The sequence below is a fragment of the Blautia sp. MSK.20.85 genome, assembly GCF_013317245.1.
Lineage (GTDB): Bacteria > Bacillota > Clostridia > Lachnospirales > Lachnospiraceae > Blautia_A.
Window position 1 is genome coordinate 1 of the sequence record NZ_JAAIUN010000021.1, and the last position, 57671, is coordinate 57671.

Sequence of the window (57671 nt, forward strand, 5' to 3'; positions counted from 1 at the left end):
TGTCAATGAGAAAGAAAAGGTTCGTAGTAAGTTTGCGTCCAATTAAGTATTTAGAAGAGCTTTTAGAAGCTTAAAAAGTAGAAAAAAATAGAATTTGCAGTTGCTAACCATTCATGCGTTTGTCGTGTAAATTAATATTTCCCCGTTTACAAACCACTGGAAATGTGTTACGATTTTCCCATATGGAAAACTCGTGGAAGAAGAGAGTACATGTGTACACCACACTACAGGGAAATCCCCGGAGGACTTTTTTGAACGCAGATTATGAAGCGATTGCGTTTATGGATATGCAGCAGAGTGAAATGTGAAGATTCATTTTGTGCAAGAGTTCCGAGACTGAGAGGGATGTGCAGGCGCAGATGGAAGATGGCTTCAGAGAGGCATTGCTGACCCGGTTTGAATGCGATAAGCGGAATGCGAATGTCCCGTTTAATGGACACCGGCAGGCAGTGACAGGACCGCCTGTTATAGCGGAAGGGTATAGAGTTTGCTGTACCTGATGAGGTTTTTGCCGCGAGGCAGGAACGAACAGAAGTGGTAACACGGGTAATAACTCGTCTTCTCATATCGCAAGTGGTATGAGAAGACGTTTTTTTATGTCACAGGAAATTACATTGTAATCTTCCAATGGCATCGACAGGATTTTTCCTGTTTTGGCTGAATATGCTTTCAGTCAGTTATGAGTAAGCATACAATTATTTTTTATATTATGGAGGAAAGAAAAATGGAAAAGCAGAGATATTATATCAGCACTGCCATTGCGTACACATCCGGTAAACCGCATATCGGAAATACTTATGAGGTTGTTCTTGCAGATGCCATCGCACGTTTTAAGAGACAGCAGGGATATGACGTATATTTCCAGACAGGTACTGATGAGCATGGCCAGAAGATCGAGCTGAAGGCCGAGGAAGCTGGTGTTACACCGAAGGAATTCGTAGATAACGTTTCCGGTGAGATCAAACGTATCTGGGATCTGATGAACACATCCTATGATAAATTTATCCGTACAACAGATAAAGACCATGAAGAGCAGGTCAAAAAGATCTTCAAAAAAATGTATGCAAAGGGAGATATCTACAAGGGACATTATGAAGGAATGTACTGTACACCTTGTGAATCCTTCTTCACAGAGTCTCAGCTTGTAGACGGTAAATGCCCGGACTGCGGACGTCCATGCGTACCGGCTAAAGAAGAGGCATATTTCTTCAAAATGAGCAAATATGCAGATAAACTTATTGACTATATCAACACACATCCGGATTTCATCCAGCCGGAGTCCCGTAAAAACGAGATGATGAACAACTTCCTTCTTCCGGGTCTTCAGGATCTCTGTGTATCCAGAACATCCTTTAAATGGGGAATTCCGGTAGATTTTGATCCGAAGCATGTTGTTTATGTATGGCTGGATGCCCTGACAAACTATATCACAGGTATCGGCTATGACTGTGACGGAAACAGCAGCGAGAAATTCAACAAATACTGGCCTGCAGATCTTCACCTTATCGGTAAAGATATCATCCGTTTCCATACTATTTACTGGCCGATCTTCCTGATGTCTCTGGATCTTCCGCTTCCGAAACAGGTATTCGGACATCCGTGGCTTCTTCAGGGCGATGGAAAAATGAGTAAATCCAAAGGAAATGTAATTTACGCAGATGAGCTTGTTGAGTTCTTCGGTGTAGATGCTGTCCGTTATTTCGTACTCCACGAGATGCCGTTTGAGAATGATGGTGTCATCACATGGGAGCTGATGGTTGAGAGACTGAATTCCGATCTTGCAAATACACTTGGAAACCTTGTAAATCGTACAATCTCCATGTCCAATAAATATTTCAACGGAATCGTTGAGAACAAGAACGTTACTGAGCCGGTTGATGAGGATCTTAAGAATTTCATCCTTCAGGTTCCGAAGAACGTTTCCGCAAAAATGGACAAACTTCGTGTTGCAGATGCCATTACAGAGGTATTCTCCCTGTTCAAACGTTGCAACAAATATATCGATGAGACAATGCCGTGGGCACTTGCAAAGGATGAGACAAAACAGGATCGTCTTGCAACGGTTCTCTACAACCTGGTTGAGGGAATCTGCATCGGCGCATCTCTTCTGAAATCTTTTATGCCGCGTACAACAGAGCGCATTCTTGTACAGCTCAACGCAAACGAGAGAACTCTTGAGGATATGGAGCAGTTTGGTCTTTATCCGTCAGGAAACCGTGTAACTGACAAACCGGAGATCCTTTTTGCAAGACTTGACCTGAAAGAGGTTCTTGAGAAAGTTGAGAAACTTCATCCGAAGAAAGAAGAGAAAAAGGAAGAAGTAAAAGAGGAGAAAGAGGAAGCCAAAGATGTGATCGACATCGAGGCAAAACCGGAGATCACTTTTGATGATTTTGAAAAACTTCAGTTCCAGGTTGGTGAGATCATTGCCTGCGAGGAAGTTAAGAAATCCAGAAAACTTCTCTGCTCCCAGGTTAAGATCGGAAGCCAGGTTCGTCAGATCGTATCCGGAATCAAGGCTCACTATTCCGCAGAGGAAATGGTTGGCAAAAAAGTTATGGTTGTTACAAACCTGAAACCTGCCAAACTTGCAGGAATCCTCAGCGAGGGTATGATCCTCTGTGCAGAGGATGCAGATGGAAATCTTTCCCTGATGGTACCGGAGAAAGAGATGCCTGCAGGCGCTGAGATCTGTTAAATATGAAACTGAATCATTTTGATGAAAATGGCAATGCTGTTATGGTGGATGTGTCCAATAAACCGGACACTCACCGTACGGCGACAGCTACCGGTTCCATTCAGGTAAGCCCGGAGATCATGGACGCGGTAAAAAGCGGAAATGTGAAAAAGGGTGATGTGCTTGGGGTGGCCCGTGTGGCGGGTATCATGGGTGTGAAGCGTACTTCTGACCTGATCCCCATGTGCCATCCACTTCCCATCCAGAAGTGTTCTGTGGATTTTGAGACGGATGAGGATGCGGGAGTGATCCGTGTGTTCTGTACGGTAAAAACAGAGGGGAAAACAGGCGTGGAGATGGAGGCGCTGACAGGTGTTCAGGTGGCGCTTCTGACCATTTATGATATGTGTAAGGCAATCGATAAACGCATGGTCATGTCTGATATCCATCTGGAAGAGAAAACAGGAGGCAAAAGCGGAGATTTCCGTTTTGAGGAAAAATAATGATAGACAGGTGCGGAAGAAATATTGATTATCTCAGGATTTCCGTAACTGACAGATGTAATTTGCGGTGTATTTATTGTATGCCGGAGGAGGGAGTGCAGCATGTGGAGCGCTCCCTCATTTTGCAGGAAGAGGAAATTCTGAGGATCTGCCGGGTGATGGCAGAGCTGGGGATCCGAAAGATCAAGCTTACCGGCGGGGAGCCGCTGGTGCGGCCGCGGATGCCCCTGCTGGTGGAAAAACTGAAAAACATGCCGGGGATCGAGAAAGTGACTCTGACTACAAATGGTGTGCTTTTGAAGGATCAGATGCGGGATTTTGCCCAGGCGGGACTGGACGGATTGAATATCAGTCTGGATACGCTGGATGAGGTCTGCAGCAGGCAGATCACCAGGCGGGATGAACTGGGACGGACGCTTGAGGGGATTTCAGAGGCGCTGAAGTATCCGGAAATTTCATTGAAGATCAACTGTGTGCCTCTTGGGATTCCGGAGCAGGATCTCTGCCGGGTGGCGTTTCTTGCAAAAGACCATAAGGTGCATGTGCGGTTTATTGAGATGATGCCTATTGGAATGGGAAAAGAATTTCATGGGGTGTCGGAGGAGGAACTGCTTGGGATCCTTGGGGAAAAACTTCCGCGGTTTTCGCCGTATGTGGGGGAGCCGCTTGGAAATGGTCCCTGCCATTATTATGATGTGGATGGCTTTTCCGGGAAGATCGGATTTATCAGTGCGGTGAGTCATAAGTTCTGCGGGGAGTGCAACCGGATCCGGCTGACTTCCCAGGGGTTTTTGAAGACTTGTCTGCAGTATGCGGCGGGGCGGGATCTTCGAGGGGTAATCCGCAGTGGTGGTTCGGATGAAGAGCTGAAAGCTGTGATCCTGGAGGCTCTGGCGGAGAAACCGGACGGGCATGCTTTTGGCGGAGGGTTGGAGAAACAGAAGGATGATAAGACGGAGAAGCTTTGTATGGCTCAGATCGGAGGTTGAGTGATGAAGAGAGTTGCGGTGATCACTTCTAGTGATAAGGGTTACAGAGGGGAACGTGAGGATCTTAGCGGGCCGGCTGCGAAAGAGATTGTGGAAGCGGCAGGGTATGTGGTTGTTTCTATGGATGTTTTGCCGGATGACCGTGGGTTGCTGAGTGCACGGATGGCTGAGATTGCGGATCAGGGTCTGGCGGAGCTGATCTTGACTACGGGTGGTACCGGGTTTTCACAGAGGGATGTGACACCGGAGGCTACGGAGGATGTGATCGAGCGGCGTGTGCCGGGGATCCCGGAGGCGATGCGGGCGTTTAGTCTGACGATCACGAAGCGGGCGATGTTGAGCCGGGCTACGGCTGGGATCCGGAAGGGAACGCTGATCGTTAATCTGCCAGGGAGTCCTAAGGCTGTGCGGGAGTGCCTGGGTGTGATTATTGACTCGCTGGGGCATGGGATTGAGATTTTGACCGGTGAGGCTGGTGAGTGTGGACGGTAGTGTGTGGTGTATACTTAGACTAACGAACGGACGCCCAACGGAGGCAGGGCCAGTACGGTGACACGCTGCGCGGCCTGTTCGGCTGCGTCGCTGATTTGCTGCCATTCGCGCCAACTCGCCTGCGGCTCAAACAGGGCGCTCGGTGGCAGCAGCTATACTCGCCTCTCGACGGCCGCTCCGCTAACGTCACCGTACTGGCCCTGCCTCCGTTGGGCTGGCTGTTGGATGTGGTAGGTTTTATGATTAAAATTCATCTCTAGCGATTCATAATTCCTGAGGCTTGAGAGTTACATGTGGTAGGTTTTGGAAATCAATATTGCTGGTGTGATATAGGAATAAATTTGGTAATGATGTGTGATTAATAGGAGTTTGCTATGGGAAAAGTACTTGCGGTTTGTATCAGTGAGAAGAAAGGAACACAGAAGAAGAATGTCGGGTCTGCGGTTTTTGTGGAGGACTGGGGGCTTGAGGGGGATGCTCATGCTGGGAAGTGGCATCGGCAGGTGAGTCTTCTTTCCGGTGAAAAGATCGATGCATTTCGTGCAAAGGGCGCAGAGGTTGAGGATGGTGCTTTTGGTGAGAATCTGGTTGTGGAAGGGATTGATTTTGCAAAGCTTCCGGTTGGCACCAGATTTCGTTGTGGTGAGGTTGTGCTGGAGCTGACTCAGATCGGAAAGGAGTGCCACAATGGCTGTGCTATTTTTCAGAAGATGGGTGAGTGCATCATGCCCCGGGAAGGTGTGTTTACAAGAGTGCTGAAAGGTGGAAAAGTATCTGTGGGAGATGAGATGACTGTGGATAAAGGGATGATTTTTGATACTCATGCCCATTATGATGATGAGGCTTTTGACGAAGATCGTTTTGCCATGCTGGATAGTATGCAGGAGAATGGGATCGGGCATATTGTGGATGTGTGTGCTTCTGTGGGACATTTTGACAGAGTTTATGACCTGGTGGAGAAATATCCTTCCGTTTACGGCGCCGTGGGTGTGCATCCGGATGATGCGGATAAGGTGGATGTAGCTGTTCTGGATGAGATCCGTAGATATTGCGACATGGAAAAAACTGTGGCAGTGGGTGAGATCGGCTTGGATTATTACTGGCATAAGGAAAAAGAGGAGCATCTTCTTCAGCAGAAGGTTTTCCGCCAGCAGATGGACATTGCCCGCGAGAAAAAGCTTCCGTTTATGATTCATAGCCGCGATGCCGCGGAGGATACGTTGAATATTGTGAAAGAATATATGAAGGACGGAATGTATGGTGGAATTATTCATTGTTTTTCATATAGTAAAGAAATTGCAAGAGAGTATCTGAACATGGGACTTTATCTGGGAATAGGCGGAGTAATCACATTTAAAAATTCCCGGAAGCTGAAAGAAGTGGTGGAGTATGCACCACTGAATCAGATTCTGCTGGAAACCGACTGCCCGTATATGGCTCCTGTGCCGAACCGTGGAAAACGAAACAGCTCGCTGTATCTGCCGGAGGTTGTGAAGACGATCGCGGAGTTGAAAGGTGTCAGCTGCGAGGAGGTTGTGGCTGTGACGGAGAGTAATGCGTTGCGGGTGTTTGGGTTGGTTTGAGAGTACTATGCTATTTGACGCCTTGTATTTTATTTCTACGATTGTTATAATCAAATTATCAAAAAGAAGTGGAAGAAGGTGCCTATATGCAGAAAAGAATAAGGAATATATTGAAAGAATTCGAACAATGTATGAGAAATGTGTTCAAAGAAGATTTTTGCAAAATTCTTGTATATGGTTCCTACGCCAGAGGAGACTACAACGAAAACTCAGATGTTGATGTTATGATACTTGTCAATACTCCGTTGGAAAAAATTAATTCTTATTATGATCAGGTTTCAGACTGTGCTTTTGATTTTATGATGAAATATGGAGTAGATATTTCTCCGGTTATAAAAAATGTAGAACATTTTAATTATTGGAAAGATGATCTGCCGTATTATCATAATGTATTAAAGGAAGGGGTGGCTGTTTAGTGGATAATGAAAAACGACAGGCCCTTTCAGAGTATGAGGCGGCTTGTTTTATTAAGAATGAAATAGAGAAATATTTGAAGGAAAATAAAGACTTAAAAATGTAGGAATTGAAAATACACAAAGAGACTTCTCAAAAGATAAAAGATATTTTATAATTAGTAAAATAAATGTGAATTTATTACTTTTCAAGGTTTGAATATCATACGATAAGCGCAGATGAGGCGCTTCATTTTTAAATTTGAGGTTTGAGAATGATGTAAAAACGTATGGTATTCAAACGAGATATTTACAGATACAAGTGAAAAATACGTTTGAGAATGATGTAAAAATGTATGGTATTCAAACAAACATCCGAGGATTTGATGCATCCGATGTGTTTGAGAATGATGTAAAAACGTAAGGTATTTAAACAGAAATTTCATCAGCCGCTGTGCTTGCAGAGTTTGAGAACGATGTAAAACATATAATATAAAAAGGTAAGATAAGGATGAAGAATAAAAAAATATCTGGAAGCATTTTGTAAGTATAGGACTTGTTATTGCACTTGCTCTTGTTTGCAATATTACAGAATATACAATAGCATTTGCCGAACCGACAACAGCTAAGGTTTCTTATAAAATTGAGAAAAAGCAACAAATTAAACGCTGCAAGAAATTGACGGCACAATATTTTTATGAATTACCCCAGATAAAAGGAAACAGTTCTGCAATAAAAAAAAATAAACAAATCCTTAGCAGCGGATTATAAAGCATCTCTACAATACAGAAACAATTTATTTGAGTATTATGAGCTTTTAAAAAAATTTATTACATTAATAAATGCAATGTAACGTATAATCAGAATGGTTATATAAGCTTTAGGTTTGTTTCCAAATGGTATGCAGGGGGAATTGGAGAAAATAGGGAGTATGGCTTAACATATCGTCTTAAAGACGGAAAGAAGTTGGCAGTTCAAGATGTTGCATCTGGGAAGAAAAGTAATGTAAAGAAAAATATAGCAACCGCATATTCGAAAAAATTTTCCGGTCAGGGGTATTCTTATGTTATGAAAATGAAGTATTCAGATTTTCAGTTTTATATTAAACCTGGAAAAAAAGTCTTTGTATGTTTTGACCCATATGGAGCATTAGGAGCACACGGAAAAGTTGTGGTTGAAATAAAGGGTAGATTGTGAGAGTATACTATATATCTGCTTTTTTTCGCTGTCCGGCCTGTTGAGTTCTTAACAGGCCGGACGTTTTTTTACATCAATTTTCCTTTTCCTGTGTTTTCCCAGCAATCATCTTATGCCCGGAATAAATAGACATAATCATGCAGATCAAAGAAGCGCATGCAAAATACCTGTGTGCGGTTTTCATGCTTTTGCAGCCGGTGTAAAAGGCTGCGATCATGGTGATAAGGGCGCCCAGTGACCAGTATTTGTGAGATTTCATTTTGGTATCCTCCGTAAGATTTATTTTTTTACAGGTTTTTCAACACTTCAACAAGGCGGGAATTGTCCTCCGGCATCATGATGCAGAACCGTACAAATTCTCCATCCAGGCACTGGAAGGAGGAACAGTCACGGATTATCAGGCCCTGGCGGATGCAGGCTTCAAAAACATCATAAGAGGTAAGGCCTGGTTTCAGGATCTTAAGAAGAATGAAGTTTGCATAGGCGGGATAGACCTTATAAGTTGGAACGGACTTCAGTTCTTTGATCATTCTTGTGCGCTCAGAAAGGATCAGTTCACGGGTCTGGCGGATATAGTATTCATCCTGGAGCATGATCTCGCCGGCAAAGGCGCCCATGCTGTTAAGAGACCATGGAGTTTGTTTCTCCCGCATTTTGGAAAGGAAATCCATGTTTCCGGTGATGCCGTAACCCAGACGCATTCCCGGGGCTGCGAAAAATTTCGATACGCCTCGAAGAACCATAAGGTTGGTGAATTCCCGGGTCAGAGGAACGGCAGTGATGGCATTGATATCCGGAGCAAACTCAACATAAGTTTCATCGATCATTACGAAGATATTTTTTTCCGCGCAGAAACTGATCAGCTGGCGGAGATCCTTCTGTGAGATGGCAGAGGAGGTGGGATTGTTAGGGTTGCAGAGAATGAGAAAATCGTATCCCTGTTCCAGCTTTTTGCAAAGATCGGGAATGTCCGGCTCGAAGTCTTTGCTTTCCTGAAGGTGGTAATATTCCTGGGTGCTTCCGGAAAAAGAAAGCTCTCTGGAGTATTCGGAATAGGTAGGTCCCAGGATCAGGGTGTGCTTTGGAGCTTTTTCCTGAATGAGGAGGGAGATCAGTTCGCTGGAGCCGTTTCCGGGAAGAATAAAATCTGCCGGAATATTGCAATATTCGGAAATAGTATTGCGAAGGGTCGTGTATTCTCTGTCCGGATAGGAGGAAAAAATGTCAACATGTGCGGCAATGGCGGCACTGGCTTTGGGCGAGAGCCCCAGTGGATTAACATTGGCGCCGAATTTGACAATGTCTTCTTTTTTTAATCCGTAATAGCTGCAGATCTTTTCTATATCACTTCCGTGAAAAACGGGTTTCGTGTCCATTTTTGTCACCTCGTATTTTTATTTTTTCTACAAAAAATTTATATCCAGTATACATCAGAATCCATGGCATTTCCAGAAATTATAGCATAGAGACGGAAAGTTTTTTCGCTGGCGTGTTTTGTGTACGGATTTTACAGCAGATATGGAAATGCGGATGGCTGTCTGATAAAATAGAGCTATAAGCAGGAAGCAAGTGCAGACTGCAGACATCTGCCTGTAGCGATGCAATAATTTGTTGGAGAGCTATAATCTGGGACGGAAATAAGAAAAAGAGGATAAGATATCATGAAAACAGAAGATAAAAAGATTGCAGTGATCGGAATCGGCGGTGTTGGTGGCTATGTTGCGGGAATGTTGGCGAAGGCCTATCCTCATGTGACAATGGTGGCCCGTGGAGCCAGAGGGGAGAGCATCCGTGAGAACGGACTGGTGCTGCACAGTGATTATAAGGGAGAGATCGTTGCGAAGCCGGAACGTGTGGCTTCAGTCCGGGAAATGGGACAGCAGGATTATATTTTTATCTGTGTAAAAAATTACTCTCTGGAGGATGTATGTGAAAATATCCGGGATATGGTCACAGATGATACGGTGATCATTCCGGTGATGAACGGGGTGGATCCGGGGGAAAAGATCCGCAGCCTGATCGGAAGGGGAACGGTTGTGGATTCTCTGATCTATACGGTAGCTTTTGCAAACGCGGATTTTTCCATTTCCCAGCAGGATACTTTTACCTGGCTGTGCATCGGGATCAAAAACGCAGATCAGGGGCAGCAGGAGAAAGTGGCCCAGGTAGCCGAGATCCTGAAGGGCGCAGATATTGATTATAAGGATGACGGGGATATTGAGGTGGAGATCTGGAGAAAGTATATCCTGAACTGTGCGTTTAACGTGATGACGGCTTTTTATGATAATACCATCGGGGAGCTTCGCAGGGATCCGGTGAAGGCGCAGCAGTACGAAACTCTTGTGTGGGAGGCTGCCAGTGTAGGCCGTGCAAAGGGTGTGGCACTGACAGATGAACACATACAGGAGGTGATTCACAAGTTCCGTCATGTTCATGCAGATAACGCCACCAGTTCCCTTCAGAGAGATTTTCAGATCTGCAAAAAGCAGACGGAGCTGGAAACTTTCAGTGGTTATATCGTGCAGGAGGCGAAACGTCTGGGTGTTTCCATTCCTCTTTCTGAAGAGATGTATCAGGGGCTGAAGGCTAAGGCTGAGAAATTCTGATAAAAAGACGGGAGCTGCTTTTCACACTGCTATTGACAAAATTTCTCAACTTTGTTACAATGACGAAAATCAATTCCGTGAGGGAGTAATTCGCGTGTAAACGTGGTTTGTCAACATACTGGTGCATGCACCTGGCAAATCTTAAAGAATGAGACTCATGTATATTTTATTTCTATTATGGAGATAAAGTATACGTGGGTCTTTTTTTATGACTCCGGACCGGACACATATGCAAAGGAGAAGAAAGATGCTGCTATTTATGAAAGTGCTTTTTACCCAGTTCATTGCGGAAATGGGCGACAAAACACAGCTGATGCTGGTGGCAATGACTTCCAAGTTCAAGCTGAAGGATATCCTGCTTGGAACCGGTGTTGCGATCCTGGTGCTGAACGGACTTGCGGTTCTTGCCGGAGGCCTTGTCAGTACGGTAGTTCCTACGTGGCTGATCCGTCTGATTGCCGGTGCGGCGTTCCTGTTTTTTGCGGCAACAACGCTTAAGGGAGACGATGATGAGGAAGAGAATGTAAAGGACCGGAAAATTAAGTTTGCGCCGTTGTCTGTATTCTGTACATTTTTTGTTGCGGAGCTTGGTGATAAGACACAGCTTACTGCCATTACATTTGGAGCAAACGAAGGTTTAAGTGCAGCAGTTGTTGTATGGCTGGCCTGTTCATTGGGACTTTTTGCGGCAGATGTAATCGGCCTTCTGATCGGTTATCTTCTGAAAAGCAAAGCACCGGAGGGAATTCTCAATACAGTTGCGTTTTTTATTTTTTCCATTTTTGGAATTCTGACACTGAGACAGGGATTCGGGCTTCTGCTTGGAGCGGAATCTGCTATGATTCTTCCGCTGACAGTTGTGGTTACAGTAGCATTTGTGATCGTCTGTCTTGTGCTTTATAAGCAGTCAAAAAAATCTAAAGCATAAAATAAAATCTATTTACGGATGTTTTCCCGGTACTGTGTAGGGGTAGTTCCGGTAAGGAGCCGGAAATGCCGGGTGAAGTAGGAGGGGCTTGCGAAACCGCAGTTTAACGCAATGTCCGTCACTGGTGTGTCCGTGAGAGTAAGCTGCCTGGCGGCCAGAAGAAGGCGTCTCTGGCGTACATATGCCATAGGTGTGGTGCTCAGATATCTTTGAAAAATACGCTGGCATTCTCTGGCACAGATGCTGGCAACTGCCGCAATATCTTTTACGGAGATATTTTTTTCCAGATGCTGATCGATCCATGCCAGCATTTGCTTCAGGCGTAGTTCCTGGATTTCGGGAAGCTGTGGGGCAGAAAGGCCGCGGTTCTTTTCCAGAATGATCAGAAGTATTTCGGAGAGGGCGTTGCGTACCTGAAATTCATAGCCGGGCAATTCATCGGCGCAGGCAGAAAAGGCGTTGTCAAATGCCTGAAAAAAATGTTTATCACAAGATCCCGGGACGATATCTCCCGGGATTTTTATGAAAGCGGCGCCTTTTTCCATAAGGGGACGGATATAGCGGATATCAAAAACACTGCCCGGGGCGCCGCTTATGATCGATGGATCAAACACAAAAGAACGGTACAGGCACGGGGAAGGGACAAGACCGATAAAAGAATGAAGAATGCCAGTATTGATAAAACAGCCTTCCCCTGCATGGACATCGTAAAAAGTATCACCGATCCCGATTCTGACGCTGCCTTCCATCAGCATAAAAATCTCCAGTTCATTATGCCAGTGTGCGGGAATATTTCCGGTAATGAATTTATGGATATCGCCTCTGTTTGCAACCAGATCGAAGAGATATCTTTCCTGTTCCGGGAATTCCTGTTGGTGGATATCGGTTTCCACCCAGTTTGCATTACGTATCATAAAAAATCTCCCTGTCGTTTTTGTTATAGTATACACCGCTATTTTTACAGCAGCAACTGTGTGTCGGATTGTATAATAAAAGAAAATACTGATGTCTGTTTTACAGACGGTGATTAAGAAGGATGTCAGTTGCCATATGGATCAGGGAGGAAAGTTATTATGGATCTGAAAAAGAAAAGTCAAACGATGGACATGACGAAGGGAAGTCCGACCTCGCTTTTGCTGCGTTTTGCCATGCCGCTTTTTCTTGGAAATCTGCTTCAGCAGTTTTATAATCTTGTAGATACCTCGATTGCGGGAAATCTGCTGGGGGATGGAGCGCTTGCACAGATTGGTGCTACTGCGGCGTTATATAGTCTGATCACGAATTTTGCGTTTGGAATGAATAATGGACTGGCTCTTGGAGTGAGCCGGAACTTCGGAGCAGGAGACCAGCAGGGAGTGAAGAAGTCGGTGTGCTGGATGACGTGTTTGTCCTGCTTTTGCTCAGTTGTTCTGACTGTCGCTTTTCTGATATTTCGAAAAGGGCTGCTTCAGGTGATGCAGATCCCGGATGATGTGATGGACGGAGCTTTGCGCTATCTGACGATCATTCTGGCGGGAATTCCGCTGACTATGCTGTATAATCTGGAGGCGAGTCTTTTACAGGCTGTAGGAAACAGTGTGATGCCCCTTGTTTTTCTGCTTTTCAGCAGTGTCCTGAATGTGGGACTGGATTTCTGGTTTATGGGACCGTTGGGACTGGGAGTACAAGGTGCTGCGTCTGCGACAGTTCTGGCTCAGGGAATCAGCGCCGGGATCGGTTTGGGGTATATTGTGCGCTATTATCCGGAACTGAGATTTTCGAAAAATGAATTCAAAGTGAAGAAGAATTTTGTAATAGAGATGTTTTTCTCCGGTTTAAGTATGGGGATGATGAATGCTATTTATTGTATTGGCAGTGTGATCCTTCAGAGCAGTATCAATGCACTTGGAAGTGTTTATATTGCGGCGCAGGTTGGAGGCAGGAGGCTTGCGGAACTGTTTTATATTCCAGGACTGGCACTTGGAACCAGCACGGCGATCTATGCCAGCCAGAACTATGGAGCGGGCCTGGGAAAAAGAATCCGCAGAGGCTGTCGGACAGCAATTCTTCTGTATGGGATCTGGTGGATCATTGCACTTATGTTTACTTTTACCCTGGCACCGGCAGCGATCCGGCTTCTTACCGGAAGCAGCAACCCGGAGGTGATCTCTAACGGACTGCTTTATCTTCGGGTCAGCATCCCCATGATTCCGCCAATGGCAGTGCTGGTAATCTTACGAAACGCACTGCAGGGAATGCAGCACCTGAAAGCACCTTTGATATGCAGTACGTTGGAACTGATCGGTAAAGTTATCTTTGCCATCTGGCTCGTCCCGGTCTGGGGCTATATCGCCGTATGCATCTGCGAACCTGTGACGTGGGTGATCTGCTGTGCGTTTATTGTCGGGGCTGCGGTGGTTTTCCGGAAGGAGTTTCAGACAGCAGAGTGACAGGGTACATACCTTTCAGATCTTTTGCATACACTGTAAAAAAGCGTCTTCGGGGGCTTGGCAGTGAAAGATTATATTGAGGAACGTGCAGTTGAGATCGCAGGATATATTGTGGAAACAAAGGCGACGGTGAGGCAGGCGGCGAAGAAGTTCGGGATCAGTAAGAGTACGGTACATATAGAAGTAACAAAATAGAACGGTTCGTTTGGGCAATATATTAAACAAAATCAAGGAGGAACGAACCATGAAGGAACTGAAACCAAGAATTACAGAGAATGGCATCGAATATGTGCTTGTCGGGGACTATTACATCCCGGATTTGAAGTTGCCGGAGGAAAACCGACCTATCGGTAAGTACGGACAGATGCATAGGGAGTATCTGAAAGAGCAGTGCTACGGTAGATATTCCAGTTTACTGCTGACCGGAAAACTTTGGAGCTATCTGGAGGATTTGGACGAACAAGCGGAGGAACGGTTTACGTGTATTGTTGATCAGATGAAAGCGGCTGAGGGAGTGACGGAGGAATTGAAGCGGAAAGATGCTATGCTTTGGGTACAACGGTGTAATAATATTAGAAACAGAGCAGAAGAAATTGTACTGAATGAAATGGTTTATATTTAGTATGGAGCAGTCAGCCGAAAGGCTGGCTGTTTTTCTTTTCCTAGCGACAGAAAATGATTGACAATGCTATAAGACTGTGGTAGTCTGAAAACAAGAACAGACTACTGTAGTCTTATAGGAGGCGAAACAAGTGACAGAGGAAAATATCAAACTTTTTGATTCGGAATTAAAGGTAATGGATGTTCTGTGGAAGGATGGTGACGTGCCAGCGAAATATGTTGCAGATACTTTAAACAGAGAAGTCGGCTGGAATAAAAACACAACGTATACATTGATTAAGCGGTGTATCAATAAAGGCGCGATTGAACGAACGGAACCGGGATTTATGTGCCATGCGCTTATAGCAAAAGAACAGGTACAGGATCTGGAAACAGATGAACTTATTGATAAGATATATGATGGATCTGTTGACAAGTTGTTTGCGGCACTTCTTGGCAGAAAAAAACTTTCTATGGAGCAGATTAAGAACCTGAAGCAGATCGTCAGTGAATTGGAATGAGGTGATGTATATGAGCCTGCTGCAAATGAGTTTTCTGGGAACGGTTATTATTTTACTTATTGTGGTATTAAGGGCTGTGCTTATCAACAGATTACCGAAGAAAACATTTTTGATTTTATGGTGGATTGCATTAATACGGTTATTAGTTCCATTTTCCATAAAATCAGTCACAAGTATTTATTCTCTGTTGCAGAGTATTTATTCTGATATAAACCCAGTGAGAACGGCGCAAACGACAACATTTTTACCCATTCATGGGAATATGCCTGAGATAGCAAATGGATTATCAGAGGCTATGGTACAGAGAACAGAATCCATTTCGATTTTGAGTGTAATATGGCTGGCAGGTCTGTTACTTTGTTTTGGATTTTTTGCGGTTTCCTATATAAAATGCTATCGGGAATTTCGATTTTCGCTGCCTGTTGAAAATGATATTTTGGAAGCATGGAAGGAAAAACATCCACTAAAAAGGAGTCTATCCATCCGGCAGACAGAAACCATAGCTGCACCACTTTCTTATGGTGTGATTCGCCCAGTTATTTTAATGCCAAAAAATACAGAATGGAAAAATATTTATCAGCTTCGTTATGTGTTGGAACATGAATATGTGCATATCAGACGGCTTGATATGCTTACAAAGCTGATAATGATTGCTGCAGTATGCATTCATTGGTTTAATCCGCTTGTGTGGGTAATGTATATTCTTTTTAACAGAGATTTGGAATTATCCTGTGACGAAACCGTAGTCCGCAGATTTGGAATGGATATAAAGTCGGTATATGCAACTGCTTTAATATCTATGGAAGAAAAAAAGAGCGGACTGACACCATTATGTAACAGTTTCAGTAAAAATGCGATTGAAGAAAGGATAAGAGCAATTATGAAGATAAAGAAGACATCTAAGTTTGCAGTAATGATAAGTGCAGTATTGGTAATTGGCGTGACAGGTGGATTTGCAACTTCCGCATCATCCTTGGAGAAAAATACAGAGACAGCGCAGGAAAACGGTGAAACAATAGTTGCTTTAAACGAAGTGAATATCCGGGAAGATGAACCACTTTCAAGTTCGGATGTGGAATGGTGGACAGCAGAAGAGTATGCGAAATGGCTGGACGAGGAAAAAGAAGTTCTGCAGTCTATGATTGGTGAAAAAGCTTATACAGGCGGCGACGGATGGTTTGTATGGACACAGGAAAAGGTAGATGAGACGATTGCACTTTATGAGGATAATCTTCAAAAAATAAAAGATGGGATGAAGTTGTCGAAATCATCTGATGATGCAGTGGGAATTACAATGGCATATTCTCCGGAAAATATAGAATATGCGAAGCAGGAAGCAGAAACGGTCACCGAAAATAAAGACAGTAATGAAAATGTATTCAGCGAAGAACAGCTTTCTGAATATGCAAAAGCGGGAATAACTTACCAGAAAGAAACAGGATTTCTGATGTATGATGGAAAGACCATTGGATATTTCCGGGATGAGTTTAAGCCGGGTACTTATACAATAAGTTCCAAACGTGGAGGTACGCTTCGAGTTGAAGTGCAAAGGGAAAACTATGGCACCATCACAGACGTAAAGGCAGAACCGTTATCAGATGATTTTTGGTCAGAACCGGCGGCATTGGTTGAAAGTTCCGGCGGAGAAGCTGTAACTGCAGATGAAATGAAAGGATCTGTTTTTGAAGAAGGAGGAAGTGAGAACATAGCGGCTGATGACATGGGCGAATATAGCAGTGAAGAGGGAAAAGGTCTTAATATTGCTGTTCCACAGGAGTATGCTGATTATGGAGTATCCTGTGATGCTCAAGGAAACTGGGTTTATAATGGTAAGATTATAGCAGATTTATATGATGAGGGAAGGGGAATCTTTTCTAACAGCAACGGCACTATGTACATTGAAGTAACGAGAGACAAAAGTGGAAAGATTAGCAGCTTTCAAAAAGTAAGCAAAAATAGAATGCAGGAATTATTTACTGAATTTAATCCGGAAACGGAAACATTTGCGGAATATAATTCAGAGGCGAAGCATTAAGTTAGTGCTAAATGAAACGAGGATGATTAAGTGGGAAAAATATTGCTGGTATCATTCGAGGGAGATGAGGAAGAGTTGGTAAATTCTGTTATTTCCGTGTTAGATTCCGGCAGAGAAAAATTCCTTTTTCAGGAAATACAACTTCAATCGAAAATAAGGCATAAGGGTATAGCGATTGATTTGAAACGGAGGGAAGTTGTTCGTGATAATAGAAAAATAGAATTAACTTACACTGAGTTTGAAATCCTGCAGTTATTAGCACAAAATCCAGGAAGGGTATTTAGTAAGGAGCAGATTTATGATGTAGTCTGGAAAGAAGCCTATTCTGGCGATTACAATATTGTCATGAGTCATATCAGCCATATTCGTGAGAAGATAGAAGATGATCCGGGCAACCCGGTATATATTCAAACCGTCTGGGGTGTAGGATACAAGTTTAATGAGAGGGCAGGCAGCGAGTAAATTCGCTGCCTTTCCTTTACAGGGATGGATTCAGATTTCGCTGAGTTTCAAGATAATATTGCTCTGCTGATACAGCCAGTCCGTGAATTCCGTTGGCTTGGTTGTTCCTGCCTTTACAGCTTTCTTACGCCGCAGAGCTTCTTTCTTAAAAAGGTCAAACGCAGTTTTCATTTCTTCCAGACGTTCAATCGGAAAATCAGCAGTTTTTTTGGATTTATTGATTTTATTACGCCAATTCTGGCATTCATTTTTATAAAGCAAATCATAGTTATTTTCTCTGGCTCGTTCATCAAATTCCCTTTTATTTTGAAGTGCCTGTGCTTTACGGCACTTATCACTGCATAGTTCATAACGCTGGTTTTTTGCCAGAAAATATTTTCCACAGACTTTGCACTGACGGAAACAAAGGCCCCAGTCATTCAGCCGATTCAAGTAATAAGTGATAAGCGGATAAAAAGAGCTGTAGGCAGCTACGCATTCTGTTCTGCGCCTATTATCCGGAAACCAAAGTTCAAGTCGAGTGATTTCAGCAGGAGTGTTGCGGAAATAAAGACTGCCAGTATGAAAACGTTCTGGTTTTCCGGTATCAGAATTAAAATTCATGACATTTTCTGTTTGGAATGCCTGAGTCAAAATTTGGATTTTTTCTATAAAACGATCACAGGCAGTATTACGGTCACGATATTCCCTTGTAACAAGATATTCATTCCAAATACGGAATGTAGCATACATTCTCACCGGATCACCGGTGAGATATTTTTTTGCCAGAAAATCACCAGCAGTCTGTTCCAGTGCAGGCTGTTTCCAACGGTTAGTGTGCAATGCATCACGTAGGGGAGCAAGTCCATATATATTCCAGTTCTTTTCTTTATCATATTCAAAATCTATCAGAAAACGTCCTAGAGGACGTGTTATATCATATATGACATCGTTATCTTTATTTCCGTCCAGTCGAAAACGGATTTGCTGTTCCGTTCCGATTAAAATTCGCTCCTTCATTTTGTCTCTATCCAATGCCAGAACGAAGAGGATGTGGTCGTAGCAAGGTTCTTGCCTTATAAATTGATAAGCCATTTCTATTTGCTCCTGTTTAGTATGGTAATTTTAAAAAATATAATATTAGTTACATTTATGGTATCGCGAAAGTATTGAAAAGTCAAGATGAGATTGATAAGATACGATTGCATGGTAATTTCGTACTATGCAGTGTACTTTGACAACTTTATGACCGTCTAACCTGAGATAAACCGCCATGACCTTCGATAAAAGAAGTGAGCGCATCCGAATGGATGACGTGTTGTATGCCTTGACAGCAGTATGACTCAGGAAACAGGAAAGATAAAACGGCAATGAGAAGCTAAAAAATGAGATCAAAAATGGAGGAACAACATGAGTGAAAATAAGAGATTAAACAATTATGATGAACTGCCTCTTGTACTGGATGTGGCTGATATTCAGCGGATTATGGGGATTTCCAGAGTAACGGCTTATGAACTGGTTCATACACCCGGTTTTCCGGCATTTCGAAGCGGCAGATTAATTAAGGTTAGTAAAATTGCTTTTTTCGAATGGATGGCAAAGGGGAATGGAAGGGTGCCAGAGAATAGTAACTAAATCTGGAGCAGAGCGGAGAGCGAAGTCTTTTGTGCAGGTTAAGGGCGGCAGCCATTGCCCAGTGAGTTGATGCGTGCGTCTACTCGTACTGGGTATTACCTGACGCAAATTCACGCAGGTTTGCAGCTTCGCTGCCTTATTTAATTTGGAAAAACGTGAAAAAGGAGGGCAAGAAAATTATTGAAAGCAACAAGACACAATGGACGCTCCGGGAAAAATGGCACTTATAATCCCAGGCATAATGATCGCCGTTTCGACTTGGAAAACAGTGAACATATTGATGCTGGAAGAGTCAGAGAAAATATTTACTGGGACTGTTACCGTGGCTATACCACAATGCAGAACAGGGAAGAAGATTCTCAGGATATCAGTTTTGAGAAAATTGAATGTACTTTTTATCAGGAACATTATGGAAAATATATAGAAGCGCAGAATGAAAGAAATGCAAGAACCCGTCATACAGAGCGTAACCGATCTGTGGAAGATTTACTAAAGAACAATAAAACCTGTCCAGAGGAAACTATTTTTCAAATAGGAACAGTAGAAGAATCTGTTTCCTATGAAATATTACTTGCGGTCGTACAGGACTTTACAAAGCAGTTCACAAATCGGTTCGGTTCTCATGTCCATATTCTGGACTGGGCACTGCATTTGGACGAAGGAACGCCGCACATTCATGAACGTCATGTTTTTGATTGTGAGAATAAGTACGGGGAAATCTGTCCCCAGCAGGAAAAAGCACTGGAAGAATTAGGGATTGCACTTCCAAAACCGGATAAACCTAAAGGCCGCAATAATAATCGAAAGCAGACTTTTGATGCTATTTGCCGGACAATGCTTTTTGATATAACTCGAAAATACGGGTTGCATCTGGAAGAAGAACCGTCTTATGGAGGGCGAGATTATCTTGAAAAGCAGGATTATATCCTGTTTAAGCAAAAGGAACAGATGAAAAACCAGACAGAAATACTGGATACACTTACTCTGAAAATTGAAGAAGTAGAAGCTTTGATCGATGAAGTTTCAGATATTGCTTACGACAAAGCTGTGGAGGTTGTGACGGATGAGGTCAGAGTGGAAACCCATAAAGAAGACATTCGTCTGGTAGAACAGTCAAAGGCGTGGGTGCTTTCCCCTGAGCGCAAGGCTTCCCAAAAAGAAAGAACTTATGCTGTAAGTCGATTGGACGGAGTAATTACCAAAATTACAAAAGCTATGCAGACAGCAGTTAAAACAATCCAGACCACGCTGATAAAACCGGAAGTCAAAAAGGTGAATACCGAACAGATTAAGAAAAAAGCCAGAAGTTCCATTCTGGATAGGCTGGCAAAAGCAAAAATTACTGCGGAACAGGAGAACCGAGAGCGATGGGAACACGAAGGAAGAACTAAATTGGGAAGGAACGATATGGAGTTGTGATGTAAAGAAAAGAGGAAAAGGATGAATATATTTGAAGCAGTTAAACAGTCTGTGACTACCTGGCAGGCTGCAGAAAGCTATGGAATACGGGTAAACAAGAATGGAATGGCGGTCTGTCCATTTCACCGTGACAAGAATCCAAGCATGAAAGTGGACAGGCGTTTTCATTGTTTCGGATGTCAGGCAGATGGGGATGTGATTGATTTTACGGCACACTTGTACAATTTAAAACCAAAAGAGGCGGCAGAGAAATTGGCAAGAGATTTTTCTATACATTATGAGAACATGGGGCACAGCCCGCCACAGAGAAAACAAATCAAACGACAGCTAACACAGGAACAGAGGTATCTGCAGGCAGAAAATAGATATTTCCGTGCACTGGCAGATTACCTGCATTTGTTGAAACAGTGGAAAGAAGAGTGTGCTCCGAAACAGGTGGAAGATGTCTGGCATCCGCTGTTTATGGAGGCATTGGAAAAAATATCAGAAACAGAGTACCTGTTGGATACATTATTATCAGGCACATTAGAAGAACGAGTTGCCGTAGTGGTGGCTCATGGGAAGGAGGTGACAGCGATTGAACAGAGAATTTCAGACTTTATCACCACAGACACGACAGGAATTGTGCGAAGTAATGGATATAATGGAAACGGAGTTGACAGTAGAGGAAATCAGAGAACAACTGGAAATGACACAGAAGGGTGCTGTGAAAAACAATCGGCATAACTGTAAGCTAATTTTAGAACATGATCCTCTGTTAAAAGATGTATTCCGGCACAATATTTTGACTGAGCAGACAGACATTGTAAAACCCGTGTGGTGGGAACGGATAAGCCCGGCATTCACAGATATGGATTTGAACTATATTATGCTTTATTTGGAAGAGACTTACGGTTTGACGATGGATAAGATTGTGCAGAAAAGTATTGTCCATCAGGCAGATCGGAACAAATATCACCCTGTCCGGGATTATTTGAACAGTCTGCAATGGGATGGGCAGGAACGTATCCGCTATGTGCTGCATCATTTTCTTGGTGCACCTGTGGATGAGTTGACCTATGAAAGTATGAAAATGTTTTTGCTGGGAGCTATTGCCCGTGCGTTCCGCCCCGGAATTAAGTTTGAATATATGCTCTGTCTGGTCGGGGGTCAGGGCGTGGGAAAATCTACATTTTTTCGTTTCATGGCAGTAAAGGATGACTGGTTCACTGATGACATTGGCAAGCTGGATTCAGAAAAAGTTTATTGTCAGCTTCGCGGTCACTGGATGATTGAAATGTCTGAAATGGTTGCAACGGCACGTTCCAAGAGTATTGAGGAAACAAAGAGCTTTCTGAGCAGGCAGAAAGAGACTTATCGGGATTCTTATGCAGTATATGCTCTTGATCGTCCGAGACAATGTGTATTTGGAGGAACATCCAATATTAAGCGATTCCTGCCGTTTGACCGTACCGGAAATCGAAGATTCGTTCCGGTTCAGACGAACCGGGCAGAGATGGAGGTTCATATCCTCGAAAATGAGAAGGAATCCAGACAGTATATTGATCAGGTGTGGGCGGAAGCAATGATGTTGTACCGTAATGGGAATTTTAAACTGGCGTTTTCAAAGGAAACAGAAACACAGCTTGATAAACTGCGGCAGGAGTTCATGGCGGATGATACGGAAGCCGGAATGATACAGGCATGGCTGGATGAACATGAAGACAGAAAAGTCTGTTCATTGATGCTTTTTAAAGAGGCACTGGACAATCCTTATGTAAAGCCGAAGAAGGCGGAGACAGACCGCATCTGTGAAATCATGAATACAAGCATTGTGGGTTGGAAACAGGGGACGATGACAAGATTCAAGGATTACGGTACACAGCGTTCGTGGGTATGTGTAAACGAAAACTGTAAACGAGACGCAAAAGACTTAAAAAATGAAAATGACTGGCATCCGGTTACTGAGGAGGAAGCCCGGCAGATGGAGTTATCCTTCCAGTAAAATGCCAGTCAGGTTTACGGTAGTTGGCGTGTTGTTTACGCTTTTATCTATGGTTATTGCTTTGAGTTGTAGAATTTGTAAACAGTAAACAGATATATAAGAGTAATTTGGTATTGAGGAAAGAAAACTGAAAAAACAAAAAGAATTAGATTTTTTGGAGTTTGTTTACAGCGGTGGTTTACAACAGGGATGCCCCTTTGACTGGCATCTATTTAAGTTGAACAGGAATGACATTTAGCAGGACTATTTCAAAGAACATTTTCATAGTTATGGACAAGGATATACGGGAGGAGGTGGGAATTCCGCTATGAAAAAGAGAAAACTTAATTATCGATTCCATAATCCAAACACTGCGGAAGTAACCGCCGACTATCTGTTAAAGATATTGATTGAAGCAAATGCAAGTAAGGTGGAACAGGCAATACAAGAAGCAGCGGATGAGCTTCCCAATGAACCAAAACATGATGGAGGGTGTCCTGCGTAGCGCGTGGGATGCCTTTTATTTTTTTGCTATTGCTTGTGTTCTGTCTGAAAATCAGTTAAAATTAGTTCTAGAAAGTCATAGATTAGTCATAGAATTTAGTCATAGAAAATTTTGAAAGGCGGAAGAATATGATATATACGGATAGCCAATTAAAAGAAAAGATTGTTCGCATGATAGAATCCTTTGAAAATGAAGTTGTAGAATTTAAAGAAGCACGCACAAATTATTCGTTTAATGACATTGGTAAATATTTTTCTGCACTTAGCAATGAAGCAAATCTTCGGGGATTACAGGAGGCGTGGCTGATTTTCGGAATTTCGGATGATAAACGATATGTAGGAACGGAATTTCGGAAACAGGGAAGTCTGCAAAGTTTGAAAAAGGAAATCGTAAATGGAACCAATGAACGATTGACATTTCTGGAGATATACGAACTGACAATGGAAAAATGTCGAGTGATAGCATTTCAAATTCCTCCAGCTATTAGGGGGATTCCGACAACATGGCAAGGGGCAGCGTATGCCAGAGAGCATGAATCTGTATCGCCGCTTCCGATGAATAAAGTAGATCTACTTAGAAATCAGATAGGAATGGATTGGTCAAAAGAAATTGTAGAAGATGCTACCATAGAAGATTTGGATGAAGAAGCGATTAAAAGAGCAAGAGAACTTTTCTCAAAACGTCAGAGTGATCGAAAAAAAGCACAGGAAGTTTTAAAGAAACTGTCTGATATTGAGGTTTTAAATAAAGCTGGTATTACAATAAAAGGAAAAATAACCAGAACGGCGTTATTGTTATTAGGAAAAAGTGAGGCTAAATATTTCTTTGATGGCTTTATTCCTAGAATTACCTGGACACTTTATAATGCAGATAATTCGGTAAAAGCTTATGAACATTTTGATATACCGATGTTAATGGCAGTGGATAAGGTATATTCCAGGATCAGAAATGTAAAGTATCGCTATATTGCCGGACAGCAGACTTTGTTTCCGGATGAAGTAGATCAATATGAACCAGAGCTGATCAAAGAGATTATTAATAACTGTATTGCTCATCAGGACTATCGCTTGCGTGGAAAAATCAACGTAGAGGAATTTGAGGACAGACTGGTATTTATCAATGAGGGGGCTTTTATACCAGAAACTATTGAACAAGCACTGGAACCGGGATATAAACCACCGTATTATCGAAATGTGTTTTTGTGTAACGCAATGGTAAATCTGTATATGATTGATACAAATTCAATGGGAATACCAATGATGTATCAGATACAGCGTGATAAATGCTTCCCATTGCCGACATATGATTTGAACACAATTAATAGAGTTACAGTGACTGTGTACGGAAAGATATTGGATAAGAATTATACTCAGCTTTTATATTCCAATGAAGATTTAGATATGAGAACTGTATTTTTGTTGGATAAAGTTCAGAAACAGGAAGTAGTTTCTAAAGAAAGCTTTAAGGATTTGAAGAAAAAAGGTCTTGTGGAAGGACGTTATCCTAATGTTTTTGTATCTTTCAAGGTGGCAGATATTGTCGGACAGAAAGCTGCTTATGTTCGAAATAAAGGGTTAGATGATGATATTTGCAAGCAGTTAATTATAAAAGCACTTCAGTCAATGGGAGAAGCCAGCAAAAGAGATTTAATGGAAGTACTGGAAAAAGCATTGCCAGAAGTACTTAGCGATGAACAGAAATCGAAGAAGGTTTCTAATTTGTTACAGGCAATGAAAAAGGATGGAATTGTTGTTACAACAGGAACTAATAGGTATGCAAAGTGGTACTTGATAAAAAAATGATTGATTTACAAAAATGCGAGGGGGATGAAAAATGAAATATATTACACAAGATTGGACATCTACTAAGGATGGATATTTATTTTTTGTTCAAAGACTACAAGAAATGTTGTTTCATTATTCAGATGATATTGTTAAAGCGCCTGTTCATAATACACAAACATTATTAGAAGAATATGTTGATACTGAAAAAGATGTGGTGAAAGGGAGTATTAAGCAATATCAATTAGATATAATTGCAAAAGAGATTAAGTCGAGTTTAATGACAGACGTTATTGTTCGAGAGTTGTATAAATATGAAGTTATTGAAGAGATGGCAAAATTTTTAGATAAAGATCAAAGAACAGCGGTACATTATATATTCAATAAGATACCAAAGAAAAAGTACTATGAAATATGTTGTAAATACTTGAAAGAAAATTTGTCGGAATCAAACCGTAAAACAGAAATTGAAAAAGGACTTCGTGCTTGGCTTGCTTTTTTGCTATGGCATGGATATTCATCGGAATATATATATAGATTCCTGAGAAATATATTTGAGGAAAGTATAAATGATCCAGAAAAAAAAGCACAGATTTTTTTGAATAGGTTTGATTTTGAAATTGGTAAATACAAAGTGTACTTTGTTTTTTATGAAAAATTAAAGCCATATCAAAAGTTGTTAAATGAAAGATTGCATATTTCGTTTGAAGATGATGGTTGCTTTAAACAGATTAAAAGAAAGCAAAAGTCCTTTATAGGGGTTATGGAAACAAAGGCATATGATAATTATTCAGCAATGAAACGAGCGTATTCTGCATTAGAAATTTTTTTGAGATATTTAGAAGTTTTTTTGAATGATAATATCAGTGTAATAGGTAAAAACGTATTGGTAATTCGACAAGATACCCAAGAGGGAATAATTCTTCCCGTAAAAGCGTTTGGGTATAAAAGTATCAAGCCTGAGCCACGAGAAAATTTTAAAACTGAAATAGATACAATTGTTTTGGGATGCCAAGAAAAAGGAAAGGAAACTTATTCTCAGCTTAATAAGATTGTTGATTTGCATAATGCGGCATTAAATCAACAAGACTTAAATGATGCATTTCTTAATTTGTGGTCAGCGTTGGAGGTTGCAAGTGTTACAGATAGTTCAAAATCCAAAATTGAAAGCGTTACTGATAATATAGTTTCCATTCTACAAAATGACTATTTCGAATGCATATTTTCTAATATACTTGACGATTTGAAAAATAATTTAGGTAATCGAAAAGTAAGTTTGTTGCTTAAAGATATAACAGAATTCGATAAAGAGATTTGTAAAATCGCAGGCTTTATATTTCTTGAAAAATATGAGAAATATCGAGAAGATTATTTTGCGAATGAGCTTAAGTATTATCCCAATATACGTTATAAAATATATAACTTATATGAGCAAAGAGAAAATCGCGAAAAATTATGGCATCTTTCCGAAAAGTATTGTCAAAGAATTGAATGGCATCTTTATCGCTTATATAGGCTTAGAAATGCTATTGTTCATGCAGGGGAAAGCCATAAACGAATACAAATGTTAGGAGAACATTTGCATATCTATGTGGATCGTGTAATTCTTGAGTTGATGGTTAAATTAGCAAAAGATAAATGCCTTGGGACGATACAAGATGTTTTTACAGATACATATTTGTTATTGAATAAAAAGAAAAAAAATTTAAAAGAACCAGGTAATGTTGATGAACAATCCATTATGCTATTGTTAGAAAATTTTTTTATCGAAGAGTAATGCATATAAGGAATATTCTGAAGAAAGGGTATTCCTTATTTTGCTATTTACAATTATATTTTAGATGGTACAATAAAGTTGTAACAGAACGACTTAAATATAACAGAAAGGTATTAGATATGAATATAGCTGCTTATTGTCGTGTCTCCACTGATAAAGCTGATCAGCTCAACAGTCTGGAAGCTCAAAAGCAATTTTTCTCTGAGTACACCCAGCGTACTGGTGACAACTTAGTTAGATTATATGCAGATGAGGGTATTTCAGGCACGAAAATAAAAAATCGAAAAGAATTTTTACGCATGATGGCTGATGCTGAACATGGACTATTTGATATGGTAGTAGTAAAGGACATCTCTCGCTTTGCCAGAAATACTGTAGACCTTCTGCAGAATGTCCGCAAACTGAAAGCATTAGGAATCGAGACACAGTTTTTGACGGCCAACATGACCAGCATGGGAAACAGTGAATTTGTTCTGACAATCTTCGGTGCATTGGCGCAGGAAGAAAGTGCCAATACTTCAAAGCGTGTGAAATTCGGCAAGAAAATGAATGCTGAAAAAGGACGAGTTCCGAATATTGTGTACGGATATGATAAAACCATTGGAGATTACTTTAATTTGGCAATCAACGAGGAAGAAGCAGCTGTTATCAGGCAGATTTATAAATGGTATATCGAAGAAGGATATGGTGCCGCCAAGATTGCAAACATGCTGAATGCGAAAGGTATCCGAACAAAGCGTAATTGTCAGTGGAGCCAGAATGCGACGTGCCGGATTTTAACGAATGAACTTTATACCGGAAAAATTATCAACGGCAAGCAGGAAGTAGCTGACTTCCTGACTGGACAGAGAACGGAAAAAGACGAGACGGAGTGGATGGTAACAGAACGTCCGGAACTGCGGATTATTGAGCCGGAAATGTATGAAAAGGCACAGGAGATTTTGGAGTGCAGAAGCAAGACTTTTAAATTAACAAAGGAACGGCAGAGCAATAAGTATTTGTTTTCTACTCTGATTAAATGTAAGGAATGTGGCTGGTCATTTCGACGAACTGTTCGTACTTATAAGAATACTTATATTCGCTGGGTATGTTCCGGTCATAATGGACGTGGGGCGGATAGCTGCCCGAATGCTCAGACAGTGGACGAGGAAGAGTTGATTGAAGTTCTGTCCGAATACTTTTCCGAGCTGCTGAAAGCAAAGAAAAATGTAATTCGTCACGTAACAGGCGAATTCCAGAGGGTTTACAAAGCCAAGGATGAGAACCTGAATTACGAAAAGGAATTGAACGCACAGCTTCACAAGCTTCAAAAAATGCGTCAGAAATACATGGATATGTACACCGATGACCTCATTACACGTGAGGAACTGAATGAAAAAATCGGCGGCACAAAACAGGAAATCGAGCGTCTGGAGAATGAGTTGAAAATGGTTGCTTATCACCTGACAAAAGGTGAACAACTGGAAATAATCTTGAATCGCACGTTTAAAGAGATTGAAGATATTTCCGATGTTCACCAGATGACCAATGCACAGCTTAAACGGATTATCCAGAAAATTGAAGTAGACAAGGATGGTAACGTAGATATTTACTTACGAATCTTCGGTGATTTAGGCTTAGATGAAACCGTTCTAATTAGTGACAACCAAACATAAAGATTGCGTGGAACGGCTGAAAGTGATCAACCCGGCACTGGCCGTTGAGGTGAGGAAAGTTCTTGATGTGAACAAGCGGGAACGACATATCCGGGGTGGGCTTGCTACACGGGAAAAATATCTGCATGCACATATGCGGTGAAGTTTTTGACCGGGGGAATGTTGGTCATAAAGTACCTGTGTTTATGAACGTGAAGTAAAATGAAATGAAAATGTCCGGGCTCTTCCCTGAATTACTTCGGTTGACATACAAGGTGAGATGTGCGAAGATTTACCATATGATAAAACAGCAAAACACATTTCAGAGGAAAGAGAGGATTTTATTATGCTGAAACAGTTATCTATCTATGCAGAAAATAAAAAAGGTGTTATGCAGAACATTACCGGGATCCTGAAGAATGAGGACATCAACATTCTGGGATCAGTTACCAATGACAGTGCAGAGTACGGAATCGTGCGAATGGTAGTTTCTGATCCGGATAAGGCGAAGGAGGCACTGATCGCTGCCGGATATCTCTGTCACGTGATCGATGTGATCGGTGTGGAAGTTGAGGATAAAACCGGAAATCTGAATGATCTGCTTCTTACACTGAAGGACAGCAACGTGAGCGTGGATTATCTGTATCTCTCTTTTAATCGTGATTCCGGAAAACCGATCATGGTATTCCATACCGAGGACACCATGGAAGTAAGAGCCTGCCTGAAGTCCAGAGGATACACAGTTTTATAAAAGCAGAATTTTATCCGGACAGCAATGTTGTGCCCATCGGATCAATATTAAAAAGTTCTATATTATAAACATTAAATATTAATTTTACAAATGTATATGGTCATGCTATCATATAGCCATAATAGTTCTTAACCTGTAAACAGCCACCTCAGGATATGTGAATATCCTATATCATACAGGCCCGGAACTAAAAAAACTCATCACATAAAGTTAATAATTACACCCATGAAGGGATCTGTGGATCAGCGTACACAGATTCTTTCGAAGAAAGCTGTTACATCAGCGGAGTTTTCTGTGTCTCCAATGATGTGGCAGCTTTTTTCTTTGATCCTGAAAAAATTCGCAGTAATTTCACAAAAACATGATACATTATGAAGCGTGTTATAATCAGGTCTGTGAGAAATGACAGAATCATAAAAATATGGCAAATCGAAATACGAATATCTGCTTCAGCGAAAAAGCCGAAACTGTTTATTTCTGGCAGAACTCAAAATCCGACGGAAAAGAATCAGACAGAAGAGGAAAAAATGATGAGATTGATAAAAAAACAAAGTGTGGGAAAAAACATCAGGCGAAAGAACAGCAGTTGGGTCTATATCCTGGCCTTTCTGTTTCCTGTGATGATATTTGCGGCAGGTTTTGCAATGAAAGGAGTTTATCCTTTTGGGGAAAATTCGGCGCTTGTTGTTGATGGTGTTCATCAGTATACAGCCTTTTATAAGGAACTTTTAAGCCAGCTGGAAAAAGGCGCAGGGTGGACGTATTCCACACATTCCATGGGTTATGATTTTTACGGCCTGTTCTGTTATTATCTCAGCAGTCCGTTCAGCCTTCTTGTGCTGCTGTTTATGAAATTCATGTATGTAAATGATGCAGTAACAGCTGTGATCCTGATCAAGGTTGGGCTTTGCAGCGTGTCCATGGCCTGGTATTCCGGGAAAAAATATCCAGGCAGAGGGAGTATGGCGGTTTCTCTTGGATGCATGTATGCGTTGTCAAATTTTCTTATGGGATACTACAGTAACGTAATGTGGCTGGACTGTATCATACTTCTTCCGGTATTGGCATACTTTATCGAGCAGCTGGTATATACCGGAAAATGGTACGGGTATTGCCTGGTGCTTGGGTGCTGTATTTTAACCAGTTATTATATGGGATTTATGTTATGTACCTTTTCGGCTCTCTATTATCTGGCAAATCTGGCTATCATAAAATCTGACCAGCGGCCGGAGAAAATATTGCATTCTCTGCTGAAATTTGCCGGGTCTTCCATTGCCAGTGCATGTCTTGCGGGAATTACTCTGATTCCTGGCATTGTGGCTGTATCCAGGACTGCAGCAGCAGAGGAAGCTGGAACAGGGCTTGCCGGTGTTTACGGAGATATCTGGAAGCAGCTGGGAGCGCTGATGGAGGATTCCCTGTCTTTTGTGAAATCCAGCGAACAGGGAGATGTGAATCTTTACTGTGGCTGTGCAGTGCTGCTTTTTGCAGGGATGTATTTTCTGAACAAAGAAATCCGTACCGTGGAAAAGATCATGACGGGAGCGTTGGTCATTTTTTACTTTGCGGGTTTTCATATCACAGCGTTAAATCTTCTGCTTCATGGAATGCATAAACCGGTGGGAATCCCCAACCGTTTTGCTTTTATCCTGATCTTTCTGCTTCTGAGGATGTCCTGCGATGCGTGGGGGAAAACAGAGAAGGTGAGTGAAAAGCGGCTGTTCGCGGGATTTGCTGCGGTGGAAATATTCTGCATGGTTGTGGGGATTAAAAGTGGAAAAGCAGGAGAGGTTCTGCTTACAGAAGGGATTCTTGCGGGAATGTTTCTTACAGTGTGGACGGGAAATTATTTTTGTGGAAAACTTTCAAGACATCCGTTTGGCTGTGTGGAAATCCGAAAAATCTGTGGAGGGGTACTGGCTGTTTTGATCCTGGCTGAGACAGGAATTCACGGAATTGTCAGCATTACAGATAACGGAACTGCAAATCGCGATATTTATGTGGAAAGTGAGCAGGAGATTGGTGGATTACTGGAGTCTGCCGGCGTGGATCAGGTGGATTACCGCACTGCGATCGTAAATCCCCTTGTGAGAAATGAAGAAATACTGTATCAGCTGAACGGGATGTCCATGTATTCTTCCACCAATACAGAGGAAATGTGGAATTTTGTGAAGAACATGGGGTTTGAAAATCTGGAAAATCGTTTTCAGTATGCAGGATCTACGGAAGTGATGGATATGCTTCTGGGGATACGATATCTGTTTTGCAGGAATACAAGAACCCTTCATACTGCTTATAAAAAGATTGCAGAAAGCCAGTCATTTGACCTGTATGAAAATCCACGGGCTCTGCGATCCGGATATATGGTCAGCGATTCTGTGCTGGATTATGCAATGGAAGGAACAGACCCGCTTGAAGTTCAGAACCGTCTGCTCAGTGGTATTGTAGGAAAAAGACTGTACAAAATGCAGACAGTCAATTCTGATACTGCCCTGATTGGAAACACAACTTTTAATATCCATCTGAAAAAAGGAGAACATGGATATCTTTATATTCCGGGAACAGAACCGGATACAGTGACGATTAATGGACAGGAGCAGAAGTCTGATTATTGGAATAATAATTTTCTGGATCTGGGAACTTATAATGTGGATACCATTGTGCAGATAACTACGGGTACCGGTATGCACGAGGCTGTTCTGGGAACATACCAGGAATCTGAACTGGATTCCATTTATGAAGAACTTTCTTCTCAGCAAATGGATCTGAAGGATGGAAAAGGCAGTATATCTGTAAAAAAAGACGGAATTCTTATGCTCAGCGTATTCTATGACCCGGATATGAAGGTTTATGTGGACGGAGAAAAAGCCGATGTAAAAAGTATTCAGGGACTTACCGGCGTGAAACTTTCACAGGGAACGCATATAATTACCATGAAATATCAAACTCCGGGATTGAAAACAGGAGCAGTTCTTTCTATATTAATGGTGGGAATACTGGGAGCGATCTGCTTTGCCCGAAAATTCAGAAACAGGTAAATAACAGACAACGATATAAAAGGAGAAATGGGGAGTGTAAAATATGAAAATTGCCATGATAAACGGACAGAATCACAAAGGTTCTACCTATCATATAGGAAAAATGCTGGCAGATAAGCTGGCAGAAAAGATCCGCAGGAATTATGGCCATGTGAAACCAGGGCTGAAAACAAAAGCTTACTTCGAGGTTATGCGTAAGCTTGTAAAGAGCGGCTGGAATGAAGTGGATGTGGCTTACTGGAAGGAACATGGCTGGACAGAAAAGGCCAGACCGTGGAAGTAAAACTTCCATTTTCGCAGGGTTGTGACATCTATGAAGAAAACTGCGTTAAACCCCTGTAAAATCAGCAAAAATTCTTTATAAAACACCTTGACAAGCTCTGTATTTACGGTCTATAATGAGCAAGCGTGCGAATGAAACGTTATATTTTCGCATGCCGTAATTTGTAAATAGCAACCGCAAGGCCCCATGGGAAAGCCCATGGAGAAATAAATCGGGAGGTGAAATGGAATGCCAACATTCAACCAGTTAGTAAGAAAGGGCCGTCAGACAGCTGTTAAGAAATCTACAGCACCGGCTCTGCAGAAAACATACAACTCTTTAAGAAAGAAAGCAGTTGATCAGGCTGCTCCACAGAAACGTGGTGTTTGTACTGCTGTTAAAACAGCTACTCCTAAAAAGCCTAACTCAGCTCTTAGAAAGATCGCCAGAGTTCGTCTTTCCAACGGTATCGAGGTAACAAGTTATATTCCAGGAGAGGGTCACAACCTTCAGGAGCATAGCGTTGTTCTTATCCGTGGAGGAAGAGTTAAGGACTTACCTGGTACAAGATACCACATCATCAGAGGTACTCTTGATACCGCAGGTGTCGCTAACAGAAAACAGGCTCGTTCCAAATACGGAGCTAAGAGACCTAAAGCTAAAAAATAATTTAAGTAGATCAGAAATCTACGCCGCTTCCTGATTGCAGATAATCAGGAGGATTACAAAGATATTATTCATCTAATGTATTACAGCGGAAGACTATAAGGATTTGTACGGTATTCCATATACCCTGTCGGTTGCGGGTTAAATATAGGACCTTACCAGTGCGAACATGCAATAGTTTTACTGCGTGAGTACCGATGATATAATCAATATGATTAAGGAGGGAAGTAACGTGCCACGTAAAGGACATACTCAGAAAAGAGACGTTCTGGCTGACCCGATGTACAATAACAAAGTGGTTACCAAACTTATCAATAACATCATGTTAGACGGTAAGAAAGGTGTTGCTCAGAAAATTGTATACGGCGCATTTGCCAGAGTAGAGGAAAAAGCTGGTAAACCAGCAATTGAAGTATTTGAAGAGGCTATGAACAACATCATGCCAGTTCTCGAGGTAAAAGCAAGACGTATCGGTGGTGCTACTTATCAGGTTCCGATCGAGGTAAGAGCAGACAGACGTCAGGCACTTGCTCTTCGTTGGCTTACAATGTTCTCACGTAAGAGAGGCGAGAAGACAATGGAAGAAAGACTGGCTAATGAGCTTCTGGACGCAATGAACAACACAGGTGCATCCGTTAAGAGAAAAGAAGACATGCACAAGATGGCTGAGGCAAATAAAGCATTTGCTCACTATCGCTTCTAATTCGAGGAGGAAAATTCATTGGCTGGAAAAGAAGGAAGAGAATATCCATTAGAGAGAACCAGAAATATCGGTATCATGGCGCATATCGATGCTGGTAAAACAACTCTTACAGAGCGTATTCTTTATTATACAGGTGTTAACTACAAGATCGGTGATACTCATGAAGGTACAGCGACAATGGACTGGATGGAGCAGGAGCAGGAGCGTGGTATCACAATCACATCCGCAGCTACAACATGTCACTGGACTCTTGAGGAGAACTGCAAGCCAAAGCCAGGTGCTCTTGAGCATCGTATCAACATCATTGATACACCAGGACACGTAGACTTCACTGTTGAGGTTGAGCGTTCCCTTCGTGTACTTGATGGTGCTGTCGGCGTTTTCTGTGCTAAGGGTGGTGTTGAGCCACAGTCTGAGAACGTATGGCGTCAGGCTGATACCTACAATGTACCTCGTATGGCATTCATCAACAAGATGGATATCCTTGGTGCAAACTTCTACGGTGCAGTAGAGCAGATCAAGACTCGTCTTGGTAAAAACGCTATCTGCCTGCAGCTTCCAATCGGAAAAGAGGATGAGTTCAAAGGAATCATCGATCTTTTCGAGATGAAAGCTTACATCTACAATGATGAGAAGGGTGATGACATTTCCATCACAGATATTCCTGAGGATATGAAGGAAGATGCTGAGCTTTATCATACAGAGCTGATCGAGAAGATCTGCGAGCTGGATGATGACCTCATGATGGAGTACCTTGAGGGAGAAGAGCCTTCTGTAGACAGACTGAAAGCTGTCCTCAGAAAAGCTACCTGTGAGTGTACAGCAGTACCGGTTTGCTGCGGTTCCGCTTACAGAAACAAAGGTGTTCAGAAACTTCTGGATGCAATCCTTGAGTACATGCCGGCTCCTACAGATATCCCGGCTATCAAGGGTGTTGACCTTGACGGCAACGAAGTTGAGAGACATTCATCTGATGATGAGCCATTCTCCGCTCTTGCATTCAAGATCATGACTGACCCATTTGTAGGAAAACTTGCTTATTTCCGTGTTTATTCAGGAACAATGAACTCCGGTTCTTATGTACTGAATGCCACAAAAGATAAAAAAGAGCGTGTTGGACGTATCCTTCAGATGCACGCTAACAAACGTATGGAGCTGGATAAGGTTTACTCCGGTGATATCGCTGCAGCGATCGGATTCAAATTCACTACAACAGGTGATACAATCTGTGACGAGCAGCATCCGGTAATCCTTGAGTCCATGGAGTTCCCGGAGCCAGTTATCGAGCTCGCTATCGAGCCTAAGACAAAAGCTGGACAGGGCAAACTTGGTGAGGCACTTGCTAAGCTTGCTGAGGAGGACCCGACATTCCGTGCTCATACAGATCAGGAAACAGGACAGACCATTATCGCTGGTATGGGTGAGCTTCACCTGGATATCATCGTTGACCGTCTTCTTCGTGAGTTCAAGGTTGAGGCTAACGTTGGTGCACCTCAGGTTGCTTACAAAGAGACAATCACCAAATCTGTTGATGTAGACAGCAAGTATGCTAAACAGTCTGGTGGTCGTGGACAGTATGGTCACTGTAAAGTTAAATTCGAGCCTATGGATGCCAACGGAGAAGAGCTGTACAAGTTCGAGTCCACAGTTGTTGGTGGTGCTATTCCGAAGGAATACATCCCGGCAGTTGGCGAAGGTATCGAGGAAGCTATGAAAGCTGGTATCCTCGGAGGATTCCCGGTAGTTGGTGTACATGCAAATGTATACGATGGTTCTTACCATGAAGTCGATTCTTCTGAGATGGCATTCCACATTGCAGGTTCTCTTGCATTCAAGGATGCTATGCAGAAAGCAGCTCCGGTTCTTCTTGAGCCAATCATGAAGGTCGAAGTTACTACACCAGAGGATTACATGGGTGACGTTATCGGTGATATCAACTCCCGTCGTGGACGTATCGAGGGTATGGAAGATATCGGCGGCGGTAAGATGATCCGTGGATATGTTCCGCTTTCCGAGATGTTCGGATATGCTACAGACCTTCGTTCCAGAACACAGGGACGTGGTAACTACTCTATGTTCTTCGAGAAATATGAGCAGGTTCCGAAGTCTGTACAGGAGAAGATCCTTTCCAAAAAGGACTGATCTGATATAAAATAATAAAATGCTTGCAAATAACCTTGGTTTGCAATATAATCAAGGTTAGCAAGTTTAAATCTGAAAAAATGCTCTAATTTTGATAGAGCCAAGTTTTAAGGAGGACATTTTAAAATGGCAAAGGCTAAGTTTGAGAGAACAAAACCGCATTGTAACATTGGTACCATCGGACACGTTGACCATGGTAAAACAACATTAACAGCAGCTATCACTAAAGTTCTTGCAGAGAGAGTTCCAGGAAACGTAGTAGAGAACTTTGAGGATATCGATAAAGCTCCAGAGGAAAGAGAGCGTGGTATCACAATTTCTACAGCTCACGTTGAGTATCAGACAGAGCGTAGACATTACGCACACGTTGACTGCCCAGGACATGCTGACTACGTTAAGAACATGATCACAGGTGCAGCTCAGATGGATGGTGCTATCCTTGTTGTTGCTGCTACAGACGGTGTTATGGCTCAGACTAAAGAGCATATCCTTCTTTCCCGTCAGGTAGGTGTTCCTTACATCGTTGTATTCATGAACAAATGTGATATGGTAGACGATGAGGAGCTTCTTGAGCTCGTTGAGATGGAGATCCGTGATCTTCTTTCCGAGTATGACTTCCCAGGAGATGACATTCCGGTTATCCAGGGTTCTGCTCTTAAAGCTCTTGAGGATCCGGCTGGCCCATGGGGAGACAAGATCATGGAGCTTATGGATGCTGTTGATGAGTACATTCCGGACCCACAGCGTGATACAGATAAACCGTTCGTAATGCCTGTAGAGGACGTATTCTCCATCACAGGACGTGGTACAGTTGCAACTGGTAGAGTTGAGGCTGGTGTTCTTCACGTATCTGAGGAAGTTGAGATCGTTGGTATCAAAGAGGAGACTCGTAAAGTTGTTGTAACTGGTATCGAGATGTTCCGTAAACTTCTTGATGAGGCTCAGGCTGGTGATAACATCGGAGCACTTCTTCGTGGTGTTCAGAGAAACGAGATCGAGCGTGGACAGGTTCTTGCTAAACCAGGAACACTTACATGCCATACAAAATTCACAGCTCAGGTTTACGTTCTGACTAAAGACGAGGGTGGCCGTCATACACCATTCTTCAACAACTATCGTCCGCAGTTCTATTTCAGAACAACAGACGTAACAGGTGTTTGCAACCTTCCAGAGGGAACAGAGATGTGCATGCCTGGAGATAACATCGAGATGACAATCGAGCTGATTCATCCGATCGCTATGAGCCAGGGTCTTACATTCGCTATCCGCGAGGGTGGACGTACTGTAGGATCAGGACGTGTTGCTACAATCATCGAGTAATCACTGACTAGTACGAATTTATAAATATAGAGTACCGCAAGGTACATTGTGTCCAAACGTAAGATACCCCGGAACCGTAAGGTTTCCGGGGTTTTTCTGTTGCCTGAAAATATATAAAAGAGTAGAAAAGAATAACGAACAGTATAGAAAAGCGGTTGCCGGGAGAGAGTCCTGACAACCGTTTGTGATAACAGAATGATAACAAAATAAAAAAGAACAAAACAAAATACAGAGAAATGGAGTTGTAAGAATATGAAGAAACAGATTTATGATGAAAAGAACGGACTGAACTACACACTGCATGGAGATTATTATCTGCCGGATCTGGAAATCAATGAGGGAGAACCCACATATGGGAAATATGGAATAATGCGAAAACAGTTTCTAAAGGAACACAGGAGTGCAAGGTATCAGTATCTGGTACTTACCGGGAAATTGACGGAGCATTTGAATCAGGTCGATAAAGAAGCGAGAGAAAAAGTTGAAATGCTGGTGGAACAGATGGCTGAGCAGTGGGGCGTGACAGAAAAACTGAAGATGCAGGATCAGATGGAATGGGTTAGGAAAATGAATAATATTCGTAGCAGAGCAGTAGAGATTATAGATGTAGAATTGATTTGTGTTTAGGAGGACAAAGCGGCAGATATAATGTTAAAAGTAATTGCGTGCGCACGCATATTGTATTATAATACTGGTGGTTAGGAGGAATATATCTATGAAACTATTAAAATGGCTTTCAGTAACAGACCGATTTTACAAAATCTATTTGGATAAACAGCTTGCCCCCTTTGGAATCAACAACAGCCAATATATGTTTTTGATTAAAATCTGTCGTTCGCCTGGCATTTTACAGGATTCTTTAATGGATATGTTTTATGTTCATTCGAGCAATATTGTACGGACAGTTGCGGCATTAGAAAAGCAGGGAATGATTATGCGTTCCCCAAATGATAAGGATAAGCGGACGTGTAAGCTGTATCCTACGGAACGTGCGCTGTCTGTAATTGATGAGGTACAGACGGTATGTGAAAAGACAGAAGCTCTTTTATTGCAAGGCTTCAGGGAATCTGATAAAAACCTCTTTATTGATTTGCTGATTCAGGCAGGTGAAAATATTACAGCGGAACTCCGTATAGAAAGAAAGGGGGATGAATTTAATGACTGAGAATCCCCTAGGCTATGAAAAAATTTCAAAGCTGTTGAAAAATTTTGCTGTTCCCAGTATTGTGGCGTCTCTTGTCGGCTCAATCTACAATATTGTGGATCAGATTTTTATTGGTCAAGGGGTCGGTTATCTGGGAAATGCAGCAACCAATGTTGCCTACCCGTTCTCTACCATCTGCCTTGCTATTGCACTGCTGGTTGGAATTGGCAGTGCTTCCCGTGTTTCCCTCTGTCTTGGACGCAAAGAGCCGAAAGCTGCCGCCAAAGCAGCGGGAAATGGTATTGTTCTGATGGGGATTTTCGGAATTATTTATTTATTGGTTGGTGAAGCTTTTCTGTCTTTGCTCCTAAAGGCATTTGGGGCAACGACAGATGTATTTCCATATGCAAAGCAGTATGCCAGCATAACATTGATTGGAATGCCGTTTCTTATTGTAACGAATGGTATGAGCAATTTGATTCGAGCAGATGGAAAACCAAAGTATTCAATGGTTTGCATGGTTATGGGAGCTATTATCAATACCATTCTTGACCCTATTTTTATTTTTGCTTGCGATTGGGGGATTGCCGGCGCAGCTTGGGCAACAGTTATTGGGCAAATTTTTTCCTTCATACTCGCACTCCGTTATCTATGGCGTTTCCAAACAATCCATTTTGAAAAAGAGTCGTTTTTATTGGACATCAAAGAAAGTATGAAAATTTGCAGCATGGGAATCAGCAGCAGCTCAAACCAGATTGCAGTTACCGTGATTCAAATCATTCAGTACAATTCGTTGACTTATTACGGCGCATTAACAAAATATGGAACAGATATTCCATTAGCTGCTTGCGGAATCGTTATGAAAACAAATGCCATAATCCTTGCGATTGTTGTAGGAATCTCGCAGGGAACACAGCCGATTATCGGCTTCAACTATGGGGCAAGGCAATACCATCGTGTACGGGAGGCTTACCTGCTTGCGGTAAAATGGAACCTTGTTGTTTCCACAATTGCTTTCATCGCATTTCAATTTTTCCCGCAATCTATCATTTCGCTATTCGGAGATGGGGACGAGCTGTATTTTGAATTTGCTGTTTTGTTCATGCGTACCTATCTTTTCATGGTGTTGGTAAATGGTGTGCAGTTGCTTTCTTCCAGTTTTTTTACCGCAATAGGAAAATCGTTAAAAGGTGCTCTGTTGGCATTAACAAGGCAGACCTTTGTGTTGATTCCGCTTACCCTGCTGCTCCCGCTTCGTTTCGGAATTATGGGAGTATTGCTTGCGGGACCTGTTGCTGATTTTTCAGCGTTTATGCTATCTGTTGTACTGGTGGGTATAGAATTAAAAAAACAAAAAAATGACATGTAAACAACAGCCCTATGTGAAAACATTCTTTTTCCGCCGTTAAGTAATCAAGAAGCAAAAACTTAAAAACCGTTGCGATAAATTTTATAAATTTAGTAGGATAATATTTAGAAGTAAGGATTGAGAAAAATATGGAAACTATAAAATGGGTTCTATGTCCTATCTGTGGAAATAAAACCCGAACGATAATGCAAGAAGATACCGAATTAAAGAACTTTCCACTCTACTGTCCGAAGTGTAAACAGCAAACACTTAACTGATCTTGCAAAACGGAGAAAAACAGTAATTATAGCAACACATAATGCTAATATTGCAGTTGGCACACTTACGTATATTAGTATACTAAGAACTCATGAGAATGGAGTATATAAAACGTATATTGGTAATCCTTTTTATGATGAACTTAGAAATATAAATGATGAAACAGACACTAAAAACTGGACTCAAGAAAGTATGCATACTCTTGAGGGCGGTAAAAATGCATTTTATGATAGGAAGGATATTTATGAATCAGGAAAGCAAAGTGATTAATGTACATTTGGAGAAAAGAGAAAATAAAGATTATTTAGTATTTGGCTTTGAAGAAGTTGCAGAAGTATGTCTTAATGATGATGAGAGTCAAAATAATTTGAAAAGTATATTTGTAAAGTTACTTACGGAGATTACAAAGTATCCAATTGAATTACAGTTTTTGGAAAAACCAGAATATAAAACAGGATTATATATAGATGTGTGTAAAGAATATATAAAAGATTTAAATAAAGAGATTACGAATGTAAGAAAAAATATGCCAGAAAAACTAAAAATACAGTGATAACACCATGATAACAAAAATTCCGGAAAACCACACGGACACAACGGAAAATCCGGATTTTTCCACACAAATCACATAAAAAATCACTATTCGTATACCGCAATACACCGGTCTGATATCGTGAAGGTGGACGTACTGTAGGATCAGGACGTGTTGCTACAGTTATCGAGTAATCGTTAATTAGTATAACATCCTAATTTAATATATATTGAGTACCGCAAGGTACATTGTGTCCAAACGTAAGATACCCCGGAACCGCAAGGTTTCCGGGGTTTTTCTGTACTCTAAGAAAAGAATTGTTCGTAAATTTATCAGCAAGATGAAATACGGATAAATTTAAAATTGAAAAATAAGGCTTGCGGTGCCAAAACGGTGCCAAAAAGAAACTCCTGCGAATGTTTGCTATTCACAGGAGTAATTTTTTTACCAGCCTTTGATCTGTTTGATCTGTTCAGCACGTTCTGGATCACGATGATATTGTAGTTTCAGACGGATTGTTTCTACAATATCCAGCTTTTAAAAGATGACAAGGAGCAGGCAGTTAAAGATAAAGAGGAAGCTGAGAAGCGTGCGGAAAAAGCCGAGAAAGATCTGCATAGCCTGGAAGAACGCAGAGAACGGTTACAGCCGGTAATGGATAATGTCAGCAAAGAAATAAAGGAATATGGAACAGTGAAAACTCTACTTCCAGAAGCTGGTGCATTGGAACGTGCAACAACTTACCGGGATAAGAAAATAAAACCACTGTTTACTCAGGTGAAAAATAAAATTGCTGCGATGGCTGCACAGGTTAAAGAACTTGCCGAAGAAGTAGAAAAATGGAAACACAAATATCAGAAAACAAAGCAAGCATATAACCAAATACAAAGAGAGCTAGATACAGTGCGTGAAGAAAAAGAGCAGTTATTTGATGAAAAACAACAATTGCAGGATGTTTCTGATAGATATGACCGGGTAGTGCGTGTTCTTGGAGAAAATGCTGTAGATGATGCGGTACAACAGGATATACAGGAGCAGAAGGCATTAGAAGAAAAGCGACAAATGGAGCAAATGCCAACAGGAAGTATTCACGAAAGACTTGCCTGGGGAGCCAGAAAGAGCGAGATGGAGAATCAGCAGCGTAAGAAAAATAAAATAAAAAACAGAGGAATGGAGAGATAAGATGATGAAAAAGCACATTTATGATGAAAGCAATGGATTAAGTTACATACTGCATGGAGACTATTACCTGCCAGATCTGGCAGTGAATGAGGGAGAACCGACATATGGTAAATACGGAATGTTGCGGAAACAGTTCCTGAAAGAGTATAGACCGGCACGATACCAGTATTTATTGATGACTGGGGAGCTGACGGCACATCTGAACCGAGTCGATCAGGAGACCAGAGAGCATGTGGAAACCCTGGTAAAGCAGATTGAGGAAAAACAAGGTGTGACGGAACAACTGAAAATGCAGGATCTGATGAAATGGGTTGGATTGATAAATAATATAAAGGCATGTGCGGAGGAAATTGTGTTGAAAGAGAGCGTGTATATGTGAGCAGAAAGGGCAGTCGGAAGGCTGCTCTTTGGCAATCTAAGAATAGAGTTTTGGGATAGAATATGATAAAATGTAAGAGATAAATCGGAAGTTGTAGTAAAGGAGGTTTACAATGGGGTTTTGGATTTTTATGTTGATTATGGATTTGCTTCTTCCATTTACGATGATTGGTTTTGGAAGATATTTTACGAAAAAGGCTCCAAAGGAAATAAATTCAGTATTTGGATATCGGACTTCGATGTCTATGAAGAACAAAGACACATGGGAATTTGCTCATAAATATTGTGGTAAAGTCTGGTATGTCTGTGGAATGGTTATGTTGCCGATAACAGTAATATTCATGCTTTTAGTGATTGGAAAAAATGAAGATTGTGTTGGGAGTATAGGAGGAATTATCTGTGGTGTTCAACTTATTCCTTTAATTGGGTCTATTCTCCCAACAGAAATAGCATTAAAAAAGAATTTTGATAAGAATGGAACAAGACGATAAATTCTAGTTTGTATAATTGAAAAAATGAAAAACGCATAGACAACTGTGTCTATTAGTGAAAATACGACATTTCTCGCTTTGTGTCGTGTTATTTGCAGATAACAGATTCTATATTTGATGATGAAAGGAGGAGTTGAGGTGGACCAAGTAAAAATCGGGAATTTTTTAAAAAAACTTCGCAAAGAAAAAGGCATTACACAGGAGCAGTTGGCAGAAATATTAAATGTCTCTGGAAGGACCGTATCCAGATGGGAAACCGGAAACAATATGCCGGATATCAGTATTCTTGTGGATATTGCAGATTATTATGATATCAGCATTCCTGAGATTATCAGTGGAGAAAGGAAAAGCGAGATGATGAACGAAGAAGAAAGAAAAATTGCTAAAACAATGTCAGATTATGCAACTACAGAGAAAGAGAAGATTTTTAAGGAAATGAAGCTCCAAAGTGTCATGGGAGTTTGTGCATTGGTTCTATACTGGATTCTGCATGAAACAGGTGCATATATGTATAATGATGTGTTAGGAAAGCTTGCCGGCTATTGTGAGACCTTGGTATCTGTGTCAGTCATAATGATGGCAGCATTTACGACAGGATCTTTAAGCAAGGTGCGGAGCAAGAGTAGGAAAGTTTTTGTGTTCGAAAATTTCCCAAAACCTATGCAATTAGTTGTAACTGCAGTTGTTGCTTTTGGTGGAGCTGCTGTGATCAAGCTGGTACTGGTGTATTTTTTCGGCTTATAAGTATTTTCAAATTCGTATTACATACTATGGAAAAAGAACTTTTTGACATTCTTACAGATGCGTGATAATATGCTTATAGAAAAAAGAGTGCTACCGATAGACGGTTAGTCCGTTTTACTATTTAGAATATCTATCAAAGATAACCGCTTAGTTTGCAGACAGGGCGGTTATTTTTGTGGTTTATGATTATCTTTGCCTAATGTATATCTGATACTAAAGCAGGTTAAGCCGAAGCTCACTACTGCTATGAAGTCAACAATACTCATTGGCTTAGTTCTTCTTTCCATTGGATTCCTTTACAGGTTTCTATGTAATCAGAAGGTCACAGGTCTCCGTTTCACTTCGGTCGTTGCAAAACGAGTGCCACTGGCACTCTGCAACCCTCTGGAGAAGGACTAACCGTTTACCGTTATGGTAGCACCCATGTTCTGATTATAACCGTCTGAAACTGTCGGCGCAATATGAAGTTGACAGATGAGAGTAGGGCAACTGTAGAAAAGAATCTTTTCGACCAGGGATTCCGGTGCCAAAACGGTGCCAAGAAATCAGGCAAATAAAAATAGATGGTGCAAATCAGCCGTTTTTCACTGTATTTTGGATAGAAAACCATAAAAAATATGAGGTAAAACGGGATTAAAGTATCGCGAGGGTGGACGTACTGTAGGATCAGGACGTGTTGCTACAGTTATCGAGTAATCCTTAATTAGTATAACATCCTAATTTAATATATATTGAGTACCGCAAGGTATATTGTGTCCAAACGTAAGATACCCCGGAACCGTAAGGTTTCCGGGGTATTTTTACGAAAAATATTCATAAAATTTCTGTTTTATGGATTCAAGAAATACCAGAATTCATGCCCCTGGCATACGATATATCTTTCCAGCCATTCATTAAAAGGGATATTAAAACGATCAGTATCTGGAGCTGGATAGCATAGGTAATCGTCTCTGCCTTCTGATACAGCCTGAAGATCCATGGTTATATCGCCGATGTCCTGTAAGCAAAGAACAGGAAGATGATATGTAAACTCCGGATCAGATAAAATAGGCGTACTATTCCAAGATTCCTTTTCTTTGAGCGCTCTTTTTAAAGAATAAATGGTACAGCTGACTAAAGAACTGCCTTCCTCTCCGCAAAAAAGTTCCATGCCATTTGAGCAGGATAAAAAAGCTTTGTATGAGGCAGGAAGTTTCATATTGGGAAAATATTTTTCAAACAGCTGAAATTCTTCAGGTGTTACAGGAGGGTTAAATTTATGAGTTACTTTTATAGGTTCATCGCCTAAATGCCACTGATAGACCCATCCATTATTTTCCATTTCATATTTTAGATTGTTGAAAATTCTGTAGATTGCACGGATGTCTTCCATTACATATATGCTCCTTGATCGATGTGATATTGTAAAGATTCATATGTCTGCTTTATTTGATAACGGAGAGTAATTATAGCATGCTTAAAAGTTTTTTCAATGCTTTTTTGTGCAGAATTTACCAAAATCCTCTCGACTTTATACCACGTTAATGCTATACTTATACAGTTGTTTAACGTTTTAAAGCAAAAAATAAAAGTGAAAATACAGGAAAGAAGATAGAAAATGAAGATCGTTGTATGTATGAAGCAGGTACCGGCAACTTCCAAGGTTGATATCGATCCGGAAACCGGTGCCATGAAACGAATGTCCGGTGAGACAAGGACTAATCCATATGATCTGTTTGCATTGGAAACAGCCCTTGCGATCCGGGAAAAAACAGGCGGAACTGTAACCGTTCTTACTATGGGACCGCCTCAGGCGGAAGAGATGATCCGGGATGCTTATACCATGGGTGCTGATGAGGGCGTGATTCTTTCAGACCGAAAATTTGCGGGAGCGGATGTTCTGGCAACCTCTTATGCGTTAGCACAGGGAATCCAGGTGATCGGCGGTGCAGATCTGATCATCTGCGGAAGACAGACCACAGATGGTGACACAGCCCAGGTTGGTCCGGCCATTGCAGAGCATCTGACCATCCCACATGCTGCATGGGTAGCTGAGATCATGGACGTTAATGAAAAAAGCATTCAGGTCCGTCAGGATCTTGTCAGTGTTTCTCAGGTTTCCGAGATTCCGTATCCATGTCTGCTGACTATTGATAAGGATACCTGCGTGCCACGTCTGCCATCCTATTTGTTAAAGAAGGCAACTGCAGACCGTCCGGTACGGATCTTAAGCTTTGAAGATATGCCGGATCAGGATCTGAGCCGTTACGGACTGATCGGTTCCCCCACCTCTGTGGAAAAAATGTTTGCGCCGGAGGAAAGTGAAAAACAGGTTTATCTGGAAGGAACTGCAAAGGAAAAGGCAGACAAGCTTGTTGCTCTCCTGACCGGAAAGAAGATCATATAGGGGGAAGCGGAACATGGAATTTTTAAAATTTGATATAAACAAATGCGTACTCTGCGGAGTATGCGTGGAGAAATGTCCTTTTGGGGCCCTCACCATAGAGGGAAATGGAATTGTTGTAGGCGATGCCTGTCGTATGTGTGGGCTTTGTGTTCGTAACTGCCCGGAGAAAGCTATCCGGTTTGAGCAGAAGGCGAAATCCTTTGACAAGGATAAATGGAAAAACTTTCTTATCTATGTGGAGCAGGAGAGAGGAGAGATTCATCCGGTTACCTTTGAGCTGATCGGAGAAGCGAGAAAGATGGCTGTCAAAGTCGGTTATCAGGTTAACTGTGTGATCGTCGGAGGAAAAGGAACAAAGGAAAATGCGGAAAAGCTTCTGCCGTATGGCGTAGACAATGTGTACGTATATGAGAATGAAGGCTTCGAAGGCTTCCGCGCAGACTGTTATACAGACGCAGTTGCAGACTGTATCGCAGCAAACAAACCAAGCTCTGTGCTGATCGGAGCTACTGCGCTGGGGCGTTCCCTTGCACCGAGGCTTTCCACCAGATTCCATACGGGACTGACTGCAGACTGCACAACTCTGGATATCCGTTCCAACACCGATATGATCCAGATCAGACCGGCTTTCGGCGGAAATATCATGGCTCAGATCGGCATCACCAAATCACGGCCACAGTTTGCCACGGTCCGTTATAAGGTTATGGACAAGGCAGAAAAAATAAAAAACCCGCATGGTCAGGTGGTCGTATGTCCGGTAAATGAAAAAATGGCAGATTCCAGGATCAAGATTCTGTCATCCAGGGTCATTGATAAGGTAAAGAGCCTTGAGGAAGAGGATGTTCTGGTAGTAGCAGGCCGTGGTGTCCGGAATGAAAAGGATGTGGAAATGTGCCGGGAACTGGCAGATGCCCTTGGCGGACAGCTTGCCTTCACCCGCCCTATGGTAGAAAACGGATTCGGAGATGTTGCACATCAGATCGGACTTTCCGGAAGAACTGTCCGTCCGAAGCTGATCATCACTTGCGGCGTATCCGGTGCTATCCAGTTTACCTCCTGCATGACAGGATCTGACTGTATCGTAGCGATCAACAATGATTCGGAGGCACAGATCTTTAATGTTGCAGATTACTGCATCGTGGATGATCTGTATCAGGTTGTACCGGAGCTGACAGAGCTGATAAAGAATCGGAAGGAGGATTAAGTCATGGCATATCCCTATAAAAAAATGACTTCAGAAGATTTTGACTACATCCGTTCTGTGACTGCTTCAGATCGTGTATGGGTCGGCGATGAGATCGCAAAAGAATATTATCGTGATGAGATGCCGGAGTACGGAGTTTTTCCTCCGGAGCTTTATGTGGAGGTTTTAAATAAAGAAGAGATCTCAGCCATCATGGCTTACGCATATAAAGAAAATATCCCGGTGGTATGCCGTGGCGCAGGAACCGGACTTGCAGGCGGAGCAACCTGTAAATATGGTGGAATTATGCTTTCTGTGATGCGCATGAACAAGATCTTTCCGATCGACAGAAAGAACCAGACCATCACAGCGGAGCCGGGAGCACTTCTCATCGATATCCAGGCAGCCGCTGCAGCAGGAGGACTTTTTTATCCGCCGGATCCGGGCGAAAAAACAGCTTCCATCGGCGGCAATGTTATCACAAATGCCGGTGGTATGAAGGCGGTACGATATGGACTGACCAGGGATTTCGTCCGCTGTATCGAGGCAGTTATGCCGGATGGTTCCATCATGAATTTTTCATCCAACGTTGTGAAGAACACAACGGGATATGATGTAAAAGATCTGGTGATCGGCTCAGAGGGAACCTTATGTATCCTGACTCAGGTAACGCTGAAGCTTCTTCCCGCACCGACCTGCACCTGTACTCTTGTAATGCCGTTCAGGAGTCTTGAGGAATGTGCAGACATGGTCCCGAAGGTTCTGGAGCTGCCGTTTGTGCCAACAGCCATCGAGTTTCTGGAAAGAGAACTGATCGATATCGTAGAACGTAATCTGAACAAAATGTTCCCAGTAAAACAAGGAGAAGCAGTGCTGATCGTTATGTATGATGCTTCCAGTAAGCAGGAACTTGACAGCGCAGTAGAGGCAGCAGCGGAAGCAGCCCTGGCAAACGGAGCCCTGGACTGCTGTATCGCAGGCACACCGGAGCGTGCCGGAGCCGTATGGAGTGTCCGGGGCGGGATCCTGGAAGGAATGAAAGCAGATTCTATCGCACAGGAGGAGTGTGACGTAGTTGTTCCGCGTGCAAGGATCGCAGAGTATGTAAAAGCAGCCAAAAAGATCGCAAGTGCACATGGCATCCGTGTAGAGCCCTGCGGACATTGCGGAGACGGAAATATCCATACAGAGATGCTCCGTGGACCGGAAATGAGTGACCAGGAGTGGAAGGAAGCCACTCACGCAAGTCTGGTAGAGCTTTATGCACTGTCCAAGGAACTGGGCGGACAGCTTTCCGGTGAGCATGGCATCGGAAACGGACGTCTGGAATTTCTGGAAGAATTTGCGGGACCGAGAATGATCGCTCTTTATAAAGCCATCAAGCTGGCTTTCGATGATAAACTGATCCTGAATCCGGGAAAAGTCATCGAATATAATAAATAAAAAATGGGGGAAAGAGAGATGAGTCAGAATAAATCATTAGAAAGTAAAATGCCTCTGGCTATGGGACTTGCGTTCGTCGCATTTACCACACAGTTCGGAGGCGGATTCGCATCAGGAGCGCAGATCTATCAGTACTTTATCAACTACGGTATCTGGTGTCTGATCCTGCCGGCAGTGACACAGGGATTGTATGCACTGTTTTTCTGGTATGGAATGCGCTACGCATACAAACACAAAACCTACGATTACAGAAGCTTTTCCGACAGTCTTTACGGAAAAACAAAACCGGTTATGTCCAATCTCTATGAGATCTGTTACCTGATCATGATCGGAACTGCATCTGCAGCAGCCTTTGCAACCGGCGGTTCCACACTGCAGACACTGTTCGGGATCCCATACTGGCTCTGTACACTGATCATTGCAGCATTTATCTTTGTGATCGCACTTTTCGGAACCAATGTTGTAAGAAAATGTGCTTCTACATTAAGTGTGCTGATCATCATCGGTCTTGTACTGGTACTTGTTCCGAATATCATTGCACAGTGGGGAGATATCACAGCTTCCATCCATACTATGTCCTCCGGAGAAATGACTGTACTTTCCTCCGAGAGCGGAGCCTTTGGACCGGCCCTCTATTCAGCAGTCCTTTATTTCTTCTTCCAGCTGGCATCTGTTTCTGTTATGTACCAGCACATGGAGGATGTAACGGACGAAAAACAGATCAACAAAGCAGCGATCTGGATGTTTGTATGCAACTTCTGTGCAATGGAACTTTCCATTCTGGGACTTCTTGCAATTGCCTATGTTGGTGAGCTTGCATCTGCATCTGTACCGATGCTTGTACTGGTCCAGAACGGAGTTGGTTCCGGAATTCTGACACCGATCATTTCTCTGCTGATCATCCTTGGAGCTATTTCCACAGCAGTAAATATGATCTCCGGTATCGTAACACGTTGCGTAAACGCAGTAGAACGCCGTATGGACAGCCCGGAGAAAAAATCTCAGGGACATCTTGGAAGAAATGCTATTTTCACAGCAATCTTCACATTTCTGGCATTTGCCATCGCACAGTTTGGTCTGATGACAGTTGTCAAAAAAGGTTACGCATACCTTGGATATGCGGCATTTATCACATTGTTTGTACCGTTTGTAGTACATGCCATTGCTACAAAAGGAAAAGAGATCTGAAGAATAAAAAGCTGAACAGAAAATCCCCCGTTGATCCGTATGGCAGGATCATCAGGGGATTTTGTCAAAGTTCACAAAAATATTATAAATATTTTATTAAATATTCCAGATAGACAACATATATTTTTTCTGATACTATTACATACAGTTGTTAAATAGTTACGAATCAGAAGGATTGTTACTGAAATATTTATTTATCGTCAGGCAAGACCTTATAGTAGTATAGGAATGGGGTTTCTATATACTGTAATGGTCTTTTTTTGTTTGTCTGGCAGCGGGGGAACAGGAATATGGTTATCCATAAGATTTTGAATAATAATCTGATACTGTCCAGGGATGGACAGGGACATGAAGTTATTGTAAAGGGCTGCGGAATTGCCTTTCAGAAAAAGAAAGGACAGCAAGTGGAGGAGTCCAGGATCGAGAAGATCTTTACTGCGGAAAATGCCCAGATCAGCAAGGAGATACAGGGTTATCTGACTGCTATTCCGGAAAAATATTTGGATTTTGTGGAAGCTTTTGTAAATGAAGTGAAGGAAAAAGAGGGGATGAAATTAAATGACAGTATTTATTTTTCCCTTAGCGACCATATCATGGGTGCGATCTCTAGACTTGAAAACGGGATCCGCCTTCAGAATATGCTGCTTCTGGATATCAAGCAGCTTTATCATAAGGAATATGAGATCGGCTTGGAATTACTGAAAAAGGTAAATGAGATGTTCGAGGTAGATCTTTCTGCAGATGAAGCAGGATTTTTTGCATTGCATTTTGTGAATGCGGAAGATGGCGGCAAGACGGACAGCTATCAGATTTCCATTATTGTACATCAGATCCTGGACATCGTGGAGAAGTATTATGACAATATGGAATTTCAGGAGGATAATCTGTATTATCAGCGGTTTCTCACGCATCTGAAATATTTTGCTCAGAGATTCCTTCATAAAGAGCTTCACTATGATGAGAATCAGGAGCTTTTCAAGATCATTAAGGAGCAGTACAGAGAAGCTTACGGCTGTGTGAAAATGATCTATCTTATGATGGAAGAGGAATATAAATACGCTATGACTGAGGATGAAATGCTGTATCTGACGATTCATATCCAGAAGATCACAGAAGACCATAAACGTCTGAAAAATCTGTGAAAAGAGATTGTTTTATAAATTAGGTGTTAATGGATTGTTACTGAAATACGTGCCATGTGCGTATCTTTTCAGGCAAGACCTTTAATATAAATTTCAATATTTATTATTAAAGGAGGTCCCCAAATGAAAAAGGACTATGCAAAAACTGCAGACACACTGATTGCAGCGCTGGGCGGAAAAGAGAATATCACCCGTCTGTTCCACTGCATGACAAGGCTTCGTTTCTATGTGAAAGACAGATCGAAGATCAACGAGAAAGAGATCTTAAAGCTTTCTGAGATCTCCGGCGTTAACTGGCATGAAGATCAGTTCCAGGTTATCGCAGGAAATGAAGTGAACGCTGTTTACAAGGCATTGGAGGACAAAGGTGTTCCTACCGATGATGCACCGGCAGCGAACTCTGACAGCTCAAAGAGTGTTGTTTCAAAAGTTATCGATGCCATCACCGGATGTATGACCCCGATGATCCCTGCCCTGACTGCAGCCGGTATGATCAAAGTTGTACTTACTCTGCTGACAACTTTTCATCTGGTATCAGAAACAAGCAGTACCTACCAGGTGATCAGTTTTATCGGAGATGTTACGTTCTACTTCATGCCGTTCCTGATCGCAGCAAATGCTGCCAAGGTTTTCCGCGTGAACCAGTCACTGGCGCTGTTTATTGCCGGTGTTTACTTAAGCCCTACCTTTGTAACTATGGTAGCCGGTGATGCAGCCATCACAATGTTTGGCCTGCCGATCACAAAAGCAACCTATTCTTATTCCGTTATTCCGGTTATCCTGATGGTATGGATCACACATTATATTGAGATTTTGGTTGATAAGATCACACCGAAAATGGTAAAACTGATCCTGAACCCGACACTGGTAATTCTGATCAGTGCACCGATCGCCCTGATCGTAGTTGGACCGATCGGAACAATTATTGGTAACGGACTTGCGGTAGCCATCAACTTCCTGTCCGTAAAACTTGGTTTCGTTATTGTAGGTATCCTTGCAGCAACCTTCCCGTTCATCGTTATGACCGGTATGCACCATGCGCTGACACCAATCGGACTGAATGCCATTGCAACCGGTGGTACTGATACACTGATCTTTGTATCTCAGGTATGCTCTAACCTTGCACAGTCCGGAGCTTCTCTTGCAGTAGCTGTAAGATCCAAGGACAGCAACATGAAACAGCTGGCAAGTGCAGCCGGTGTTTCCGCTCTTATGGGTATCACAGAGCCTGCTCTGTATGGTGTTACACTGAAACTGAAAAGACCGGTTGTAGCAGCTTCCATCGCAGCCGGAATCGGTGGTATCGTAGGAGGACTTCTTCAGGTTTCTCTTTACATTGCACAGAATTGTATCATGGCGATCCCGGCGTTTATCGGTGAGAAGGGATTAAGCAATCTGCTTTATGGAATCATTATGATCGTGGTATCTTTTGTAGCTGCTTTTGTTCTTACGCTTATCTTCGGATTTGAGGATGTAAAGGCTGAGACAGAGGATGAAGTACAGAACACAGATACAGAAAAACAGCCGGCACAGCAGAACGCTCCGCTTGTAGAGAAGATCGAGCTTTGTGCACCGGTAGCAGGAACTGTAAAAGCACTTTCTGATGTTCCGGATAAAACTTTTGCTGATAAGGTTTTAGGTGACGGAGCAGCAATCGTTCCATCAGAAGGTAAGGTTTATGCACCGGCAGATGGTACGGTGGCAAATATCATGGACAGCAAACATGGAATCATGTTTGTGACAGAAAGTGGAGCAGAAATTCTGATCCACATCGGACTTGATACTGTAAATTTAAATGGTAAATATTTTAAATCCCATGTTTCTGAGGGAGATAAGGTAAAAAAAGGAAAGCTTCTTGTGGAATTCGATATGGATGCCATTAAGAAAGAAGGATATGATCTGATCACACCGGTTGTTGTGACCAATATTTCTGATTATATCAAAGCAGTATGCATGGAAAAAGAAGATGCAGCTGTAAATGCAGGAGATAAATTCCTGACTATTGTATAAGAATAACAACGAAACATCAGGCGGAGATAACAGATCCGCCTGATGTTTGTAAAAAGGAGAAAATTAAAATATGAAAAATTATAACCGTATGCCGGAAAACTTTCTCTGGGGCGGAGCAACTGCTGCAAACCAGTATGAAGGCGGTTGGGATGAGGATGGCAGAGGCCCGTCCATTGCAGATGTCCTGACAGGAGGAAGTGTGGATAAGGAACGTCGTCTTACACCGCCGGCACCGTTACCGGAAGAATTTTATCCCAATCACCAGGCGACTGATTTTTATCATCACTGGAAAGAGGATATTGCTCTTTTTGCAGAGATGGGATTTAAGGTATATCGTTTTTCTATTTCTTGGTCCAGAGTGTTCCCAAATGGGGATGAGGAAACTCCAAATGAGGAAGGCCTTAAGTTCTACGACAATGTGATCGACGAACTGAGAAAATATAACATTGAGCCGCTGATAACGATCTCTCATTATGAGAATCCCCTTCATCTTTCTCTGGAGTATGGCGGATGGAAAAATCGTAAGATGATCGATTTCTATCTTCGATTTGCAAAGGTTTTATTTGAGAGATATAAAGGTAAGGTAAAATACTGGCTGACTTTTAATGAGATCAATATGCTGACGCAGGACTTTGGTGCGGTATTCTGTGCAGGAATGCTGGACCCGAAGGATGTATGTGAGCAGAGCCGTTATCAGGCAATGCATCACCAGCTGGTAGCAAGTGCACTTGCAGTTTCCATGGCTCATGAGATCGATCCGGAGTTTATGCTTGGCTGTATGCTTGCTTATCACAATGGTTATCCATATACCTGCCATCCGGATGATATCTTATATGCACAGCAGTTTGGGCAGATCCACAATTCCATTGCCGGTGATGTTCATGTAAGAGGATATTATCCGGGATTTGCAGCGAGATACTTTGAGGAGCACGGAATCCAGCTGGAGGTTCTTCAGGAGGATAAAGAGATCCTCAAGAAGGGTACGGTGGACTTTTTCACCATCAGCTATTATTCCAGCAGCTGTGTCAGCGTGACAAAGGACGGAGAGAAAACGGCCGGAAATGGAAGTGACAATCTGAAAAATCCATATCTGAAAGCTTCCGACTGGGGCTGGCAGATCGATGCAACCGGTCTTCGCTATGTTCTGAACCAGATCTATGACCGCTATCAGATTCCGATCATGATCGTGGAAAATGGTCTTGGGGCCGTGGATCAGCTGACAGAGGATGGAAAGATTCACGATGATTACCGTATTGAATATATGCGCCGCCATATAGAGCAGATGAAGGAAGCAATCCATGACGGAGTAGATCTGATCGGCTACACCTGCTGGGGCTGTACAGATCTTGTCAGTGCCTCCACCGGAGAATTCAAGAAGCGTTATGGTCTTATCTATGTAAATAAAAATGATGACGGGACCGGAGACTTTTCCAGAATCCGCAAAGATTCTTTTTACTGGTACAAAAAAGTGATTGAATCCTGCGGGGAAGAGCTTTAACTGAATCAACTGCGAAGCAGTTATCTGGTGTAGAATTATGTAGCGAATGCGGTTGCTTTTATCCGGTTGACGACAAAATCCTGGAGTATGACAATATACTCCGGGATTTTTTTGGAAGGTTGACTTTTACACGGTAAAGTGTAATACTTATTGTAAGTGACGAATGTGAGGAGTGTTTTTTATGCCGGATGAAAAAGTACTGCAGGTGGCAATACTTATATGGGGATGTGCATTTTGCGCCATAGCAGCATTATGTATATTTCTGAGCAGTAATTATAACAGGGAAAAGCGGCGGTATCTTGTCCTGATGGAGAGTTTTGCTTCCCTGTTATTGCTGATGGATGCCCTGGGGCATATTTTCAGCGGATATCCCGGAGTTCCGGGCAGTGTGATGGTCCGTATTTCGAGTTTTCTCGTATTTCTTTTAAGTGACGTAGTCCTGGTGTGTTTTCATATTTATGTGTGTGTTTATCTGTTTTCGAAAAAAGAGCGGAGAACATTAAAAAGAGTAAAAGCCGGATATGTTATTGCTGCCGTGGAGGCTGCTTTTGTGGTGCTCTCACAGTTTACTCACTGGTATTATTACATAGATGTGGATAATTATTACCATCGGGCACCGTTATATATTATGTCAATCCTTCTTCCGGCAGCAGGTATGTTAATTGATCTTATGCTTCTGCTCCAATACAGAAAGAAAGTCAGCCGGAAGCTCCTGTTCTCTATGCTGTCATGCATTGTACTTCTGGCAGTGGCGGCAGCTGTGCAGGCATTCTGGTATGGAATGTCGCTGATTGAGTTTTCTGTTGGTATTTCCATGATCATTATGTTTATCGTGACGATGACGGAGCTGAATCAGGAAATGTATCAGCTGATAAGCAGAGAGGGCAAGATAAAGGAAAGACTTGAGATCGCAACGATACTGAATAAATGTATTGCGGAGCTGATATCAGGAGAAGATGAAGATGCGGCGATCTCCAATCTGCTGCGTATTATCAGCGGGTATTTTGACGGAGATCGCAGTTATATTGTTCAGATCGATGAAAAGAGGAATGTCTGTACAAATACCTATGAGTATGCCATGAACGGAGTGACTGCTGAGAAGGATAATCTTCAGGAGGTTCCCATGGAAATGCTGGATATCTGGATGGACAGCTTTCGGAAAAATGGCCTGTATTATATTCCGGATATTGAGGAGGAGCAGGGGCAACCGTATTATGAGACTCTGAAGATGCAGGACATTACCAGGCTGCTGGCCGTTCCTTTAAACAGTGACGGAAAGATCATAGGATTTCTCGGGGTAGATAATCCGAGGCTGCATTATGAGGATCATACGCTGCTGTCGTCCATACAGTACTTTTTAACGGACAGCCTGAAAGCCAAGGAGCGAAAGGCGCGTCTGCAGTACATGAGCTATCGTGATATGCTGACGACCTTGTATAACAGGAACAGGTATATTCAGGTTCTGGAAGGCATGCAGGCAAAAACAGTGATAAAAACAGGAGTAGCATATATTGATATCAATGGTCTGAAACGGGTGAATGATCTTTACGGACATGAGGCTGGAGACAGGCTGATCATAAATACAGCGCGTTCCATGCTTGCGATTCTGCCGGAAAATGCTTACCGGGTAGGTGGCGATGAATTTGTACTCATCTGTTTTGACATGGATGAGAAGGTTTTCCGGAGTAAGGTCCGGGATATCTGTGACAGCATTGCTGCCAAAAGGATCAGTGTTTCTGTTGGCGTTGTCTGGGAGGAAAGCTCTTCGGAGCTTGAGACAATGCTGAGAAGAGCGGATGATCTTATGTATGCGGAAAAAAAGAAATATTATGAAAAGCATGGAACGATGTGAAGGTATGCAGCAGAGTGTAAGAAGAGGTCAGAAGAAAATTCTGATAATGCTGTGCCCGGTATTTTTATACCGGGCACTTCGTTTGTGCTAAAAGAAACGCCGGAATAAAATACCGGACGAAATTTTGAAAGATTTTCTGTAACGTTTTTGAGATCAGTGCGTCTTATAAGTGAGAAGGGAGGAAAAGAAAGAACCGATGAATATTGAGGAACTTTACCGGACATATTTTGACATTGTATATCGGTATATCCGTTCTGTCTCACGTGATGGATCGCTGGCAGAGGAAGTGACCCAGGAGACGTTTTTTAAAGCGCTGAAAAAAGCAGATCAGTTCCGCGGAGACTGTGATGTGCGGGTGTGGCTTTGCCAGATCGCAAAGAATACGTTGTACGATCATCTGAAAAAGCAGAAAAAGCAGCTTCCCGGAGAGGAGCAGCCGGAAACAGCAGAAAGCCATGGCGGAGAAATTTTTGAGGAAAAGCTGGCACAGCGGAGTCAGGCTATGGAGATCCACAAAGTGTTGCATGGCCTTTCGGAACCGTATAAAGAAGTTTTTTCCCTGCGGACATTCGGAGAGCTGAACTTCCGTGAGATTGGAATGCTTTTTGGAAAAAGTGAAAACTGGGCGCGGGTGACTTATTATCGTGCAAGAGTAAAGATCAGAGAGGAGCTGGAACATGAAGATCACATGTGATGTAATACAGGATCTGATGCCGTCTTATATAGATGGGATCTTAAGCGAAGACAGCAAGGCGCTGGTGGAAGAACATATGGGTACCTGTCAGGAATGCAGAAAAATGTTGGAGATCATGAAAGAGGAGCAGGGAAAAGAGCAGAACCAAATGAGATCATCTGCAGCCACACTGAAAAAAATCCGGAAAAAGCTGATAGTACGCAGAGTTCTGACAGCAACCGTGGCAGTTATCCTGACACTCATCGTTGCGGCAGCAGGTTATAACCACTGGTATTTCAATGAAAAATACATGACTCTGGAAGACAGCGGAATGTACGTAAAAGACAACTGCCTGTATTCTTCCAATAATCTCATCAACCGAATGAAAGTACAATACACAGAAGATGGAAAAACAGAGTTTGTCTACGCCATTGACGCACCCTATGCAGGAACTCTGGAACTGAAAGGTAATGATATGCTGCTTCAGGATTTTTCCAAAAAGACAGAGGAGCTATCACCGGAGGATGACAGCACCCCGGAGACGGTAAAAGAAGTTTATTATATGAGCGAGGAAGCCCAAAAGAAGAGCCTGGAATTAACGGAGCTGGAAGCAAAAGGGGATCTGGATGCAGCGGAGAAAATTGTGGATGAGATGAAGCAGGAATCGAAGCTGATCTGGACGGAATAACAGGATAGAAAAACATCAACATCTATGTTAAAATAAACCTCAGACAGCACTGGGAAAAAGTTCCATAAAAATTCCATATTCCATGCTGTAAGTAAAAAACAGACAGTAGTGATTTCCATATTTACTGCCGAAGAACAGGGGGACACAACATGTTATTTGTATGCTATCCAAAATGCAGTACCTGCAAAAAAGCTCAGAAATGGCTGGATGAGAGCGGCGCAGAATATACGCTGCGTGATATCAAAACTGACAATCCAACAGCGGAGGAACTGAAAACCTGGTGGAAAAAAAGCGGCCTTCCGCTGAAGCGTTTTTTTAATACCAGCGGAAATGTTTATAAAGAGATGAAACTGAAAGATAAACTTCTGGAAATGAGCGAGGAAGAGCAGCTTGCACTTCTTGCAACAGACGGTATGCTTGTAAAACGTCCGATCCTTGTTGCGGAAGATAAAATTCTGGTTGGTGCCAAAGAAAAAGAATGGGAAGAGTATCTGAGGGCATGAAAAAGAAACTGAATTATG

The 57671-nt window shown here is 42.3% G+C and carries 55 protein-coding genes and 3 pseudogenes (1 of these 58 running past the window's edge); 53 read left to right on the plus strand and 5 right to left on the minus strand.

All coding sequences use genetic code 11. The features are described 5' to 3' along the window. The first annotated feature begins 724 nt into the window (after positions 1 to 724). The 8 genes and pseudogenes from metG to G5B12_RS11575 all read left to right on the plus strand — a co-directional run bounded on the left by metG (position 725) and on the right by G5B12_RS11575 (position 7833). The gene (gene metG, locus G5B12_RS11540) at positions 725 to 2698 is read left to right on the plus strand and encodes a methionine--tRNA ligase (protein ID WP_244096087.1); all 1974 of its coding nucleotides are present in this window, start codon (positions 725 to 727) and stop codon (positions 2696 to 2698) included. Between the two features lie 2 nt (positions 2699 to 2700). Beyond that, on the plus strand, positions 2701 to 3180 hold the full coding sequence (moaC, locus tag G5B12_RS11545; protein WP_021975919.1) for a cyclic pyranopterin monophosphate synthase MoaC: 480 nt from the start codon (positions 2701 to 2703) through the stop codon (positions 3178 to 3180). Continuing rightward, positions 3180 to 4169 (plus strand): GTP 3',8-cyclase MoaA, encoded by a 990-nt coding sequence (moaA, locus tag G5B12_RS11550; protein ID WP_174088309.1) that lies wholly within the window; start codon positions 3180 to 3182, stop codon positions 4167 to 4169. The genes moaC and moaA overlap by 1 nt, the downstream gene beginning before the upstream one ends. Before the next feature lie 3 nt (positions 4170 to 4172). Further along, entirely contained in the window at positions 4173 to 4661 is a 489-nt protein-coding gene (locus tag G5B12_RS11555) for a MogA/MoaB family molybdenum cofactor biosynthesis protein (RefSeq protein WP_174088311.1), read from the plus strand. A 374-nt stretch (positions 4662 to 5035) separates the two neighbouring features. Then, positions 5036 to 5443 (plus strand): annotated as a pseudogene (locus G5B12_RS18345) (MOSC domain-containing protein); the annotation flags it as partial. Positions 5444 to 5467: 24 nt separating this feature from the next. Further along, complete coding sequence (locus G5B12_RS18350; RefSeq protein WP_174088346.1) at positions 5468 to 6244, plus strand: TatD family hydrolase; 777 nt, start codon at positions 5468 to 5470, stop codon at positions 6242 to 6244. Between the two features lie 86 nt (positions 6245 to 6330). After that, the gene (locus tag G5B12_RS11570) at positions 6331 to 6660 is read left to right on the plus strand and encodes a nucleotidyltransferase domain-containing protein (RefSeq protein ID WP_118070829.1); all 330 of its coding nucleotides are present in this window, start codon (positions 6331 to 6333) and stop codon (positions 6658 to 6660) included. Positions 6661 to 7602: 942 nt separating this feature from the next. Beyond that, positions 7603 to 7833, plus strand: a complete 231-nt coding sequence (locus G5B12_RS11575; RefSeq protein WP_174088313.1) for a hypothetical protein — start codon at positions 7603 to 7605, stop codon at positions 7831 to 7833. A 73-nt stretch (positions 7834 to 7906) separates the two neighbouring features. Here the strand turns inward: G5B12_RS11575 and G5B12_RS11580 are convergent, their stop codons facing one another. Continuing rightward, entirely contained in the window at positions 7907 to 8092 is a 186-nt protein-coding gene (locus G5B12_RS11580; protein WP_021976030.1) for a DUF6219 family protein, read from the minus strand. Between the two features lie 28 nt (positions 8093 to 8120). After that, the gene (locus G5B12_RS11585) at positions 8121 to 9209 is read right to left on the minus strand and encodes a pyridoxal phosphate-dependent aminotransferase (RefSeq protein WP_174088315.1); all 1089 of its coding nucleotides are present in this window, start codon (positions 9207 to 9209) and stop codon (positions 8121 to 8123) included. A gap of 285 nt (positions 9210 to 9494) precedes the next feature. On the opposite strand from G5B12_RS11585, the gene G5B12_RS11590 reads away from it, so the two are divergent. Then, positions 9495 to 10439 carry a ketopantoate reductase family protein gene (locus G5B12_RS11590; protein WP_174088316.1) on the plus strand — a complete coding sequence of 315 codons (945 nt, stop codon included), beginning with the start codon at positions 9495 to 9497 and terminating at the stop codon, positions 10437 to 10439. Positions 10440 to 10686: 247 nt separating this feature from the next. Further along, complete coding sequence (locus G5B12_RS11595; RefSeq protein ID WP_118062187.1) at positions 10687 to 11367, plus strand: TMEM165/GDT1 family protein; 681 nt, start codon at positions 10687 to 10689, stop codon at positions 11365 to 11367. An 8-nt stretch (positions 11368 to 11375) separates the two neighbouring features. Here the strand turns inward: G5B12_RS11595 and G5B12_RS11600 are convergent, their stop codons facing one another. Continuing rightward, positions 11376 to 12281 carry an AraC family transcriptional regulator gene (locus G5B12_RS11600; RefSeq protein WP_174088318.1) on the minus strand — a complete coding sequence of 302 codons (906 nt, stop codon included), beginning with the start codon at positions 12279 to 12281 and terminating at the stop codon, positions 11376 to 11378. 159 nt (positions 12282 to 12440) lie between these two features. Between G5B12_RS11600 and G5B12_RS11605 the strand changes: the two genes are divergently transcribed. From G5B12_RS11605 to G5B12_RS11630, 6 genes and pseudogenes are all read left to right on the plus strand, one after another. Further along, on the plus strand, positions 12441 to 13796 hold the full coding sequence (locus tag G5B12_RS11605) for an MATE family efflux transporter (RefSeq protein WP_118062185.1): 1356 nt from the start codon (positions 12441 to 12443) through the stop codon (positions 13794 to 13796). 63 nt (positions 13797 to 13859) lie between these two features. After that, positions 13860 to 13988 (plus strand): annotated as a pseudogene (locus G5B12_RS11610) (sporulation transcriptional regulator SpoIIID); the annotation flags it as partial. A 52-nt stretch (positions 13989 to 14040) separates the two neighbouring features. Beyond that, the gene (locus tag G5B12_RS11615) at positions 14041 to 14418 is read left to right on the plus strand and encodes a TnpV protein (RefSeq protein WP_015541713.1); all 378 of its coding nucleotides are present in this window, start codon (positions 14041 to 14043) and stop codon (positions 14416 to 14418) included. Positions 14419 to 14548: 130 nt separating this feature from the next. Then, positions 14549 to 14917 carry a BlaI/MecI/CopY family transcriptional regulator gene (locus G5B12_RS11620; protein WP_008707144.1) on the plus strand — a complete coding sequence of 123 codons (369 nt, stop codon included), beginning with the start codon at positions 14549 to 14551 and terminating at the stop codon, positions 14915 to 14917. Between the two features lie 25 nt (positions 14918 to 14942). Continuing rightward, complete coding sequence (locus tag G5B12_RS11625) at positions 14943 to 16952, plus strand: M56 family metallopeptidase (RefSeq protein ID WP_173733179.1); 2010 nt, start codon at positions 14943 to 14945, stop codon at positions 16950 to 16952. Positions 16953 to 16982: 30 nt separating this feature from the next. Then, entirely contained in the window at positions 16983 to 17414 is a 432-nt protein-coding gene (locus G5B12_RS11630) for a winged helix-turn-helix domain-containing protein (protein ID WP_022388636.1), read from the plus strand. 30 nt (positions 17415 to 17444) lie between these two features. On the opposite strand, the gene G5B12_RS11635 is transcribed toward G5B12_RS11630, so the two are convergent. Beyond that, positions 17445 to 18488: a DUF6076 domain-containing protein gene (locus tag G5B12_RS11635; protein WP_118137592.1), complete on the minus strand. Its 1044-nt coding sequence runs from the start codon at positions 18486 to 18488 to the stop codon at positions 17445 to 17447. A gap of 315 nt (positions 18489 to 18803) precedes the next feature. On the opposite strand from G5B12_RS11635, the gene G5B12_RS11640 reads away from it, so the two are divergent. The 25 genes and pseudogenes from G5B12_RS11640 to G5B12_RS11760 all read left to right on the plus strand — a co-directional run bounded on the left by G5B12_RS11640 (position 18804) and on the right by G5B12_RS11760 (position 43087). Further along, complete coding sequence (locus tag G5B12_RS11640; RefSeq protein ID WP_008707138.1) at positions 18804 to 19028, plus strand: helix-turn-helix domain-containing protein; 225 nt, start codon at positions 18804 to 18806, stop codon at positions 19026 to 19028. Between the two features lie 180 nt (positions 19029 to 19208). Then, complete coding sequence (locus tag G5B12_RS11645) at positions 19209 to 20447, plus strand: hypothetical protein (protein ID WP_008707136.1); 1239 nt, start codon at positions 19209 to 19211, stop codon at positions 20445 to 20447. 21 nt (positions 20448 to 20468) lie between these two features. Next, positions 20469 to 21173, plus strand: a complete 705-nt coding sequence (locus G5B12_RS11650) for a CHC2 zinc finger domain-containing protein (protein WP_118137594.1) — start codon at positions 20469 to 20471, stop codon at positions 21171 to 21173. Next, positions 21082 to 22431 (plus strand): virulence-associated E family protein, encoded by a 1350-nt coding sequence (locus G5B12_RS11655; RefSeq protein ID WP_118137596.1) that lies wholly within the window; start codon positions 21082 to 21084, stop codon positions 22429 to 22431. The genes G5B12_RS11650 and G5B12_RS11655 overlap by 92 nt, the downstream gene beginning before the upstream one ends. A gap of 307 nt (positions 22432 to 22738) precedes the next feature. Next, a complete protein-coding gene (locus G5B12_RS11660; RefSeq protein ID WP_171030313.1) occupies positions 22739 to 22915 on the plus strand; it encodes a hypothetical protein in 177 nt (58 codons plus the stop codon). A 128-nt stretch (positions 22916 to 23043) separates the two neighbouring features. Beyond that, positions 23044 to 24717 carry an RNA-binding domain-containing protein gene (locus G5B12_RS11665; protein ID WP_022388874.1) on the plus strand — a complete coding sequence of 558 codons (1674 nt, stop codon included), beginning with the start codon at positions 23044 to 23046 and terminating at the stop codon, positions 24715 to 24717. 31 nt (positions 24718 to 24748) lie between these two features. Beyond that, positions 24749 to 26473, plus strand: coding sequence for a hypothetical protein (locus tag G5B12_RS11670; RefSeq protein ID WP_173733152.1), 1725 nt, complete (start codon positions 24749 to 24751; stop codon positions 26471 to 26473). A 119-nt stretch (positions 26474 to 26592) separates the two neighbouring features. Further along, a complete protein-coding gene (locus G5B12_RS11675) occupies positions 26593 to 28128 on the plus strand; it encodes a recombinase family protein (RefSeq protein WP_118137600.1) in 1536 nt (511 codons plus the stop codon). Further along, a pseudogene (locus G5B12_RS11680) lies at positions 28115 to 28270 on the plus strand (sporulation transcriptional regulator SpoIIID); the annotation flags it as partial. The gene G5B12_RS11675 and the pseudogene G5B12_RS11680, both read left to right, overlap by 14 nt. 183 nt (positions 28271 to 28453) lie before the next feature. Then, positions 28454 to 28858 (plus strand): ACT domain-containing protein, encoded by a 405-nt coding sequence (locus tag G5B12_RS11685; protein ID WP_021976037.1) that lies wholly within the window; start codon positions 28454 to 28456, stop codon positions 28856 to 28858. A gap of 527 nt (positions 28859 to 29385) precedes the next feature. Next, entirely contained in the window at positions 29386 to 31896 is a 2511-nt protein-coding gene (locus tag G5B12_RS11690) for a YfhO family protein (RefSeq protein WP_174088322.1), read from the plus strand. A 43-nt stretch (positions 31897 to 31939) separates the two neighbouring features. Continuing rightward, positions 31940 to 32179, plus strand: coding sequence for a hypothetical protein (locus G5B12_RS11695; RefSeq protein ID WP_021976039.1), 240 nt, complete (start codon positions 31940 to 31942; stop codon positions 32177 to 32179). Between the two features lie 228 nt (positions 32180 to 32407). Beyond that, the gene (gene rpsL, locus G5B12_RS11700) at positions 32408 to 32827 is read left to right on the plus strand and encodes a 30S ribosomal protein S12 (protein WP_118062180.1); all 420 of its coding nucleotides are present in this window, start codon (positions 32408 to 32410) and stop codon (positions 32825 to 32827) included. Positions 32828 to 33056: 229 nt separating this feature from the next. Further along, a complete protein-coding gene (gene rpsG, locus G5B12_RS11705) occupies positions 33057 to 33527 on the plus strand; it encodes a 30S ribosomal protein S7 (protein ID WP_207660371.1) in 471 nt (156 codons plus the stop codon). 18 nt (positions 33528 to 33545) lie between these two features. Beyond that, positions 33546 to 35669 carry an elongation factor G gene (gene fusA, locus G5B12_RS11710; protein ID WP_255493942.1) on the plus strand — a complete coding sequence of 708 codons (2124 nt, stop codon included), beginning with the start codon at positions 33546 to 33548 and terminating at the stop codon, positions 35667 to 35669. Positions 35670 to 35795: 126 nt separating this feature from the next. Then, positions 35796 to 36989 (plus strand): elongation factor Tu, encoded by a 1194-nt coding sequence (tuf, locus tag G5B12_RS11715; RefSeq protein ID WP_015526359.1) that lies wholly within the window; start codon positions 35796 to 35798, stop codon positions 36987 to 36989. Positions 36990 to 37241: 252 nt separating this feature from the next. After that, positions 37242 to 37616 carry a TnpV protein gene (locus tag G5B12_RS11720; RefSeq protein WP_118070844.1) on the plus strand — a complete coding sequence of 125 codons (375 nt, stop codon included), beginning with the start codon at positions 37242 to 37244 and terminating at the stop codon, positions 37614 to 37616. Positions 37617 to 37704: 88 nt separating this feature from the next. Beyond that, the gene (locus G5B12_RS11725) at positions 37705 to 38154 is read left to right on the plus strand and encodes a MarR family winged helix-turn-helix transcriptional regulator (RefSeq protein WP_118070845.1); all 450 of its coding nucleotides are present in this window, start codon (positions 37705 to 37707) and stop codon (positions 38152 to 38154) included. After that, positions 38147 to 39502 carry an MATE family efflux transporter gene (locus G5B12_RS11730; RefSeq protein ID WP_330597706.1) on the plus strand — a complete coding sequence of 452 codons (1356 nt, stop codon included), beginning with the start codon at positions 38147 to 38149 and terminating at the stop codon, positions 39500 to 39502. The genes G5B12_RS11725 and G5B12_RS11730 overlap by 8 nt, the downstream gene beginning before the upstream one ends. A gap of 128 nt (positions 39503 to 39630) precedes the next feature. After that, positions 39631 to 39759, plus strand: coding sequence for a cysteine-rich KTR domain-containing protein (locus tag G5B12_RS11735; protein ID WP_080786855.1), 129 nt, complete (start codon positions 39631 to 39633; stop codon positions 39757 to 39759). Positions 39760 to 40004: 245 nt separating this feature from the next. Then, entirely contained in the window at positions 40005 to 40313 is a 309-nt protein-coding gene (locus G5B12_RS11740; RefSeq protein WP_044921757.1) for a hypothetical protein, read from the plus strand. Between the two features lie 633 nt (positions 40314 to 40946). Beyond that, entirely contained in the window at positions 40947 to 41474 is a 528-nt protein-coding gene (locus G5B12_RS11745) for a hypothetical protein (protein ID WP_119248406.1), read from the plus strand. A 4-nt stretch (positions 41475 to 41478) separates the two neighbouring features. Beyond that, complete coding sequence (locus G5B12_RS11750) at positions 41479 to 41853, plus strand: TnpV protein (RefSeq protein ID WP_119248407.1); 375 nt, start codon at positions 41479 to 41481, stop codon at positions 41851 to 41853. Between the two features lie 112 nt (positions 41854 to 41965). Beyond that, entirely contained in the window at positions 41966 to 42343 is a 378-nt protein-coding gene (locus G5B12_RS11755; RefSeq protein ID WP_173738317.1) for an SdpI family protein, read from the plus strand. Between the two features lie 117 nt (positions 42344 to 42460). Next, positions 42461 to 43087, plus strand: a complete 627-nt coding sequence (locus G5B12_RS11760; protein WP_021650336.1) for a helix-turn-helix domain-containing protein — start codon at positions 42461 to 42463, stop codon at positions 43085 to 43087. 829 nt (positions 43088 to 43916) lie between these two features. Here G5B12_RS11760 and G5B12_RS11765 read toward each other — a convergent pair. Continuing rightward, complete coding sequence (locus G5B12_RS11765) at positions 43917 to 44459, minus strand: SMI1/KNR4 family protein (protein WP_015526348.1); 543 nt, start codon at positions 44457 to 44459, stop codon at positions 43917 to 43919. A gap of 225 nt (positions 44460 to 44684) precedes the next feature. On the opposite strand from G5B12_RS11765, the gene G5B12_RS11770 reads away from it, so the two are divergent. From G5B12_RS11770 to G5B12_RS11825, 12 genes are all read left to right on the plus strand, one after another. Then, positions 44685 to 45473, plus strand: a complete 789-nt coding sequence (locus tag G5B12_RS11770; protein ID WP_021976223.1) for an electron transfer flavoprotein subunit beta/FixA family protein — start codon at positions 44685 to 44687, stop codon at positions 45471 to 45473. A gap of 13 nt (positions 45474 to 45486) precedes the next feature. After that, a complete protein-coding gene (locus G5B12_RS11775) occupies positions 45487 to 46677 on the plus strand; it encodes an electron transfer flavoprotein subunit alpha (RefSeq protein ID WP_174088325.1) in 1191 nt (396 codons plus the stop codon). 3 nt (positions 46678 to 46680) lie between these two features. Beyond that, positions 46681 to 48099 (plus strand): FAD-binding oxidoreductase, encoded by a 1419-nt coding sequence (locus G5B12_RS11780; RefSeq protein ID WP_119248315.1) that lies wholly within the window; start codon positions 46681 to 46683, stop codon positions 48097 to 48099. 18 nt (positions 48100 to 48117) lie between these two features. Continuing rightward, complete coding sequence (locus G5B12_RS11785) at positions 48118 to 49287, plus strand: YkvI family membrane protein (protein WP_174088327.1); 1170 nt, start codon at positions 48118 to 48120, stop codon at positions 49285 to 49287. Between the two features lie 290 nt (positions 49288 to 49577). Then, positions 49578 to 50429 (plus strand): BglG family transcription antiterminator LicT, encoded by an 852-nt coding sequence (gene licT / locus G5B12_RS11790; protein ID WP_059086637.1) that lies wholly within the window; start codon positions 49578 to 49580, stop codon positions 50427 to 50429. Positions 50430 to 50552: 123 nt separating this feature from the next. Beyond that, a complete protein-coding gene (locus G5B12_RS11795) occupies positions 50553 to 52439 on the plus strand; it encodes a beta-glucoside-specific PTS transporter subunit IIABC (protein WP_174088329.1) in 1887 nt (628 codons plus the stop codon). A 70-nt stretch (positions 52440 to 52509) separates the two neighbouring features. Beyond that, entirely contained in the window at positions 52510 to 53937 is a 1428-nt protein-coding gene (locus tag G5B12_RS11800) for a glycoside hydrolase family 1 protein (protein WP_015526340.1), read from the plus strand. Between the two features lie 181 nt (positions 53938 to 54118). After that, complete coding sequence (locus G5B12_RS11805; protein WP_174088331.1) at positions 54119 to 55789, plus strand: sensor domain-containing diguanylate cyclase; 1671 nt, start codon at positions 54119 to 54121, stop codon at positions 55787 to 55789. A gap of 196 nt (positions 55790 to 55985) precedes the next feature. Next, positions 55986 to 56483: an RNA polymerase sigma factor gene (locus G5B12_RS11810; RefSeq protein WP_174088333.1), complete on the plus strand. Its 498-nt coding sequence runs from the start codon at positions 55986 to 55988 to the stop codon at positions 56481 to 56483. Further along, on the plus strand, positions 56467 to 57150 hold the full coding sequence (locus tag G5B12_RS11815; protein WP_174088335.1) for a zf-HC2 domain-containing protein: 684 nt from the start codon (positions 56467 to 56469) through the stop codon (positions 57148 to 57150). The genes G5B12_RS11810 and G5B12_RS11815 overlap by 17 nt, the downstream gene beginning before the upstream one ends. Positions 57151 to 57299: 149 nt before the next feature. Beyond that, positions 57300 to 57653 carry an arsenate reductase family protein gene (locus G5B12_RS11820; RefSeq protein ID WP_174088337.1) on the plus strand — a complete coding sequence of 118 codons (354 nt, stop codon included), beginning with the start codon at positions 57300 to 57302 and terminating at the stop codon, positions 57651 to 57653. Beyond that, positions 57650 to 57671 carry the 5' portion of a YitT family protein gene (locus G5B12_RS11825; RefSeq protein WP_174088339.1) on the plus strand. The gene runs 833 nt beyond the window's last position, so 22 of the gene's 855 nt are visible here — the first part of the coding sequence; it begins with the start codon at positions 57650 to 57652; the stop codon falls past the right edge of the window. The genes G5B12_RS11820 and G5B12_RS11825 overlap by 4 nt, the downstream gene beginning before the upstream one ends.

What these genes read in the sequence shown, in the direction of transcription:
- metG (WP_244096087.1), top strand. Translation starts at nt 725, where the DNA reads ATGGAAAAGCAGAGATATTATATCAGCACTGCCATTGCGTACACATCC.
- moaC (WP_021975919.1), top strand. Translation starts at nt 2,701, where the DNA reads ATGAAACTGAATCATTTTGATGAAAATGGCAATGCTGTTATGGTGGAT.
- moaA (WP_174088309.1), top strand. Translation starts at nt 3,180, where the DNA reads ATGATAGACAGGTGCGGAAGAAATATTGATTATCTCAGGATTTCCGTA.
- G5B12_RS11555 (WP_174088311.1), top strand. Translation starts at nt 4,173, where the DNA reads ATGAAGAGAGTTGCGGTGATCACTTCTAGTGATAAGGGTTACAGAGGG.
- G5B12_RS18350 (WP_174088346.1), top strand. Translation starts at nt 5,468, where the DNA reads ATGATTTTTGATACTCATGCCCATTATGATGATGAGGCTTTTGACGAA.
- G5B12_RS11570 (WP_118070829.1), top strand. Translation starts at nt 6,331, where the DNA reads ATGCAGAAAAGAATAAGGAATATATTGAAAGAATTCGAACAATGTATG.
- G5B12_RS11580 (WP_021976030.1), bottom strand. Translation starts at nt 8,092, where the DNA reads ATGAAATCTCACAAATACTGGTCACTGGGCGCCCTTATCACCATGATC.
- G5B12_RS11585 (WP_174088315.1), bottom strand. Translation starts at nt 9,209, where the DNA reads ATGGACACGAAACCCGTTTTTCACGGAAGTGATATAGAAAAGATCTGC.
- G5B12_RS11590 (WP_174088316.1), top strand. Translation starts at nt 9,495, where the DNA reads ATGAAAACAGAAGATAAAAAGATTGCAGTGATCGGAATCGGCGGTGTT.
- G5B12_RS11595 (WP_118062187.1), top strand. Translation starts at nt 10,687, where the DNA reads ATGCTGCTATTTATGAAAGTGCTTTTTACCCAGTTCATTGCGGAAATG.
- G5B12_RS11600 (WP_174088318.1), bottom strand. Translation starts at nt 12,281, where the DNA reads ATGATACGTAATGCAAACTGGGTGGAAACCGATATCCACCAACAGGAA.
- G5B12_RS11605 (WP_118062185.1), top strand. Translation starts at nt 12,441, where the DNA reads ATGGATCTGAAAAAGAAAAGTCAAACGATGGACATGACGAAGGGAAGT.
- G5B12_RS11615 (WP_015541713.1), top strand. Translation starts at nt 14,041, where the DNA reads ATGAAGGAACTGAAACCAAGAATTACAGAGAATGGCATCGAATATGTG.
- G5B12_RS11625 (WP_173733179.1), top strand. Translation starts at nt 14,943, where the DNA reads ATGAGTTTTCTGGGAACGGTTATTATTTTACTTATTGTGGTATTAAGG.
- G5B12_RS11635 (WP_118137592.1), bottom strand. Translation starts at nt 18,488, where the DNA reads ATGGCTTATCAATTTATAAGGCAAGAACCTTGCTACGACCACATCCTC.
- G5B12_RS11640 (WP_008707138.1), top strand. Translation starts at nt 18,804, where the DNA reads ATGAGTGAAAATAAGAGATTAAACAATTATGATGAACTGCCTCTTGTA.
- G5B12_RS11650 (WP_118137594.1), top strand. Translation starts at nt 20,469, where the DNA reads ATGAATATATTTGAAGCAGTTAAACAGTCTGTGACTACCTGGCAGGCT.
- G5B12_RS11655 (WP_118137596.1), top strand. Translation starts at nt 21,082, where the DNA reads ATGGATATAATGGAAACGGAGTTGACAGTAGAGGAAATCAGAGAACAA.
- G5B12_RS11660 (WP_171030313.1), top strand. Translation starts at nt 22,739, where the DNA reads ATGAAAAAGAGAAAACTTAATTATCGATTCCATAATCCAAACACTGCG.
- G5B12_RS11665 (WP_022388874.1), top strand. Translation starts at nt 23,044, where the DNA reads ATGATATATACGGATAGCCAATTAAAAGAAAAGATTGTTCGCATGATA.
- G5B12_RS11670 (WP_173733152.1), top strand. Translation starts at nt 24,749, where the DNA reads ATGAAATATATTACACAAGATTGGACATCTACTAAGGATGGATATTTA.
- G5B12_RS11675 (WP_118137600.1), top strand. Translation starts at nt 26,593, where the DNA reads ATGAATATAGCTGCTTATTGTCGTGTCTCCACTGATAAAGCTGATCAG.
- G5B12_RS11685 (WP_021976037.1), top strand. Translation starts at nt 28,454, where the DNA reads ATGCTGAAACAGTTATCTATCTATGCAGAAAATAAAAAAGGTGTTATG.
- G5B12_RS11690 (WP_174088322.1), top strand. Translation starts at nt 29,386, where the DNA reads ATGATGAGATTGATAAAAAAACAAAGTGTGGGAAAAAACATCAGGCGA.
- G5B12_RS11695 (WP_021976039.1), top strand. Translation starts at nt 31,940, where the DNA reads ATGAAAATTGCCATGATAAACGGACAGAATCACAAAGGTTCTACCTAT.
- rpsL (WP_118062180.1), top strand. Translation starts at nt 32,408, where the DNA reads ATGCCAACATTCAACCAGTTAGTAAGAAAGGGCCGTCAGACAGCTGTT.
- tuf (WP_015526359.1), top strand. Translation starts at nt 35,796, where the DNA reads ATGGCAAAGGCTAAGTTTGAGAGAACAAAACCGCATTGTAACATTGGT.
- G5B12_RS11720 (WP_118070844.1), top strand. Translation starts at nt 37,242, where the DNA reads ATGAAGAAACAGATTTATGATGAAAAGAACGGACTGAACTACACACTG.
- G5B12_RS11725 (WP_118070845.1), top strand. Translation starts at nt 37,705, where the DNA reads ATGAAACTATTAAAATGGCTTTCAGTAACAGACCGATTTTACAAAATC.
- G5B12_RS11730 (WP_330597706.1), top strand. Translation starts at nt 38,147, where the DNA reads ATGACTGAGAATCCCCTAGGCTATGAAAAAATTTCAAAGCTGTTGAAA.
- G5B12_RS11735 (WP_080786855.1), top strand. Translation starts at nt 39,631, where the DNA reads ATGGAAACTATAAAATGGGTTCTATGTCCTATCTGTGGAAATAAAACC.
- G5B12_RS11740 (WP_044921757.1), top strand. Translation starts at nt 40,005, where the DNA reads ATGAATCAGGAAAGCAAAGTGATTAATGTACATTTGGAGAAAAGAGAA.
- G5B12_RS11745 (WP_119248406.1), top strand. Translation starts at nt 40,947, where the DNA reads ATGGATAATGTCAGCAAAGAAATAAAGGAATATGGAACAGTGAAAACT.
- G5B12_RS11750 (WP_119248407.1), top strand. Translation starts at nt 41,479, where the DNA reads ATGAAAAAGCACATTTATGATGAAAGCAATGGATTAAGTTACATACTG.
- G5B12_RS11755 (WP_173738317.1), top strand. Translation starts at nt 41,966, where the DNA reads ATGGGGTTTTGGATTTTTATGTTGATTATGGATTTGCTTCTTCCATTT.
- G5B12_RS11760 (WP_021650336.1), top strand. Translation starts at nt 42,461, where the DNA reads ATGATGAAAGGAGGAGTTGAGGTGGACCAAGTAAAAATCGGGAATTTT.
- G5B12_RS11765 (WP_015526348.1), bottom strand. Translation starts at nt 44,459, where the DNA reads ATGGAAGACATCCGTGCAATCTACAGAATTTTCAACAATCTAAAATAT.
- G5B12_RS11770 (WP_021976223.1), top strand. Translation starts at nt 44,685, where the DNA reads ATGAAGATCGTTGTATGTATGAAGCAGGTACCGGCAACTTCCAAGGTT.
- G5B12_RS11775 (WP_174088325.1), top strand. Translation starts at nt 45,487, where the DNA reads ATGGAATTTTTAAAATTTGATATAAACAAATGCGTACTCTGCGGAGTA.
- G5B12_RS11780 (WP_119248315.1), top strand. Translation starts at nt 46,681, where the DNA reads ATGGCATATCCCTATAAAAAAATGACTTCAGAAGATTTTGACTACATC.
- G5B12_RS11785 (WP_174088327.1), top strand. Translation starts at nt 48,118, where the DNA reads ATGAGTCAGAATAAATCATTAGAAAGTAAAATGCCTCTGGCTATGGGA.
- licT (WP_059086637.1), top strand. Translation starts at nt 49,578, where the DNA reads ATGGTTATCCATAAGATTTTGAATAATAATCTGATACTGTCCAGGGAT.
- G5B12_RS11795 (WP_174088329.1), top strand. Translation starts at nt 50,553, where the DNA reads ATGAAAAAGGACTATGCAAAAACTGCAGACACACTGATTGCAGCGCTG.
- G5B12_RS11800 (WP_015526340.1), top strand. Translation starts at nt 52,510, where the DNA reads ATGAAAAATTATAACCGTATGCCGGAAAACTTTCTCTGGGGCGGAGCA.
- G5B12_RS11805 (WP_174088331.1), top strand. Translation starts at nt 54,119, where the DNA reads ATGCCGGATGAAAAAGTACTGCAGGTGGCAATACTTATATGGGGATGT.
- G5B12_RS11810 (WP_174088333.1), top strand. Translation starts at nt 55,986, where the DNA reads ATGAATATTGAGGAACTTTACCGGACATATTTTGACATTGTATATCGG.
- G5B12_RS11815 (WP_174088335.1), top strand. Translation starts at nt 56,467, where the DNA reads ATGAAGATCACATGTGATGTAATACAGGATCTGATGCCGTCTTATATA.
- G5B12_RS11820 (WP_174088337.1), top strand. Translation starts at nt 57,300, where the DNA reads ATGTTATTTGTATGCTATCCAAAATGCAGTACCTGCAAAAAAGCTCAG.